The following is a 57,671-nucleotide window of genomic DNA, read 5'->3' on the forward strand; positions in this document are numbered from 1 at the left end:
CTGACCGGCGTGCTCGCCGCCGGCTTCCTCGTCTACGTGGACCGGGGCGCGGCGGACGGTCCCGGCTCCACGATGGCCACGGGCCCGGCGCTGACCACCCGGATCGGCGCCGCCGACCCCCACGGCGCGCCGCAGCTCCTCGACCGCATCTCCCTGGTCGCCGCCTCCTCCCCCTCCGACCCGGCAGCGGTGCGCGCGGACCAGTTCATCTACATCGGAAGCAAGACGGCCACCACCTACGTGAGGACCGACCACGGCAAGAGCACCCTGGTCAGCGAAGAACTGCACATGCGCCACCAGTGGAACTCCCCGGACGGCGGCAAGGGCTGGCTGATCGAGCCCGGCAACACCGGCCCGGCGGGAGTGACCCTGGCGGGGCCCGACGAGAAGGGCAATGCCCCGACGGCGTACCTCAACGCGCCCACCTACGACTACCTCGCCGGGCTGCCCACCGACCCGGACCTGCTGCTGCAGAAGATCTACGCCGAGACCAGGGGCATGGGTGGTTCCCCCGACCAGGAGGCCTTCACCACGATCGGTGACCTGCTGCGCGCGAGCCACCCGCCGGCCGCCCTCACGGCCGCCCTCTACAAGGCCGCGGCAAAGATCCCCGGTGTGGTGACGGTGGACGACGCGGTCGACGCCGCCGGCCGCCACGGGCTCGCGGTCGCCCGGCTCGACGACAGGTCCGGGCAGCGCGAAGAGTGGATCTTCGACCGCCAGACCCTCGCGTTCCTCGGTGAGCGCACCGTCCAAGTGCAGGGCGAGGCCGGCGAGGGAGGCCTGATCAAGCCCGGTACGGTCGTGTCCACCACCGCCGTCATGACCCGGGCGGTCGTCGACCGGATGAAGGAGGTTCCGGCCTCGGCCGGCTGAGCGCCCGCCGGCGTCGGCATGGCCCTGCCGGGCAGGTGGACCGCGGCCGCGCCGTGGGCGACGGCCGAGGCCGTACGCCGGTCGCGAGACGGAACAGAGGAAAACGGACATGCCCGCCCAGGAGGGGTGGGCATGTCCGTGGGGTGTCCCTCGCGGTGGGACGTGCGCGGTGAGGTCCGGACGGGGCCTAGGCGACCGGGACCTTCTCGGCGGCCGGGCCGCTCTGCTCGGCGGCGTGCTCGGCGGCGCCCTCGCGCTCGTCGATCGGGATCGGCTTGCGCGGCAGCAGGAACATCACCGCGAAGATCACGAGCAGCACGGCCGCGACCCACCACAGCGCGCCGCGGAAGGCCTCGACGTACGGCGGGCCGTAGACCTTGTCGTCGTCCATCAGCCCGAAGAAGACGACGGAGGTCAGGGCGAGGCCGAGCGCGTTGCCCATCTGGCCGGTGGTGTTGATCAGCCCGGAGGCCGAGCCGGCGTCCTGGCGCGGCACCTCGGAGAGCGTGGTGTCGTTGAGCGGGGCCACGATCAGGCCCATGCCGATGCCCATGAGGACCAGCGGAGCGGCCATCTGCCAGGAGGCGATCTCCATGCCGTAGTGCTCCGACTCCCAGATGTAGAGGAGCAGACCGGCGGCCATGATCAGCGCGCCCGCCTGGAGCACCTTGCGGCCGAACCGCGGGACGAGCTTGCCGACGGAGATGCCCGCGGCGGCCGAGACCGCGATCGAGAACGGGATGCCGGTGGTGCCGGCGCGCAGGGCGCTCCAGCCGAGGCCCATCTGCATGTACATCGTCCAGACCAGGAAGAAGATGCCGGTCGCGATGCCGAAGGTGAGCTGGACGGCGATGCCGCCGGCGAAGCTCTTGACCTTGAAGAGGGACAGCTCGACGAGCGGGGAGCCATCCTTCTTGATCTTGTACTTCTCGTAGGCGATGAAGCCCGCGAAGACGACCGGCGCCGCGCCCATGCAGACGAAGCCCCACAGCGGCCAGCCGTTCTCCCGGCCCTCCGTCAGCGGGAAGATCAGCATGACCATGGCGAGGGTGGCGAGGACGACACCCACGAGGTCCAGGCGCAGGGCCTTGGGGGCCTTGGACTCGCTGATGAACTTGCGGCCCAGGATCACGCCCGCGATGCCGACGGGCAGGTTGATCAGGAAGATCGGGCGCCATTCGAGGCCGAAGAGGTTCCACTCCGTGAGCAGCGCGCCGAGCATCGGGCCGGAGACGGCGCCGAGGCCCACGATCGCGCCGAACATGCCGAAGACCTTGCCGCGCTCCTGGGGCGGGAAGGTGACGTGGATGATCGCCAGCACCTGCGGGACCATCAGCGCGGCCATGCCGCCCTGGAGGATGCGGGAGGCGACGAGCATCCCCGGGTTCGCGGCGATGCCGCAGAGCAGCGAGGCGGCGGTGAAGCCGGCGATGCCGAGGAGGAAGAGGCGCTTGCGGCCGTAGATGTCACCGAGACGGCCGCCGGTGATCAGGCCGGCGGCGAAGGCGAGGGCGTAGCCGGCGGTGATCCACTGGATCGCGCTGGGGGACGCGCCGAAGTTCTCGCGCAGGCTGGGTATCGCTATGTTGACGATCGTGACGTCCACCAGGTCCATGAAGGCCGCGGTCATCACGATGGCGAGCGCCAGCCAGCGGCGGCGGTCGGCGGGTGAGCTGGGTGCGTCGTGGGCTACGTCGTTCCGCTCTTCTCGTACGGGCCCGTTCTCTCTTTCGGGCGATGTCTTGGACGTCTCGGTGGTCATGGAGAGAAACGTAGACCCCATGTAGGTCAGTCGGTGTCCTATTTCGCTGGCAACCTGGATTGCATGACCGACACCCCGGCACGGCTGCTGTCCTTGCTGTCCCTCCTCCAGACCCCGCGCGAATGGCCCGGGAGCGAGCTGGCGCAGCGGCTGCGGGTCAGCGCGCGGACCATCCGGCGCGACATCGAGCGGCTGCGGGACCTCGGCTACCCGGTGGAGGCCACGCTGGGTTCGGAGGGCGGCTACCGGCTGGTGGCGGGGGCGGCGATGCCGCCGCTGCTGCTCGACGACGAGGAGGCCGTGGCGATCGCGGTGGGGCTGCGGGCCGGGGCCGGGCACGCGATCGAGGGGGTCGAGGAGGCCTCCGTACGGGCCCTGGCGAAGCTGGAGCAGGTCCTGCCGTCGCGGCTGCGGCACCGGGTGAGCGCGCTGCAGTCGGCCACGATCGCGCTGACCCGGGGCGACGGGGCGAGCGTGGACCCGCGGACGCTGACGGTGATGGCGTCGGCGGTGGCGGGGCCGGAGCGGCTGCGGTTCGCCTACCGGGCGGGGGACGGGGCCGAGTCGCGGCGGCTGGTGGAGCCGTACCGGCTGGTGAGCACGGGGAGCCGGTGGTACCTGGTCGCCTACGACCTGGAGCGCGAGGACTGGCGGACCTTCCGGGTGGACCGGGTGTCCGAGGCGTTCGCGACGGGGGCGCGGTTCGCGGCGCGGGCCCTGCCGGTGGACGCGGAGGAGTTCGTACGGCGGGGGCTCGGGCCGCGGGGTGCGGAGCGGTACGTGGTGGAGGTCGCGTTCGCGGCGGGGGCGGCGGAGCTGCCGGAGTGGCTGCGGAGCGGGGCCCTCCCGGGGGGTGGCGGTGACGGGGAGACCTCGGTGCGCTTCGAGAGTGCGGACGCTCCGGAGTGGGTGGTGGCGCGGCTGGCGCTGACGGGGCTGCCGTTCACTGTGCGTGAGCCTGCGGCGCTACGGGCCGCGGCCGGTGCGCTGGCCGCGCGGCTCACGTCGGCGACGGCCGCGCCGTAACCGGACCTCCGCCCCGGACTCCCTGAGGACTCCGCCCGCGGACCCCCGCTCCTCAAACGCCGGAGGGGCTGAGAACGACAAGAGGGAGCCCCGGCGCCTGGGGGGGATAGGCACCGGGGCTCGTACAGGGGGGTTGGCCGCAGGCCGGGCCGGGCTAGGCCACGGCGTCGAAGCCGGTGTCGCGCGCCATCCGCTTCAGTTCCAGCAGGGCGTGCTTCTCGATCTGGCGGATCCGCTCGCGGGTGAGGCCGTGCTGCTTGCCGACCTCCGTCAGGGTCCGCTCGCGGCCGTCGTCGATGCCGTACCGCATCTTGATGATCGACGCGGTGCGCTGGTCGAGCTTGCCGAGCAGGTCCTCCAGCTCCTCGCTGCGCAGCAGCGAGAGCACGGACTGTTCGGGCGAGATCGCGGAGGTGTCCTCCAGGAGGTCGCCGAACTGCGTGTCGCCGTCGTCGTCGACCGACATGTTGAGGCTGACCGGGTCGCGCGCCCAGTCCAGTACGTCGCCGACGCGCTTCTCCGTCGTGTCCAGCTCGGCGGCGATCTCGGCGTGCTCCGGCTCCCGGCCGTTCTCGCGGTTGAACTCGCGCTGGACCCGGCGGATCCGGCCGAGCTCCTCGACCAGGTGGACGGGGAGGCGGATGGTGCGGGACTGGTCCGCGATGGAGCGGGTGATGGCCTGGCGGATCCACCACGTGGCGTACGTGGAGAACTTGAAGCCCTTGGCGTAGTCGAACTTCTCGACCGCGCGGACCAGGCCGGCGTTGCCCTCCTGGATCAGGTCGAGGAGGGGCAGGCCGCTGCGCGGGTAGCGCCGGGCGACCGCCACGACGAGGCGGAGGTTGGAGCGGATGAAGACTTCCTTGGCGCGCTCGCCTTCGGCGGCGAGCGCCTCCAGCTCCTCGCGTGCCGGGGACTCGCCTTCACGGTCTATCTCGCCGTCGAGGATCTGCCGGGCGTAGACGCCCGCCTCGATGATCTGCGAGAGCTCCACTTCCTTGGCGGCGTCGAGCAGCGGGGTGCGCGCGATCTCGTCCAGGTACATGCCGACCAGGTCGCGGTCTGCGATCTCCCCGCCCACAGCGCGGGCGCTGCTCGTGGACTGACGACGGGCGACGGCGCGGGTTGCCATGCGTGCTCCCTTGCGATGAAGTTCGGTCGCGGTGCGGCTGCCGGACGGCCACCGTGGTGGGGTGGTGCGTCCTCGGACACTCTCCCGAGTGCCCGCTTCCGAAGGAAACAACGACTGGAATCGGGACAGAATTCCCACGCCGCTCCCTCTTCTTCGAGATCATGCAGTATCCTGCCCCGCCACGAGAGGGGGCCGAATCCCGCGGGAACTCGAAGAGGCGCAGGTCAGGCCCGGAACCGAGGCCGATCCGACGGTGCTCACGGACCTCCACGATCCCTGCCCCCCTGCGCCCGTGAGACGGCCGTCACTCCGGAACAACGCCGCCCCTGGCCGCACTCCCACCCTGAAGACGGTCCCTGCCGGCTTCTGGTTGCCTGCCCGACTGAGGGAATGGCCGGATACGCCACAAGTAGCCTGTTCTACCCGAAACCCCCCTCACCCCTCCGAGTGAGGTGTCGGGCATATTCCTGCGGCACAGGCCTACATCTCCCTGGCGTCAGGGAGGCGCTTGTGCCGCCCGGCCGGCGACGCCCACACTGAGAGGAGGTGCCGCACATGACCGCTCTCGCCCACGAGACGCTGGAGGCCGTAATGCCGGAGGTCGCGACTCCCCCGTCGGACCTGGACGACGTCCTGTGGCAGGCATGGAAAGCCATGGAACTCCCCGAGGGCTACCACGCCGAGATCGTCGAGGGGTTCATCGAGGTGTCACCGACGGGATGCTTGTCGCACAGCCAGATCGCCAACCGCCTGCGCCGCGCCTTGGACAAGTTCCTGGACCGGGGCGACTTCGCCGCCTTCCAGGACACGAACGTCATCCACGAACGGAAGGTGTGGATCCCGGACATCCTGGTCGCACCCGAGAACGTCGAGGATCACGGCACCGAGGACGGGATCGGCGTCCAGGCGTCCGCGGTCCAGTTGATCATCGAGGTCGTCTCGCCCGGCAGCGACAGCATCACGCGCGACCGGACCCGCAAGCGGCGCGAGTACGCACGCGCGGGCATTCCGCTTTACATCCTGATCGACGACTTCGACGAGGGCGGCACCATCACCGTGCTGCGCTCACCGCACACGGTCGACGCCGTCTACGGCGACGAGGTCCGCGCGAGCTACCGGGCCGGCACGACCGTCCCTGACGGGCCCGCCAAGGGCTTCACCATCGGGGAGGCCATCACCGGAGCAGGCCGGCCGGCCTAGCCGAACTGGAGGGAGCGCTTGGAGAGGCCCATCCAGAAGCCGTCCACCGGGTCGCGGCGGGTGGTGAGGTCGCCGGTGGCTTCGGCTGCGCCGAGGGTGACGAAGAGCGGGGCGAAGTGTTCCGTGCGGGGGTGGGCGAGACGGCCCGAGGGGGACTTGGTCTCGAAGTCGAGCAGGGAGTCGACGTCGCCGCAGGCCAGCGCCTCGTGGCCCCAGGCGTCGAACTCCGCGGACCAGGCGGGGACGCCCGCGTGCCGCAGGGCGGCCAGGTTGTGGGTGAAGAAGCCGCTGCCGACGATGAGGACGCCCTCGTCGCGCAGGGGCGCCAGTTTGCGGCCGATGTCCATCAGGCGGCGCGGGTCCAGGGTGGGCAGGGAGATCTGGAGCACCGGTATGTCGGCCTCCGGGAACATCTCCACGAGCGGGACGTACGCGCCGTGGTCGAGGCCGCGGTCCGGTACGTCCTGGACCGGGGTGCCGGGGGCCTTGAGGAGCGCCCGGACCGACGCGGCGAGCCGCGGGGCGCCCGGGGCGTCGTAGCGCACCTGGTAGTAGTGCTCGGGGAAGCCCCAGAAGTCGTAGACGAGCGGGGCCGGTTCGGTGGCGCCGAGGGCGAGGGGGGCCTCCTCCCAGTGGGCGGAGACCATCAGGATCGCCGTGGGGCGGGGCAGGTCCGCGGACCAGGCGGCCAGCTCGCCCGGCCAGACCGGGTCGTCGGCGAGCGGCGGCGCCCCGTGGCTGAGGTAGAGCGCCGGCATGCGGGTCCCCCGCGCCGTGGGGGGCTGGGGTGCAGTGGCCGGGGTCATGGGGCGCTCCTCCGTCGTCGGTGCAGGGCTGCCCCAAAAGACTAACCCCGCTTGGTTCAAATTTGAACCAAGCGGGGTGTTCAGTCATTCCCGTGCGGGGACCGCCGTCAGTGGGCGATCACCGGAACCTTGAGCTCGGCGTCCGCGCTCTCGCCGGCGCCGGAGGCCACCGGACCGCCGGCGTTCGGACGGCCGGTGTTGATCAGCGTCAGGGCGATGGCCGAGCTGGCGACCAGGATGCCGACCGCCCACCAGATGGCGGAGGCGTAACCCTCGACCATGGCCTGCGCCTGGATCAGCTGTCCGGCCGGGCCGCCCGCCGCGGCCTCGGCCGCGTGGTCGGTCAGGTACGCGGTCGTCGCCGAGGCGGCGATCGTGTTCAGCAGCGCGGTGCCGATGGCGCCGCCGACCTGCTGCGAGGTGTTGACCATGGCGGAGGCGACTCCGGCGTCGGCCGGGTTCACCCCGTGCGTGGCCAGGGACATGGCCGGCATGAACGCCGTGCCCATGCCGAGGCCGAGCAGCAGCTGCGCCGGGAGGATCAGCGCCGGGTACGAGGATCCGACCTCCAGCTGGGTCAGCAGCAGCATGCCGACGGCGGCGAGCAGGAAGCCCGGCCCCATCAGCAGGCGCGGCGCGACCCGGGTCATCAGGCGGGCGCCGATCTGCGTGGAGCCCAGGATCATGCCCGCGATCATCGGCAGGAAGGCGAAGCCGGTCTTGACCGGCGAGAAGCCCTTCACGACCTGGAGGTAGTAGGTCAGGAAGAGGAACAGGCCGAACATGGCGATGACGGCCAGGCCGAGCGAGAGGTAGACACCGCCGCGGTTGCGCTCCAGCAGGACGCGCAGCGGCAGCAGCGGGGACTTCACCTTGGACTCGACGAGGACGAAGGCCGCCAGCAGCACCACCGAGGCGACGAACATCGTCACGGTGAGGGTGTCCGACCAGCCGGCCGACTCGGCGCGGGTGAAGCCGTAGACCAGCGCGACGAGGCCGGTGGTCGACAGGATCACACCGGGGATGTCGAGCGGCGCGCGGTTGCGGCCGCCGGCGGGCTCGCGGATGACCATCCAGGCACCCACGGCCGCGACGATCGCGAAGGGGATGTTGACGAAGAAGGTCCAGCGCCAGTTGAGGTACTCGGTGAGGAAGCCGCCGAGGATCAGGCCGACGGCGCCGCCGCCGCCCGCGATCGCGCCGTAGATGCCGAAGGCCTTGGCGCGCTCCTTGGCGTCGGTGAACATCACCGCGAGCAGGGAGAGGGCCGCAGGTGCGAGCAGTGCGCCGAAGGCACCCTGGAGGGCGCGGGCGCCGAGCATCATGGCCTCGCTGTTCGCGGCGCCGCCGAGCGCGGAGGCCAGGGCGAAGCCGATGAGGCCGACGACGAAGGCGTTCTTACGGCCCCACTTGTCGGCGATGCGGCCGCCGAAGAGGAGCAGTCCGCCGAAGGCCAGCGCGTACGCGGTGATGACCCACTGGCGGTTGCCGTCCGAGATCCCGAGGTCGGTCTGGGCGGAGGGCAGGGCGATGTTCACGATGGTCGCGTCGAGGACGACCATCAGCTGGGCCAGGGCTATGAAGACGAGTGCCTTCCAGCGGCTGGGATCGGCAGCCAGCGGCGGTGTCGCGGCTGTTTTTGACATGGAGGTACCCACTTCACTGTGCGGAATGACTGAAAAGGCTAATTTGCAAGCTTTGTGCGCGTCACATGGTTTTTTGCCGGAGGTCGTCGAAAGTGGCCGCCGAACCCGGCAGTTCGGAGCGGGCCGGAGCCCTCAACCCGTCGAGGAAGAGCTGGAGGTGACGGTGGGCGAAGCGGTCGGTGTCGAGGCAGGCGGTACCGGGCAGCGGGCGGCTGAGCTGGGACAGGGCGACCATCAGGTCGCCGACGCCGATGTCCGTACGGATCACTCCGGCGTCCTGGCCGGTGGCCAGCAGCGTCTCGACGGCCGTCTGCAAGGCGGTCTGTGCCGCGAGGAGTTCGGGGTGTTCGCGGTCGAAGTCCTCGGCGAGCATCGGGCACAGGGCGCCGATCCGCTCGTCGGCCGCGGCGTGCGTGAAACGGCACAGCGCGGCGAAGGCGTCGGGCTCCTCGGCGAGGGAGGCCTCGGCGGAGGCCGTGACCCGGTCCATCACGAAGAGCACGACCTGCCGGACCAGGGTGGGGCGGTCGGGGAAGTGCCGGTAGAGGGTGGCGTTGCCGATGCCGGCCCGCCGGGCCACCTCGTCGAAGGGGGCCGCGGAGCCGAACTCGACGAAGACCTCGCGGGCCGCCGTCAGGATCCGCTCGCGGTTGCGCACGGCGTCGGCGCGCGGGCGCGGGACGCCGTCCGCGCGGGACGCGCCCGACGCACCCGTCGCCCGGGCGCAGGCTCCCTTCCGTCCGCGCGCCGGCTTCGAGGTCCCGGCCGGGGCCAGGTCCACGGCCGCCACGAGGGCGGACGGGGCCGCCGGGGCGGTGGCGGTGGGGCGCTTCATTCCGGGGCCTCCCTGGCACGGTGACACGCGGTACGGACGGCTCGCCGTACGGACAGCTCGTTCGGCCCACACAAAACGGGGAGCCGGTCCCCGCTTTGCGGGACTCCCGTACAAACGGGGAACCCGTCCCCGGTTATTTCACTCGCCCGTGTGACCTGAGTCATAACACCGTTCACGTTCGGCCTCTCCCGGCGCGCGGGCGCGCCGCGCCCGTCGGAGGGTGATCGCACAGAGCGCAGACCGGGACAGGGCCGGCTGCCGCGGACCCGAAGGCGATCTCCATGCCGCAGACCCGCCACCGGATACGCAAGCCCCGCCGCACCAGCGCGTTCATCGGCCTCACCGCGCTGGCCCTCGGCGTCTCCGCGACCGCCAGCACCGGGATATCCAGTCGCGGGCACTCGGCGGCCGGCCCGGTGGCCACGACCGTCGAATCGGCTCTCGCGCCGTGCCGGATCGCCGGCACGATGGGCGTGCAGATGTCCGAGGGCCTGCCGACGCCGCCCGGGTACTCGCGCTCCACCGGCGAGGTCCGCGCCCTGAACCTGATGGTCGACTTCCCCGACGCCAAGGGCGAGGGCACGGCCGCGGACCGGCTGGCGGAGTTCTTCCCCCAGACCGCCGACTGGTTCCGCACCAGCTCGTACGGCCGGCTCACGTACCGGCCCGAGGCCCCGATAAGCACGTGGCTGCGGATGCCGATGCCCTTCGCGGCGTACGGGATCGAGCGCGGGTCCCCGTACGAGCCGGGCTACCGGCAGCTCGTCGAGCACATCGCGAAGGCCGCCGACCCCGAGGTGGACTTCAGCCGGTACGACCTGATCAACATCCTGGTCACGCCGAACGCCGGGCCGTCCGCCTTGGACACCGTCCTGTCGGTGACCTTCTCGGGCAACGGCGAGGCCCCCGTCGCCGACGGGGTGCCGCTGGCCAACACGTCCTTCGTCTACAGCCGGCAGGACGACGGCTCCGGAACCTACCGGGAGACCGGCTACCGGGTGCTCCCGCACGAGAACGGGCACGTCTTCGGGCTGCCCGACCTCTACACCGTCGACGGCGGCAGCACGGTCGGGCACTGGGACATCATGAGCGAGGACTGGGGAGCCAACAACGACCTGATGGGCTGGCACAAGTGGAAGCTGGGCTGGCTGGACAGCACGCAGATCAGCTGCGCGTCCAAGCCGGGCACCAGCGACCACACCCTGTCCCCGCTGGGAGTGCGGGGCGGCACGAAGCTGGCCTTCGTCCCGCTCTCGGAGAGCGCCGGGTACGCGGTGGAGGTGCGGACCCGGGCCGGGAACGACGAGGCCGTCTGCAAGCCCGGGGTCCTCGTCTACAAGGTGGACTCCGACGTGGACACCGGGCACGGCCCGATCACGGTGTCCGACAGCGCGAACGCGAGCGGCGGCTGCACGCGGCGGCCCAATGTGCACGCCGAGCTGTCGGACGCCCCGTTCCGGCCGGGCGAGACCTTCACCGACGAGAAGGCCGGCATCAGCGTCTCGGTGGTGGGACAGCTGCGCAACGGCAGTTACCAGGTCCGCATCACCCGGCCCTAGGCACCGGGCCCTTACACCTGGCCGGAGTCGCGCGACAGCGTGACTCCGGCCATTCCCGCGCCCGTGGCCTGAATGCGGTTGACCGCACCTTTCCTCTGGCTAAAGCCGGTTCGTGCACCGGGGTTAAATTCCTTCCGGTCCCCGGCGGTATCGGCTCTTTGTGACATTCCTCCCGGAATCGTCCTTGGTAGCTTCCCCAAGCGATCGTCGGGGGGGCCGACACTGAGCAAACGGCGGGACCGCTCCTCCTCGCTCGCGCCACATCATGGCAATTCAGAGGAGTGACCACCCCATGTCCATGAAGACCTCGCTGCGGATCACGCTCGCCACGGCGACCACGTTCGCGGCGCTGGGCCTCGTCGCCCCCCAGGCGGCCATCGCCGACACCCCCGGGCAGCACTTCACCGTCGCCGCCGACGCCTCGGCGTCCACCAAGACCCTCGTGCAGGCGAACAAGCAGGCCGCCGCCGCGGCCTCGACCGTGTGCGGCGCCGGCTACGACCAGATCGTCCTGGCCGAGCGGCTGCCCGACGCCCGCCGCTACGCGACGATCTACGTCTACACCAACGGCCAGGAGACCGGCCCGCGGCTCAACGACCGGCCGACCTGCGCCGTCCTGCACAACGAGACCGGCTCGGCCCAGTACATGGGCGTCCGCCTCAAGGACAACTACACCAGCACCCCGGACACCCAGGACTTCGGCACCTTCACCACCTACGCCGGTCCCGTGTACCAGAACAAGGGCTGGTGCGGCACGGTCTACTCCTACATGAAGAAGGCCGGCCAGGTCGTCATCGACCACACGCGCGGCGTCGGCGCCTGCAACTAGCCGCCCCGCTCGCCCACTCACCGACTCACCGTCCGGCGGCACCCCTCCGGTCCGGCAGCACGCCGAGCCGGAAAGCGGAGCCGCCGACGCGCGTTGTCGTGACATGTACATTGCAATCCAGAGAGCGAAGAGTGAATCGCAACAGATTGAGGCGGGCACGGATACCCGTGACCGCCGCCCTCACCCTGTCCATGGCCGCCGGAATCGCCACGTCGCAGGCCCTCGCCGCCCCGGCGCCGACCCCGCCCACGAACGCGACGGCCGACCAGAGCGCCAAGACCCCCGGCGGTGACGCACCCAAGCCCGAGGCCGTTCCCGAGCAGGACCGCTCCGCGGCCCTCGGCAAGGACTACCGCGGGTCGAAGGACCGCGCGTGGACCACGTCCGGCGACGGCACGGGCTTCCACGTCCTGCTCGCCGACGAGAAGGACGGCTACAAGTGGCGCACCGCCGCCACGCTGTCCGAGCCCGGCTTCGACACCGACACCTGGATCGGCAACGCCTGCCTGACCCAGGCCGGTACGCACGCCGCCGTCGCGTACGCGCCGCGTACGTTCACCAACAAGCCGGAGCTGATGGCGCGCGGCGCGTTCACCGCCATCGTCGACCTGCGGACCGGCCAGATCACCAAGCTGCCGGTGCAGGCCAGCCTCGGCTACTTCTCCCCGGGCTGCGGCACGGGCGACACGGCCGTCTTCTCGCAGTTCGCCGACGAGACGGCCCCGAAGAACGAGACGCGGCTCGTCAGCATCGACGCGCCCACCGCCAAGGCCGACCTCCTGACGGTGCCCGGCCAGGTGACCTCGGCGATCCCGGTCAACGGCGAGATCGTCGCCGCCCAGGGTCCCACCCTGGTCAAGGTGGCCAAGGACGGCAAGGACGCCAAGGTCCTTCCGATCAAGCGGACTTCGGCGATCCCGTTCCAGCTGATGGCCGACGCCGAGGGCGGCGTCACCTTCATCGACCGCGTCCAGCCCGGCGCCAAGCCCGCCGGGAAGCCCGGCGGCCTGCTCGCCCCCTCGGCCAAGGGCGGCCCCACCGCGCCGGAGGCCACGGGTGAGGTCAACCGGGTCACCTCCGCGGACGTCAAGAAGGCCGACGGCAAGGCCGCGGGCACCCAGGTGGCCACCGGCAAGCTGGAGGCCTTCGACCTGGCCCGCACCCCGTCCGGCACCGTGTTCGTCACCGGCACGGCGACGAACACCGGCAAGCTGCCGGGTCCGGTGAAGAACCCGGGCGGCATCGCCAAGGAGGCCACGGTCTCCAGCGAGGGCCAGGCCACCGTCATGACCCGCTGGGCCGACGGCAAGGACTCCCGGCTGCGCCCCGAGGACGCGCTGAGCGCCCGCGCCGCGCGCACCACGATCAAGGCCATGGACACGGGCAAGACCGTCGAGCTCGACGCCCTCCCGACCGCCGACCCGATCGGTGGCGGAAAGTCCCTCCAGGACGGCCAGAGCACCTCGCCCGCCCTGGAGAACGCCGGCGGCGCCAAGCCGGCCGCCAAGCCGAACGCCAAGAACGCGCCGTCCGGCGTCTCCTCGGCAGCGGCGGCGGCTCCGGCCAACGACACCGTCGACGCCGACCGGTTCTGCTCGGTCCCCCGCAACGACCCCCGCAAGCAGGCCTTCCAGCCCACGCCGCGGCAGGTCGAGTGGGCGGTCAACCAGACCGTCATCGGCCAGCTCAACAAGGGTGCCACGCGTCCGGCGAACTGGAAGAACACGGGCATGGCGGCCTACGCGCCGCAGTCCCTCTTCCCGCTCACCACGCTGGACGGCGACCCCAACAACACTCCGGACCGCGGTGACGAGTGGCACGTGCCCTCGCAGGTGATGCTCGGCATCACCGCGCAGGAGTCGAACATGTGGCAGGCCACGCGCTACGCCGTGCCCGGTGTCACCGCCAACTCGCTGATCGGCAACTTCTACGGGGTCAAGTACGCCTCCAACGGCCAGCAGCAGGACCCGTGGGCCATCGACTGGGCGGACGCGGACTGCGGTTACGGCATCACCCAGGTGACCGACGGCATGCGCATGCACGGCCACGAGAAGAAGGACGAGAAGCCCAAGACGGTCGTCCAGCAGGAGGCCGTCGCGCTCGACTACGCGGCCAACATCGCGTCCGGCGTCAACATCCTCATCGAGAAGTGGAACTCCACTCGCCGGGACGGGCTGGTCATCAACGACGGCCACCCCAAGTGGATCGAGAACTGGACGTACGCGCTGTGGGCGTACAACGCGGGCTACCACCCGCAGTCGACCGCGGGCTCCAACAGCGGCAAGTGGGGCGTGGGCTGGACCAACAACCCGGCCAACCCGCTGTGGAAGGCCAACCGCACGCCGTTCCTGGAGGACGCCAGCGGTGGCAACGCGTACTACCACGCGGCCGCCCCGCAGCACTGGCCGTACCAGGAGAAGGTGATCGGCTGGGCGGCCCGCCCGATCGAGGCCATGACCAAGCCGGGCACCTTCGGCGCCGGCTTCCGCGAGGCCTGGTGGCTCAACCCGGGTGAGCGCACCCGCGCGATGCCGCCGATCGGGCTGTTCTGCGACGCGTCCAACAACTGCGACCGCTCCAAGATCAGCGACACCGACTCGAACAAGACGGGTCAGGGCGCCTGCCTGCTTCCCGGCGACCCGAACACCTCGGACCCGCTGTACCTGAAGTGCTGGTACAACAAGCCGGCGACCTGGAAGAACTGCAAGGACGCGCAGTGCGGCACGCCCGTCCACCGGTTCAACGACACCTACCCGGAGCAGCCGGACGAGGCCTCGTACCCGCCGCGCTGCACCATCGGGCTCCCCGAGGGCACCCACGTCATCGACGACCTGCCCAACGGGTCCTCCCCAGCGGGTGGAGCACGCAACTGTGCCAACAACGTCTCGGCCGGAACGTTCCAGTTCACCTTCACCGGGTCGGGCGGTGCCTACCCGGGCAAGATCGACACGCACCAGATCGGTGCGGGCTTCCGCAACCACTTCTGGTTCACGCACACCCGTGACAAGTTCACGGCCGAGGGCGCCAGGCTGCTCACCTCCGGTACCTGGACGCTGAACAAGCCGGACCGGGGCTGGATGCGCGTCTGGGTCCACATCCCGGACCACGGGGCGCACACCCGCCAGGCCGCTTACCAGGTCAAGGGCACCGACTCCACCAGCGCAGTGCGCGTACAGCCGCAGCGGGTGATGGAGAACAAGTGGGCCGACCTCGGCGTCTTCAACTTCACCAGTACCCCGCAGGTGGTCCTGGACAACCACAGCAAGGACGGGGACGGCTCCGAGGACATCGCCTGGGACGCCGTCGGCTTCCAGCCGCTCGCTGCCAAGCCGGCGAACTTCGTCGTCGGCATGGGTGACTCGTACTCCTCGGGCGAAGGCGCCTCCGCCTCCGGCGGCGGTGACTACTACAAGGAGACCGACGTCCTCGGCAAGGACAAGAAGCTCCGCAACGCCTGTCACCGGTCCAAGTACGCGTGGTCGCGCCAGGCCACCCTGCCGGGGTACGCCAAGTCGATCGGCGCCTTGTCCGACGACCGCGACTCCAACATGGACTACCACCTGATCGCCTGCTCGGGTGCCCAGACGGAGAACATCCTCTCCGCCAAGGACGACAAGGGGGTGGTCCGGGACGCCAAGAACGCCGACGGCCAGTTCGGTCAGTCCTCCTACGGCGAGCTCGCGCAGCTCGACAAGGGCTACCTCGACCAGAACACCACCCTGGTGACGATGTCGATCGGCGGCAACGACTCGCGGTTCACCGACGTCGTCAAGGAATGCATCTACGCGGCGGGACTCCTCAACTGCCAGCACGCTTCACTGGACGGCGAGACGGGAGACCTCAAGGACACCGAGCCGAAGCTGATCAAGGAGAAGGTGCGGCCCTCGATCGTCACCACGCTCAGGGAGATCGCCGAGCGGGCACCGCATGCCAAGATCGTGCTGATGGGCTACCCGCCCCTCCTGGAGGGCATGGTCTGCATCCCGGGCATCAACGAGGACGAGCATTCCTGGCTCAACGGGATCGGCGCCCTGCTGGTCAAGGAGATGGAGGGGGCCGCCGCCGACGCCAGGGCGGCCGGTATCAAGGTCCAGTTCTCCGACCCCACGGACGACTTCAAGGGCAAGGCCATCTGCGGCAACCCCGAGTCGATCCACGGGATCGTCGCGGACAAGACCCCCGGTGACGAGGACGGTGTGCCGACCTCGGCCCAGTCCTTCCACCCGAAGATCGCGGGAGCCCGGCTGTACGCCAACTCCATGGAGGCCACGATGAACAGCGCTCCGTGGAAGGCCATGAAGTAGCGGCCTCCCACTGGTGGGGCCCTGAGTATCCGTACTCAGGGCCCCTGCCTGTTCTTCTGAAAGGCTTCCCTCCATGAACAAGGCTTACGGCGTTGCCGGCGCCGCCCTCACCGGCGCCCTCACCGGGTGGCTGGCAGTGGGCCTGTGGCAGTGGGCCGACGCCGAGGACAAGCGCACCTGCGCGGACAGCACGTCGGTCTGTCTCACGTACTACCCGCTGACCGGCATCCTCACGTGGGTGGTTCTGGCCGCGGTCGTCTTCGCCGTCGCCCTGCCCCTGGTGGGGGTGCGGCCGCGGAAGACGGCGGCGGCGGCCTCCCTCGCCCTTCAGATGTACGCGCTGGCCATCATCGGCCCGTTCGCGCCGCGCGACGTCCCCGGCACCAACGCGCCGAATCTGATCGCCCTGGCGCTGGGGCCGGCGCTCGTCGGCGTGTGCGCGGTGCCGGCCTGGCGCCGCGCCGGGCTCGTCGCCATCGGTGTGCTGGTGGCGGCGGGCCTGGTCGCCGTCGGCATCGACAAGGACATGTTCTAGATCCGCCGCACCGGCATGCCGATGGGCCCCCGCGTCACGCGGGGGCCCATCGGTGTTTCCGCGGGCCGCCGGGGAGGGGTCGGCGGCCCGCGGGGTCAGCGGCTTGTGGCCCTCGGCCAGAAGCGGTCCAGCCACACCAGCGTGTCCCGCATGACGTAGTGGTCGGCGTTCGGGCGCAGCGCGGACAGCAGGAACGACCGGGCGCCCTCGGAGGGCACGCCCAGGACGGTGATCCGCGGGTCCGGTGTGCCGTCCGAGTCGACGGGGTGGAACTCCGGGGTCAGGTCGAGGCCGCCCGGCTGGAAGACCTCGCCGTCCGCGGACTCGTTGCGCCACAGCCGTACCAGGCCCCGGTCCAGCAGGTTCCGGTAGAGCGGCAGCACGTCGAGCCGCGGGTCGAAGCCGTGCATCCGGGCCTCGACCAGGACGTCGACGGGGCGCGAGAGGCCCGTGTGCGGGCCCTCCACCACGGCCTTGCCGGTGCCCTCGTCGAGGCGGACCCGGGCGTCCGGTCCGGCGCCCACGTCCAGCAGCCCGCAGTCGATCAGCGCGGCCATCCTGGCCATGATCTCGGGGGCCGCGCCGTTCGCCAGCCGGTTGTGGTGGCGCACGTACCGCTGGAGGAAGTGCCGCTGGGAGGCCGCGGTCAGGCCCCCGTGGTCCACCGCGTACGAGAGCACCTGGCGCAGGTCGCGCCAGACGCCGTCGGCGGCCGCCTTGTGGGGGTTGCGCACGTTGCCCTGCCGGGCCCACAGCTGGTCGCGCGCCATGAACGCGCGGACCGACGCGCGGAACTCCCCGGCGGAGCCGGCCGGCGGCACCGGGGAGACGGCGCGCTGCCAGTCGAAGCGGTTGCCGTGCAGGTAGGTCTCCAGCCCCCACGCGGAGGACAGGGCGTCGGTCACCGGGCCGGGCGACAGGGAGTGGTCGACGCGGTAGCGCACCTCGGCCTCGGCCACGGTGCCGTACACGGTCCGGGTCCAGTGCAGCAGGACGTCCCGTACCTGCCAGGAGACGGTGCCCTGGGCCGTGGACAGCGTGGACTTGCCGCGCAGGACGGACTCCAGCACGTCGGCGATCTCCTCCACCGCGCGCTCCAGCGGGGCGAGGAGGTGGCCGGGGCCGTCGGCGGGCGTGCCCGTCACGAAGGCCAGGTAGCCCGGCAGCGCGCGCTGGGTCAGCAGCAGCGCGGCGGCGGGGCCGAACAGGGTGACGTAGTGCAGGTGGGCCATCTCCAGGACGACCAGGGGCAGCAGGTCCCGTTCGAAGTCCAGCTGCGCCCGCCCGGGCCCGCCGCCGGCCGGGGGCCGGCCGGCGTGGGCGCGCAGCTGGTCGACCGCCTCGCGCGTCAGGAAGGTGCCGGGGTGGTCCCCGGAGCCGTCGCTGGGCTTGTGGTTGTCGGGCCGGGCGAAGGTGAACAGTCCGGAGCCGCTGAAGGCCACGACGGCCGCCGGCTCCCGGCCGCTCGGGCGGTAGACCAGGCCGGAGGCGTCCTCGTGGAAGGTGCCGCCGCGGCCCTCGGTCAGGTGCAGGATGGTGTCGATGGCGGTGAGGCCCATGCCGGCGCAGCCGACGACCGACTCCGGTCCGCACGCGGCGGCGTCGAGCCGGGCGTCCAGCGGGTACGGGTGCGGGACGTGGCGGGTCCCGCCGGCGGCGGGGCGGGCCGTGCGGCGGCCCCCGGCGACGCGCCGCGGATCGTGGTACGAGTGGCCCGTCAGCAGCAGCACCTCGTCCGCGGGGCGGCGCTCGCCGTCGGCGGTGACGACCTCGAACCGGTGGTCGGGGAGGGGGTCGAGGTCCACGACCTCCGCGTGGTGCAGGTGCAGTTCGGCGCCCGGGTGGCGGCGCAGGTCCGCGGCGAAGGCCCGGAACATGTCGCTCAGGGCGAGCCCGTGCACGTAGCGCTTGGGCCAGTCCTCCGGGCCGAGGTCGAGGTCGGGGTCGCCGGTCTCCTCGAAGCGGCGCCGGCACCACTCGTGCAGGGTGGGCCGTTCGGCGGCGGGCCGCAGCGGGCCGGCGCCGGTCACCGTCTCGTCGGCGGCGAAGCCCACCTGGGCGCCGATCCGGTTGAGGTAGCTGGTGCGCGCCTGGTCGGGGCTGTGGGCCCGGCCCGCGCCGAACGCGCCGGTGCGCTCGAAGAGGTGGACCTCCAGGCGGTGCCCCTGCCCGAGCCGGTCGATCGTCGCCGAGAGCCTCTCCAGGGCGTACGTGGCCCTGGGGCCGCCCCCCACCACGGCGAGCCGGTAGGGCTCTGCCGTCGCCGCGGGGCGGCCGGATGCGTCAGCTCGGGGGGTGGTCACGGGCGCCTCATTCGGTGGTCGGAACGGATCGGCCGGGGTACGGGCGGCCCCGGTGTGGCGGGGTGCGGGTCAGTCCCGGTCCGGGAGGGCGGGTCAGTCCCGGTCCGGGAGGGTGCGGGCGAGCGCCGCGAGGAAGCGCTCGATGTCCTGCCCGGTCATCCGGCCCATGGTCGAGAGCCGGAAGAAGTCCGCTGCCAGCTGTTCCTGGGCGCTGTAGATCACGAACCCCTCGGCGCGCAGGCCCCGGTGCAGGGCGGCGTAGCCGGTGCCGGCCGGGATGCGGACGGCCGTGAGGGAGGCGGCCCGCTGTTCCGGCGGGAGCAGGATCTCCAGGCCGAGCGCCTCCAGGCCGTCGCGCAGCTGCCCGGCGAGGGCCGAGTAGCGGGCGTGGCGGGCCTCCCAGCCCTCGGCCAGGGCCAGGTCGAGGGCGGTGTCGAAGGCGTAGAAGGCGGGGATCCCGGGGGTGAACGCCGGGGCCTGGGCCTTCTCCTGGGCGGTGTGGTGCCGGTGCAGGTCGAGGTAGTAGCTGCGGCGCGGGGCGCCGGCCAGCCCTTCGAAGGCGGTCCTGGCCGCGCTGACGAAGCCGAGGCCGGGGGCGCCCTCCAGGCACTTGTTGGCGGAGCCCGCCAGCCAGTCGATGCCGTCGGCGGCCAGCGAGACGCGTTCGGCGCCGATGCTGCTGACGGCGTCGACGACGACCTCGCGGCCGTGCGCGTGCGCGATCCGGGTCACGCCGGCCACGTCGTTGAGCATTCCGCTGCTGGTCTCGTGGTGGACCACGCCGACGTGGGTCAGGCCCGGGTCGGCGGCCAGGGCCCGGTCCACGGCGTCGAGGTCCACGGGTGTGGCCCAGCCCAGTTCGAGCCGCCGGCTGCGGATGCCGTGGGCGTCGGCGATGTGCCGGAACCGCTCGCCGTAGTGCCCGTTGTCGATGACGAGCAGGGCGCCGTCGTGGGGTACGGCGGAGCTGACGGCGGCCTCGACGGCGGCGGTGCCCGAGCCGGTGAGGACGACGGAGGTGTGCCGCTCGTCTCCGCCGGCGGCCAGGGTGGTCTTGTGCCGTACGCGGGTGAGCAGGTCGGAGAACTCCGGCTCGCGGTGGCACATGTCGGGGCCGGCGAGCGCCGTGCGCACCCGGTCGTCCGTGATGACCGGGCCGGGGTTCATGAGGACCAGCCGCTCCGGGCGGGCCGGCGTGCTGTCGTTCATCGGGCGATCGCTTCCTTGAATCGGGCTGCCGAGGCGGGCGGGGCGAGGGCCGGGCGGCCGAGGTTCGGGTCCGAGCCCGGGGCGATGCGCACGCGGATCAGCTGGGCTCCCCCGTCCCGCTGCGCGCGCAGCACCGCGGCGCGCAGGGCGTCCGCGTCGGCGACGTCGTGGGCGGCCCGGTAGCCGCAGGCCGTGGCGATCGCCGCGAAGTCGACCCCGGCGGAGGCGGTGGGCTGGCCGCCGGTGGACTCGTAGGACTCGTTGTCCAGCAGGAGGTGGCACAGGTCCGTGTCCGGCTGCCGGCCGATGGTCGCCATCGCCTCCAGCCGCATGAGTGCGGCGCCGTCGCCGTCGAGGACGGCGACCCGGCGGTCCGGGGCGTGCATCGCCACGCCGAGGGCCACGCTGGAGGCGCAGCCCATGGAGCCGACGACGTACAGGTTCTCGGGGCGGTCCCGGTCGCGTTCCAGCTCCCGCGCGGTCTTGCCGGTGGTGGCGACGAGCAGGGTGCGCGGGTCCATGGCGGAGACGATGTGGCCGATCGCCTCGGCCCGCTTCATCAGCGGCGGGCCGGCCGGGGCCGCGGTCGCGGTCGCGGTCCGGCCGGGGGCCTCGTACGGGGCGATGGCGCCCTTGGGCACGATGAAGGCGAACGGCAGTCCGGTGGCGGCCATGTGCTCGGCGGCGGCGTCGAGCCGCCGCGCGAGGAGCGCGGGGTCGTCCGGGAGCACTTCGTTGCGGATGTCCATGGACGTCAGCAGGTCGGGGGTGATCCGGCCCATCAGCTCGTGCTGCGGCTCGTCGGGGAGGCCGGGGCGGCCGCGCCAGGTGACGAGGAGCAGCACCGGCAGGCGCAGGGTGTGGCAGAGGGAGGTCAGCGGGTTGACGGTGTTGCCCAGCCCGGAGTTCTGGAGGATGACCACCGGCCGGCGCCCGGCGAGGACGGCGCCCGCGGCCAGGGCGACGGCTTCGCCCTCGTTGGCCGCGATGACGTACTCCTTCGGGTGTTCGGCCTCCAGGCAGGAGATGACGGGGCCGAGGAAGGAGCAGGGCACGCCGGTGAAGGGGCCGTGGCCGTGCCGCTGGAGCAGTTCGACCAGGGTGCGCGGCTCCAGGACGCCGGGCGCGGCCGTCGTGGGCCGCGTGGTCCGCGTGCTCACCGGCCGGTCTCCCGGGTGGCGAACAGCTCGGTGGCGCGGCTGACGTCCTGCGGGGTGCGCAGTTCCAGCCAGCCGGAGCCGATCTCCACGGCCCGGACGCGGTGCCCGGCGGCGAGCAGGTCGGTGAGCAGGTCGGCCAGGGTGGCCTCGGAGCCGTTGGCGCGGCGCTTCTCGGCGACTTGGCGCAGCGCGGTGAGGCCCTCGGCGGAGCAGGCCGCGGCGCCGGCGAACTCGCCGTCCGCGGTGGGGCCGGTGGCGGCGAGGACCGCGCTGCCCGCGGCGCCGCCGATGCGCCGGCCGTCGCGGGCCTCGGAGTCGAGGGCCAGCGGGAGGGCGTCGGTGCGGCGCGGCGTGCCGGGCCCGGCGGACACGTCGACGAGGACGGCGAGGTCGGCGCCGGCGGCGACGAGCCGGCGCAGCGGCTCGCCCTCCACGAACACGTCGTCGGAGACCAGCACGGTGCCGGCGAGATAGGTGTCGTCCAGTGCCAGCACGGCGCCGGCGGCGTCCGCCTGCGCGGGCAGGACCACGACGTCCTGCGGGGCCTCCTGCGCGTGACCGTGGGCGCCCGCCGTGGCCGACACCGATTCGATGTCGGCCCGGCGCAGCGCGGTGCTCTGCTCGGCCAGCAGGCCGGCGCCGGGTGCGGTGGGCGGGCCGGGGACGATGACGGCGCGCGCCCGGCTCGCGTACGGGGTGATGTACGCGGCCTCGTGCTGCTTCTGGAGCGGCATGCCCTGGAGGTCGAACACGGTGGCCAGCGGGGCGATCCGGTCCTCGATGCCGGTCGTGCGGTCGTCGCGCAGGATCGAGGCGAAGGTCTCGGTGACGGCGGCGATGCCCGCGCGCAGGCCGTGGTTGGCGTAGATCACCATCTTGGCGCCGGCTTCGGACAGTTCGGTGGCCGTGATGGTGTGGTAGGTGGTGGGGACCACGACGACCGGGGTCGGCAGGGTCCAGCGCTCCAGGAAGCGCAGCACCGGCTCGGGGGAGCTGCCCTTGGCGTGGATCAGCACCGCGTCGGCGCCGGCCGCGGCGTACGCCTCGCCTCGGCGCAGGGCCTCGTCCATGCCCCAGCCCGCGATGAGGGCCTCGATCCGGGCGATGACCATGAGGTCCGGGGTGCTCTGGGCGGCCTTGGCGGCGCGCAGCTTCCCGCAGAACTCGGCGATGGGCGCCAGTTCCTGACGGCCCGGGATGAAGCTGTTGACCTTCGGGAAGCGCTTGTCCTCGATGGAGACGCCGGCGATGCCGGCCGCCTCGTACCGGCGGATCATGTTCATGACGTTGTGGGCGTTCCCGTAGCCGGCGTCGCAGTCGGCCACGACGGGGACCTCGACCGCCGCCGCCAGGGAGGAGGCCGTGGCGAGGAGTTCGCTCATGGTGAGGATGTCGGTGTCGGGCACGCCCTGGGAGGCCGAGACCTCCAGGCCGCTGGACCAGACCCCGTCGAAGCCGGCCCGCTCGGCGAGGCGCGCACCGAGCGGGTTGTGCGCGCCGACGATGCGTACGGTGCCGGGGCGGGCGAACAGTTCCCTTAGCTGCCGGGCTCCGGAGGTGCTGTGCTCCCCGCGTGCCTCTGTCGTACCGGTGGTCATGCTTTCTCCTGTAGTCCGCGTTCGTGCGTGTGGGGGGCGGTCAGACGGTGGCGGCCGTGATCACCAGGCCGTCGGCCACCAGCCAGCGCCCGGTGAAGTGCCGTACGGTGCGGCCGCCCACGACCGGGCCCTCGACCAGCAGACGGGCGTGGAACTCGCCGCCGGTGGCGGCGGGGCCCGGTGCGGGGCGGAAGCGGAGCTCGGCCTCGGTGAAGTCGAGCCAGCGCCCGGTGAGCGGGAACCACGCCTTGTAGACCGATTCCTTGGCGCTGAAGAGGACCGTGTCCCAGTGCAGCCCCGGCCGGGACCGCGACAGGGCCCGCAGCCGGCCGCGCTCGTGCGGGAGCGCCACCGCCTCCAGGACCCCCAGGGGCAGCGGGACGTGCGGTTCGGCGTCGATGCCGAGTCCCGCCAGCTCCGAGGACCGGGCGGCGGCCGCCGCCCGGTAGCCCTCGCAGTGGGTGATGGCCCCGGCCACCCCCTGCGGCCACAGCGGCTCCCCCGATCCGCCCACGGGCAGCGGCCCGGCGGGCACGCCGAGGCGGTCCAGCGCGCGGTGCGCGCAGTGCCGTCCGGTGGCGAAGGCCCGCCGGCGCCGCTCGGAGGCCCCGGCCACCGCCGCCAGCTCCTCCGGGTAGAGCGAGTCGGCGGTGGCGACGTCGGCGTACTCCGCCGAACTGGCCACGCCGGCGGGCAGGATCCGCTCGATCACGCGCCGTGCCCTCCGCCCGCGCGCCCGCGCCCCGCGAAGAGGGCGGCGACGGCGCCCAGCGCGGCCACCGCCGCGGTGGCCAGCAGGGCCTGCTGCATGCCCTCCAGGAACACCGACTGGGCGATCCGGGTCAGGACCTCCTGGGCCGCGTCCACCGACCCGGGATCCGGGGCCAGGCCGACGGCCGCCTTGCGGACCACCCCGTCCATGGCGCCGGGCGCGACGGCGACGGATTCCGCGGCGAGCCGGCCGGGCAGCGCGGAGGCGCTGTGCGCCGCGACGACGGCGCCCACGACGGCGATGCCCAGGCTGCCGCCGACCTGCATGGCCGTCTGCTGCATGCCGCCGGCCACACCGGACAGTTCCACCGGGGCGCTGCTGATGACGAGCTTGGTGGCGCCGACCATGACCGGGCTGAAGCCCAGCCCGAGCAGGAAGAAGCACAGCGTCATCCGAAGGGTCCCCGACTGCGCGTCGAGGAGGGACAGGGCGCACATGGCCACGGCCGTGACGGACAGTCCGAGGACCACCGGGGTCCGGGGCCCGGACCGGCTGATCCACATGGCCGCGGGCGGTGCGCCCACGATCATCAGCAGGGTCAGGCCCAGTACGCGGATGCCCGAGTCGGCCGGGGACAGCCCGAGCACGTTCTGCAAGTAGAAGATCAGGACGAACGGGGCGCCGACCATGACGAAGGCCATGGAGAGCAGCGTCAGCACGCCGACGGTGAACCGCCTCGACAGGAAGAGGCGCGGCGGCACCAGAGGATCGCCGGTACGCCGCTCCCACCACGCGAAGAAGCCGCCGAGCAGCAGCGCCGCGGCCAGCAGGGCCAGGGTCCGGGCATCGGGCCGGCCCTGGTCGGCGACCGTGGCCAGGCCGCCGACCAGCAGGCACAGCGCACCGCCCAGTACGGCCATGCCCAGCAGGTCCAGCCGGCCGGGCGCGGCCTCGCCGCGGGTGTCGCGCAGGACGAGGACGCCGAGGACCAGGGCCACCGCTCCGAGCGGGACGTTGAGGAAGAACACCCAGCCCCACGAGGCGTGTTCGACCAGCAGACCGCCGACGACCGGCCCGGCCGCGGTGGACGCGGCGATCACCGAGCTGCGCACGGCGATCGGCATGTTGAGGCGGTCGGCGGGGAAGGCGGTGCGCAGCAGGCCGAGGGTGGCCGGCTGCATCAGCGCGCCGAACACCCCTTGCAGGACGCGCAGGCCGATGACCCAGCCGAGGCTGTCGGAGGCGCCGATGGCCACGGAGGTGGCCGTGAAGCCCGCGGCGCCGATGAGGAAGACGGTGCGGTGGCCGTAGCGGTCCCCGAGCCGGCCCGCGGCGATCAGCAGGGCGGCGACCGCGAGGAGGTAGCCGTTCGTCACCCACTGGATGCCGGTCAGGCTCGCGCCGAGGTCGTCCTGCATGGCCGGCTGGGCGACGGTGACGATCGTTCCGTCGAGCGAGACCATCATGGCCCCGACGGAGAGGGTCAGCAGCGTGAGCCAGGGGTGGCCCCGCACCCCGCGGCGCGGCGGGGCCGACTGGTCCTGCCCCTCGGCGGCCGCGGTGGGTCCGGTCGCCTTGCTCATGTGAGGAGTTCACCCGGCTGTCCCGCGGCCGCCCGGCCGGAGGCCTCGCCGGCGCCGTCGCGGGTGCCCGCGTCGCGGCGGCCGGCTCCGTCCTCGGCGGGCTTCCAGCCGGGCGGGCCGAAGACGTAGCCGAGCTTGTGGCGCAGCGTGCTCGCCCCGCGCACGTCGCGGAACATGTTGCCGAACTCGTGCACCTGGATCTTCCAGATGGAGAAGGTCTCGATCTGCTTGGTGAGGCCGTACGTGGGGCGCTGCACCTCGGGCTGGAAGGTGCCGAAGATGCGGTCCCAGAAGATCAGGATGCTGCCGAAGTTCTTGTCCAGGTACTCCGGGTCGTTGCCGTGGTGGACGCGGTGGTGCGAGGGCGTCACGAAGACGTACTCGATGAAGCGCGGCAGCTTGCCGATCTTCTCGGTGTGCGCGAACAGCCCGTAGACCAGGTGCACCGAGTGCATGGTGAAGACCAGCGCGGGGTGCACGCCCAGGAGCGGCAGCGGAAGCCAGATCATCTTCTCGAACCACTGGGCCCACTTGCGGCGCAGGGCGGTCGACAGGTTGAAGTACTGGCTGGAGTGGTGGACCTGGTGGCCGGCCCAGATGAGCCGGATGCCGTGCGCGGCTCGGTGGTACCAGTAGAGGAGGAACTCCACGCCGAAGAAGAGGAACACCCACGTGGTCCACGACGTGGACGACAGGTGCCAGGGCGCTATGTACTCGTAGACCAGCAGGTACAGCGCCAGGGCCACGGTCCGCAGCGCGGTGGACGAGAACAGCGCGCCGAAGCCCGTGAGGATGCTCGCCCGGTGGTCCCGGAGGTCGTAGCCGGGGCGCTCGTCGTGGTCGTCGCCGAACTTCATCGCCAGCAACTCGATCACGATCAGCAACGCCATGGCGGGCAGGGCGTAGACCGCCGGATCGTGCAGCCGGTCCATGACCTTGTCGAGCATCGCTCTCTCCTTGATTCGGCTTCCGCATTAGCCTAAACACGCTCCCTAAAATGCCCCCTAAAGCCCGCCTTAATTCCCTTGTCACCTCCTTTAACCGCCTTACGCGCAGAACTGTTTAGTCTCGTTTTAGCCATGCCCGGGTACGCTCGCCGTCGGCTCGGGACAATCCCGCACATCGCGTGGGAAGAGAACACCGGCCGCGTCGATCGAAACTCGCAATTTCCGGATCGGCGCCATTTCTTCGAAGAGCCGGCCGAGGCGGTCCAGGAACGGGGTGCGGATGAGCGGGAGTCGTCTTGCGGTCCGGCTGGAGCGGCCCGCCCGCGGCGCCGCCCCGGTGCGCGTGCTCACCCTGCACGGGCTGGCGGCGAGCGGGACCACCTGGCGGTCCTTCCGCGAACTCGCCTCACCCGCGATCGAGTTGTGGAACGCCGAGCTGCCCTGGGGCACGGCCGGCGCGTCCGCGTGGAGCCACCGCGGGGATCCCGCCGAGTGGATCGGCGCCGCGCTCGGCCAGGTGTCGGGCGGGGCCGACGTCGTCGTCGCGCATTCCTTCTCCGCCGTCCTCGCCCTGGAGTACCTCGCGGGCACCCCGCGGGCCGAGCGGCCCCGCGCCCTCGTCCTCGTATCGCCCTTCCACCGCAGGGACCCGGCCGACTTCCACTGGGACACCGCCGGCCACTACCTCGGCATCTTCCAGGAGGTGTTCGAGGAGGCACTGCGGATCGCGTCCGTCCGCGCACCGTCCCCCGAGACGCTCCGGGACATGGCCGTCCTCGTGCGCGACCGCGTGGGTCCGTACGGCTGGCTGCGCTTCTGGGAGAGCTATCTGCGCAGCCCGTTCGTCGACGTCCGGGACCTGGACCTGCCGGTGCTCGTCGTGGCCGGGGAGGACGACCGCTTCGCCGCACCGGGGGACGCCGCCCTGCTGGCGGACGCCCTGCCGCAGGGGCGGCTGGAAGTGCTGCGGGGCTGCGGGCACTTCCCGATGACCGAGCGGCCGGGGCCGTTCGCCGACGCGGTGCACCGGCTGCTCGCCGACCACCTCGCGGCGCCGTCCGCGGCTCCCACGAAGGCGGGTTGACCCCTTGGACCCCTCTGCCACCCCCGATGTCCTCGTGACCGGCATCGGCGCGGTCAGCTGCCTCGGCGCCAGCGCGGACGCGTTCTGGACGGGGCTGAAGGCCGCCGCCGGGCGCCCCACCGCCGTACCCGGCCTGACCGAGCGCGTGCCGGACGTCCTCGCCTACCAGGTGCCCGACGGCGCCCCGGCGACGGACTCCGCGCACGCGGCGCCGGGCCGCGCCACGCGGTTCGCGCTGAGCGCCGCCCGCGAGGCGATCGCGGACGCGGGCCTGGAACCGCGCGAGATCGCCGGGGCGGCCGTGGTCCTCGGCACGGCCGGCGGCGAGGGCGGCGGGCGCGAGGGCGAGCACACGGGCGACGGCGAAGGCGGAGGCGGAGGCACCCGCGGTGGCGCGCCCGCCGGCGCCTGGGAGCCGGTGTTCTCCGTCGCCGCCGCGGTGGGCGCGGGACTCGGGACCTTCGGCCCGAACATCAGCGTGAGCAACGCCTGCGCGGCGAGCGGGTACGCGCTCTCCGTCGCCGTGGACCTGATCCGCCGCGGCGAGGCGGACACCGTGCTGCTGGGAGGCGCGGAAGGCATCGCCTGGGTGCCCCTGGCGAGCTTCAGCCGGCTCGGCGCGGCCGACCCCGAGACCTGCCGTCCCTTCGACGCCGAACGCCGGGGCACCGTCTTCGGCGAGGGCGCCGCCGTGCTCGTCCTCCAGTCGGCGCGGGCCGCGGCCGGCCGCCCCGCGTACGGCAGGGTGCTGGGGACCGCGTGGAGCTGCGACGCCCACCACCCCACCGCCCCCGACCCCGGCGGCGAACAGCTGGTACGGGTGGCCCGCGCGGCCCTCGACGAGGCGGGTCGGGCGCCCGGCGACATCGGGTGCGTCATCCCGCACGGCACCGGCACCCTGCAGAACGACGTGATCGAGTACCGGGTCCTGCGCGAGGTGCTCGGCGAGCGCGCCCCGGCCACACCGCTGTTCAGCCTGAAGGCGTTCATCGGGCACACCGCCGGCGCCGCGGCGGCCTTCGCCGCCGTCACCGCCGCGCTCATCGCCCGGCACGGCGAGATCCCGGCCAACGTCCCCCTGGCGAGCCCGGACCCCGAGTGCCCGGTCCTGCTGCCGCAGGACGGTCCGACCCCGCTGGAGCGCCCGGACGTCCTGGTCAACGCGTACGCGTTCGGCGGCAGCAACTTCTCGATGGTCTTCGGGGGCGGGGCACGATGACGCGGACAGAAGCCGGGACGGCCACGCCGCGGGCCGTGGTGGCCGAGTCCGTGGTCCACGGCGCGGCGCTGGTCGTCCCGCCGGACGGCACTCCCCCGGACGCTCCCTGGTTCGACCACCGCGCCCGGCTGGGCCGGGGCCACAAGTACCTGCCGCCCGCCTGCCAGTACCTGCTCGCGGCCGCCCGGACGGCCCTGGAGGCGTCCGGTCAGGAGTCCGGCCGGCACGCCCCGGAGCTCCGCGGCGCCGTCGTCGGCACCAACAGCGCGGTGGCGGCCCTGCACGCCGGCATCGAGGAGACGGTCCGCCGCGAGGGGGCCGGCGCCCTGAGCCCGATGAGCGTGCCGTACTTCTCGGTCAACCTCGTCGCCGCCCGCCTGTCGACCGAGCACGTGCTCAAGGGCTTCAACCTGACGGTGACCTCACCGCGGGTGGCCGGCGTCGAGGCCCTGCACCTGGCCGCCCGCGAACTGGCCGCGGGCCGCGGCGCCGTGGTGCTGGCCGGGGCGGCCGAGGCTCCCGATCCCCGCCCCGGCGACGCCGAGCCCGAGGCCGGCGCCGCGCTGCTCGTGCTGCGTCCGGCGGGCGGGCCCGTACCGGCCGGCGGCGCGGTGCTGCGGACCGTACTGCGCTTCCTCCCGCCGCCGGCGCTGTCCGGGGCCGGCGGCCGCGGCCTGGCGGAGGACTCCGTACGGGAGGCGCTGGACGTTCTCTGCACGAGCGGCCCGGCCCCGTACGAGGTCGAGCTGCTGGCCGATCCCTCGCCCGTCGGGGACGCGGTCGCCCGCGCGCTGCGCGCCTGGTGCGCCGGCCGCGCACCGGTGTCCGCGCGGCGGTCCGGGGCGCGGGCCGGGTCGCTCGCCCCGGTGGTCCGGCTGGCCGACCGCCCCCTCCCGGCGGGCGGCGGCACCCGGCTGGTCGTCGTCGCCTCCCGCGCGGGCAACGTGGCGCTCGCCGCGGCTCACACCCCCGAACCCACCAACTGAGAGGTACACATGCTGACTTCCCTCAAGGGCTCCTGGTGCCTGATCCTGGGCGCCTCCAGCGGCATGGGCCGGGCCACCGCACTGGCCATGGCCAAGGAGGGCGCGAACGTCTTCGGCGTCCACTTCGGCACGGCGGCCCAGCAGGAGGAAGTCGACGAGCTGGTGGAGGAGCTGCGCGCCACGGGCGTGCAGGTGTCCTTCCACAACTGCAACGCCGCGAGCAAGCAGACCCGCGCCGAGCTGGTGCCGCTGCTCGCCGAGCTGGCCGGGCCCGAGGGCGTACGGGTGCTGCTGCACTCCCTCGCCTTCGGCAGCCTGCTGCCCTTCCTCCCGCAGGAGGGCCAGGAGGACGTCATCACCCCCCGGCAGATGGACATGACCGTCGACGTCATGGGCCACAGCCTCGTCTACTGGGTGCGCGACCTGTACGTGGCCGGTCTGCTGCCGCGCGGCGCCAAGGTGTTCGCGCTCACCAGCCGCGGCGACGGCCGGGTGATGCCCAGCTACGGCGCGGTGTCGGCCGCCAAGTCCGCCCTGGCCTCGCACGTGCGCCAGCTGGCCGTCGAACTGGCGCCCTCCGGCGTCTCGGTGAACGCCCTGCGCGCCGGTCTGACCCTCACCCCGGCGCTGCTGCGCATCCCCGGCAGCGACGGACTGGCGCGGTACGCCACGGAGTCGAACCCGCACGGGCGGCTCACCGTCCCCGAGGACGTCGCCGAGGCCGTCGTCATGCTCTCGGCCACCGACTCGTCGTGGATCACCGGCAACGTCATCGACGTCGACGGCGGCGAAGGCCTCGTCTGACCACCGTCCCGCACCGCACACCCCACCCCACTCCACCCCAGGAGAGAACGATCATGCCCGAGCAGACCAGCACCGCCCTGGACATCGAGGAACTCCGCTCCACCATCGCGGACATCCTGGACGTCGACGCCTCCGAGGTCACCGACACCGCCGACTTCAGGGAGGACCTGGACGTCGACTCCCTGCTCGCGCTGGAGATCCTCGTGACCCTGGAGCGCAAGTACGGCGTGAAGATGGAGGAGTCGAACCTCCAGCTGATGCGCTCCCTCGAGATCGTGCACGAACTGCTGGCCGAGAAGCTCGGGACCGCGTGATGCCGCAGGACGGCCGCAAGGTCGCCGTGGTCACCGGCGGATCGCGCGGGATCGGCCGGGCCGTCGTGGAGCGGTTCCTCACCGACGGCTACGACGTCGCCTACTGCTACCGCTCCCGGCCCGCGGACGCCGACGCCGTGGAGCGCCTCGCCGCGGAGCACGGGGTCCGGGTCTTCGACGCGTCCGTGGACGTGACGGACGCGGAGGCCGTACGCGGCTTCCTGGACCGGACGCGGGAACGGCTCGGGGAGATCGACGCACTCGTCACCAGTGCGGGCATCGTCCACGACGGCCCGCTGGTCACGATGGGCGCGGACGCCTGGAACAGCGTCGTCGACACCAACCTGAACGGCACCTACCACGTGTGCCGCGCGGCGGTCTTCGCCCTCATGAAGCAGGGCCGGGGCAGCATCGTCACCCTGTCGTCGGTGGCCGGGGTGCGCGGCAGCGCCACGCAGGCCAACTACGCGGCCGCCAAGGCCGGGATCATCGGCTTCACCAAGTCGCTGTCCAAGGAAGTGGCCCGGTTCGGCATCCGCGCCAACGTCGTGGCGCCCGGCCTGATCGCCACGGACATGACGGAGGGAATGACGGCGAAGGCACGCGCGGGCGTCCTCGCCAAGATCCCGCTCGGCCGGATCGGCACCGCACGGGAAGTGGCCGACACCGTCGCGTTCCTCTCGTCCGAGCGGGCCGCCTACATCACGGGGCAAGTGATCCGGGTCGATGGCGGCATCAGCAACTGAGGGGGGTGCGTTGATGGCAGCGACGGCGGCAAGGTCAACGACGGCGGCGACGGCGACGGCGCGGACGGAGCCCGTACGGGTCGTCGTGACCGGGCTCGGCGTGCTCACACCGATCGGCACGACCGTGGAGGGGTTCTGGGACGCGGCGGTCCGCGGAGTGGTCGGCACGGGGCCGCTGCGCCGCCCCGACGCGGCGGACTTCCCGGCGAAGCTCGCCGGCGAGGTCGCCGGCTTCGACGCACCGCGCGCCGGCGGTGACCGCAGCCTGCGGCTCGCCACGGCCGCCGCTTCGGCCGCGGCGGCCGACGCCGGGATCCCGCGGTGGACCGGGGACCCGTACCGGGCCGGTGTCTGCCTGGGCACGCTCCTCGGCAGCCGGGCCGGGCTGGAGCCGGCCGTCACCGCCTTCCACCGCGGTGCCGAGCCCGGCGCGGCGCCGCACGGCGCGCAGCGGCCGGCGCCGGACCTCGCGGCCGCGGTCGCCCGCGACCGCGGGTTCCTCGGACCGGGCCTGGCGGTCGCCACGGCCTGCGCCTCGGGCAACAGTGCGCTGGCCCACGCCGCGGACACCATCCGGGCGGGCCGCGCCGACGTGATGATCGCCGGCGGCGTCGACGAGCTGTCCAGCGGCATCATGATGATGTTCGCCAGCCTGCGGTCGCTCGCCCCCGACTTCCTGCGGCCCTTCGACCGGGCCCGCGCCGGGCTCGTGGTCTCCGAGGGGGCCGCCGCCCTGGTCCTGGAGTCGTACGAGCACGCGCGCCGCCGCGGCGCGCACATCCACGCCGAACTGGCGGGCTGGGCCTCGGCGTCCGACGCCCACCACATGACGGCCCCGCACCCCGAGGGCAGCGGCGCCCGCCGTTCGATGCTGCGGGCGCTGGAGCGGGCCGGTATCTCCCCCGACCGCGTCGACCACGTCAGCGCGCACGGCACCGGCACGCCCTCCAACGACCGGATCGAGGCGCAGGCCCTGCGGGCGGTCTTCGGCGCGCGGACGCCCGCCGTGACCTCGCTGAAGGGGGCGCTCGGGCACACCCAGGGCGCGGCGAGCGCCATCGAGGCGGTGGCGTGCGTACTGGCGCTGCGCGACGGCGTGATCCCGCCGACGGCCAACCTGGTCGACCTCGACCCGGAGTGCGACGTGGACGTCGTGCGCGGGGCGGCGCGCGAGACCCCGGTGCGCGTGGCCGTCAACAACGCCTTCGGCTTCGGGGGCAACACGGCGTGCACCGTCTTCACCCGCATGGACAGCACCACGCGCACGGCCACGAGCACGGCCACGAGCACCGCAGGGAGCGCACGATGAGCCCGCACGGCCCCACGGCAGCCGTCACCGGCATCGCCCTGGCCAGTCCGCTCGGCGGCAGTCTCGACGCGACCTGGGAGGCGCTGCTGGCCGGCCGGACCGGTTTCACCGAGACGGCCGCCACCGACGGCCTGTACCCGGGTCCGGTGCGGGCCCTGTCCGGCGCGCTCGCCGACGACCTGCCCGACGTACCGGCCTTCGGCCGCAAGCGGCTGCGGGCGCTGAGCCGGGAGTCCCTGCTGGTCTCCCGGGTCGGCATGCTCGCCTGGCAGGACGCCGGGTTCGAGGCGGCGACGACGCCCCACCCGGAGGAGACCGCCGTCGTGCTGGGCACCGCCGCCGCCGGCCTGTCGGGGTACCTGACGGTGATGCGCGACGGCCTGACCCTCGGCCCGGAGCTGGTCAGCCCGTACGCCGGCCCGCAGGGCAGCCTGAACGCCGCGGCCTCGGACCTGTCCATGGCCTCCGGTGCGCAGGGCAGCATCCTCACGGTCACCGCCGGGCGCTGCTCGGGGGCCCATGCCCTGGCCGTCGCCGCCGACCACATCCGTACGGGGCAGGCGCAGGCCGTGCTCGTGGCGGCCGTGGACGTCCTGGATCCGCTGCGGCTCGCCCGCGGGCCGGCGCGGGCCCCCCGGCCGTTCGCCGCGGACCGCGCCGGCGCTCCGCCCGGCGAGGCGGCCGTGGTGCTCGTCGTCGAGGACACCGCGCGGGCCCGGGCGCGGGGCGCCCGGGTGCACGCGGAGATCGCGGGCCTGAGCGTCCTGCGGGGCGGAGTGGACGGCGGGAGCGCCGCCGCTCCCGCGATCGCCGCGGCCCTGGCCGATGCCGGTGTGCGCGCCGGGGAGCTGTCCCTCGTCTGTTGCTCCGCCGCCGGTGCCCGGGACACCGACCGCGCGGAGGCCTTCGCCGTGCACGGGGCCGTCGGCTCCGGGGCCGCCGTGTACAGCCCCTTCGGCGCCCTCGGGGACTGTGCGGGCGCCGGGACCCTGCTGCAAGTGGCGCTGACCGCGCGGGCGCTGGCCGAGGGGCGCACCCCGCCCACGGCGGGCCTGGCCGGCCCGGATCCGGACCTGCCCGTCCTCGCGACGTCGAGCGCCCCGCGCGAGCCGGCGGGCGGACCCGCCCTGGTCCTGACCACCGACGACGACGGCCAGGCCGCGGCCCTGGTCCTGCGGTAGGGCCCCCGGTCCCGCCCGGCCCGCCCGGCCCCCCGGCCCGCGGAGACGAACCCACGAACCCATCAGGGAGAACCGGACCTCCGGGACCCCTGCCGTACGGAGGTAGGAAGTGCATCACGACCCGGCTGAGCCGATCGCCATCGTGGGGATGGCGGGGCGGTTCCCCGACGCTCCCGACACGGACCGGTTCTGGGACCTGCTGATGGACCGCGGCGACGCGATCCGCCCGATCCCGGCGTCCCGCTGGAACACCGATGAGCCACTGGACCCGGAGAAGGAGATCCAGGGCCACGGCGGTTTCCTGGAGAACATCGACGCGTTCGACGCCGCCTTCTTCGGGGTCTCGCCGCGCGAGGCCGAGGTGCTCGACCCGCAGCAGCGGCTGATGCTGGAGACCAGCTGGCTGGCGCTGGAGGACGCCGGCGTGCCCACCGCGAGCCTCGCCGGCACCCGTACCGGCGTCTACTTCGGCGGTCTGTGGCAGGACTACGAGCGGCTGCGCGAGGACCGCGGCGCCCGCCCCACCCAGCACTCCATCTCCGGCAACGCGCTCGACATGCTGTCCGCGCGCATCTCGTACTTCCTCGGCCTGACCGGCCCCAGCCTGACGCTGGAGACCGGCTGCTCCTCCTCCCTGGTCGCCCTGCACCTGGCCTGCCAGGCCATCCGCTCCGGCGACGTGGACGGCGCGCTGGTCGGCGCGGCCAACCTGATGCTGACCCCGGACGTGACGATCGGGCTCACCCACTTCGGCGGGCTCTCCCCGAAGGGCCGGTGCAGCGCCTTCGGCGCCGGGGCCGACGGGTTCGTCCGCGGCGAGGGCGTCGCCGCCGTCTACCTCAAGCCGCTGGCGCGGGCCCGCCGGGACGGGGACCGGGTGCACGCCGTGATCGTGCGGACCGCCGCGAACAACGACGGCGGCGGGACCAGCCTGGTGACCCCCAGTCAGGCCGGGCAGGAGGACCTGCTGCGCCGCGTCTACCAGGACACCGGCATCCCGCTCGACCGGGTCGCGTACGTGGAGGCGCACGGCACCGGCACCCGGGCGGGCGACCCCGTCGAGGCGACGGCCCTCGGCCGGGTGCTGGGCCGGGCCCCCGAGCGGGCCGGCCGGCCGCTGGGCATCGGGTCGGTCAAGACGAACATCGGGCACCTGGAGCCCGTGGCGGCGCTCGCCGGCCTCTTCAAGGCGGTGCTCTCGCTGAAGAACGGCGTGGTGCCGCCCAGCCTGCACTCCGCGGAGCTGAACCCTGACATCCCCTTCGACGAACTGGGCCTGGAAGTCGTGCGGGAACCGCTGCCGCTGCCCGAAGACGGCCCGGTCTACCTGGGCGTCAGCTCCTTCGGCTGGGGCGGCACCAACGCCCACGCCGTGATCACCGCCGCCCCGCCGGCCGACACCGGCGACACCACCTCCGCCGGCGCGGGCCACGCCGCCGACGGGTCCGCGCGGCGTCGCCCCGGCGCGCCCTTCCTGCTGCCGCTGAGCGCCCACAGCCAGGCCGCGCTGCTGCAGCGCGCCCGCGACGTGCGCGCCGCCCTCGACCGGCCCGGCGCCGATCCTCGGGAGATCGCCGCGACGCTGGGCTGGCAGCGCGACCAGTTCCCCTTCCGGACCGGGCTGATCGCCACCGACGGCGACGGGCTGCGCGCCGCGCTCGACGCGTACGCGGCCGAGCCGGACGCCACCTCGTCCGGCACCGTCACCGGCCGCGCCCGCGAGCGCGGCCGTACCGCCTTCGTCTTCCCCGGCCAGGGCTCGCAGTGGGCCGCCATGGGCGCCCGCCTGTACGTCGAGGACCCCGCCTTCGCGGACGTGATCGACCAGTGCGCCGCCGCGCTCGCCCCGCACACCGCGTGGTCCCTCACCGATGTGCTCACCGGCCGGGACGGCGACGCCTGGACGGGCCGCGTCGACATCGTCCAGCCGGTGCTGTGGGCCGTGTCCGTGGCCCTGGCCGCCGCCTGGCGCGCGGCGGGCGTGGAGCCGGACGTCGTCGTCGGCCACAGCCAGGGCGAGATCGCGGCCGCCACCGTCGCCGGGATCCTCTCCCTGGAGGACGCCGCCCTCGTCGTGGCCCGGCGCAGCGCCGTCCTGCTGCGCACCGCCGCGGGTACCGGCCGCATGCTCGCCGTGGACCTCGACGCGGACTCGGCCGTCGCGGCCCTGGAGGGCTTCGAGGACTGCGTGGCGCTCGCCGTGCACAACGGCCCCCACTCCTGCGTGCTCTCCGGCGACGGCGACTCGGTGCTGCTGCTGAAGGAGCTCCTGGAGGCGGACGGCACGTACTGCCGGATCGTCAACGTGGACTACGCGTCCCACAGCCCGCTCATGCTCGAACTCACCGACGAACTGCACGAGGTGCTGGCCCCGGTGCGGCCCGGCACGGCGCGGATCCCGCTCATGTCCACGGTGCGCACCGCGGTCCTGGACGGTCCGGAGATGGACGGCGCGTACTGGGTGGAGAACCTGTGCCGCCCGGTCATGTTCGCGGAAACCGTCGACGCGCTCCTGGACGAGGGCGTCACCCACGTCGTGGAGGTCAGCGCCCATCCGGTCCTGGTGCCGGCGCTGGAGCAGATCGGCGCGCTGCGCAAGGAGCCGCCGGCCGTCCTGGGCACCCTGCACCGGGACCGGGGCGCCCCGGAGGACCTCGCGGAGAGCTTCGCGGAGGCCCACGTGGCGGGTCTGACCCCGTACGGCCCGCGCCCCCGCTCGCGCGACGCGGGAGTGCCCGCGTACCCGTGGCAGCGCGAGCGCCACTGGGTCGGTGCGGCGCAGCGCGGTGCGGGCCGTTCGGCCGCCTTCGCCTTCCCGCTGGTCCCGCTGCCGACCGAGGCCGGGACCTGGCACGGCACCGCCGAGATCGGCACCGGATCCCACCCGTGGCTCGCCGACCACCGGGTGCACGACGCCGTCGTCGTGCCCGCGGCGGCCACCGTCGAGCTGTGCCTGGGCACGGCGGCCGCCCGGACCGGCGGCGTCCCGCAGTCGCTGCGCGGCCTGTCCTTCCTGAGCGACATGACGCTCACCGACGGCGGGCTGCACCTGGGCGGCGTATGGCGGGAGGACTCCGGCGAGGGCGCCGGCCTGGAGGTGCTGTCGCTGGCCGACGGGGCCGACGGCTGGACCCGGCACATGACGGCGCACGCCTCCTACCGCGGCGAGCAGGCCTTCGTACCGGAGTTCCCGGCCGCCCTGCTGCGGGAGGCGGCCGTCGACGGCGCCGCGTTCTACCGGGCCTGCACCGAGCGCGGGCTCCAGTACGGCCCCGCCTTCCAGGGCGTACGCGAACTGCGCGTGCGCGGCGAGGAGGCGCTCGGCCGGGTGGTCCTCGCCGAGCAGTGCCGGCCCGGCGCCCGCCGGTTCGTCCTGCACCCCGCCCTGTGGGACGGCGCGTTCCAGCTGTCCCTGGCGCTGTGCGGGCACGTGGACACCGTGGTGCCCGTCGCCATCGAGCGGCTCGCGCTGCTGCCGGGACGGCCCTCGGACCTGACCGAGCTGTGGGTGCACGCCCTGCGGCGGGCCGACGGGCTCTTCGACCTGGCCCTGTACGGATCCGACCGCCAGCCCGTCGCCCGCGTCACCGGGCTGGAGCTGCGCCGCCTGCGTTCGGGCGAGCGGGCCGCGCCGTCCCCCGAGCGGGTACACCGCTTCGGCTTCCACCAGCGGGAGTACGCGGGGCCCGGCCGGGAGCAGGGCCCCTGGCTGGTGTGCGGCCCGGAGTCGGCCGGGGAAGCGGCCCGGGAACTGGCGGGCGCGCTGGGCGCCGCCGCCGTGACCCCGGACCGGCCCGCGGCGGCCGACGGCACGGTGTGGGCCGGGGCGCTGCGGGCCGTGGACGGCGGCGAGGTGGTCTTCGTCGCCCCGGACCGGGCGGCGGGCGAGGCGGAGCAGCGGGCGGGCCTGACGGCCCTCGGCGCGCTCGCGGTCGCCTGCTCGGACCGGCCGGTGGCGCCCCGCCTGACCGTGCTGACCACGCGGGCGCAGGCGGCCTCGGCCACCGAGACGCCCGATCCCGGCGCGGCCCTGTACTGGGGCTTCGGCCGGGTGCTGCAGGGCGAGCACCCTGATCTCGCGGTCCGGCTCGTGGACACCGCGGGCGACGGCCCGTGGGCGTCGGGCGTCGTACGCGAACTGCTCGACGCCGAACGGGAGGACCAGGTCCTCCAGCGCGCCGACGGCCTCCGGCTGGCCGGCCGCCTGGAGCGCGGCGGCCACCGGCCGGACGGGGCCGGGGCTCCCCTGCCGTTCACGGTCCGCCAGCCGTTCCGGCTGCACCCCGGCCCGCGGCCGGGCCTGTGGGAGTCGCTGCGCTACCTGCCGCTGACCCGCCGCACGCCGGGACCGGGCGAGATCGAGATCGAGGTGGACGCGGCCTCCCTCAACTTCATCGACGTCATGAAGGCGGTGGGCACGTACCCCGACGAGGCGGGCGGCAAGGAGCTGCTCGGCGGGGACTGCTCCGGCCGGGTCGTCTCGGTGGGGCCCGGCACGGCCGGGTTCCGTGTCGGCGACCGGGTGGTGGCCTGCGTCTTCGGCGCGATCGTCTCCCACGTGACCGTACGCGCCGACCACGCACGGCCGGTGCCCGCGGCGATGACCCAGGAGGACGCCGCCGCGCTGCCGCTCGTCCTGGCCACCGCCTGGTACGCGCTGCACGACCTGGCCCGGGTGGAGCCGGGCGAGACCGTACTGGTCCACTCCGCGGCCGGCGGTCTGGGCCTGGCCGCGGTGCAGGTGGCCCGGCTGCTGGGCGCCGAGGTCATCGCGACGGCGGGCAGTGCGGCCAAGCGCTCGTACCTGCGGGAACTGGGCATCGAGCACGTCTTCGACTCGCGCGACCTCTCCTGGGCGGACGCCGTGCGCGCCCGCACCGGGGGCCGTGGCGTGGACGTCGTCCTCAACTCGCTGACCGGCGCCGCCATCGCGCGCGGACTGGAGGTGCTCGCCGAGGACGGCCGCTTCGTCGAGGTCGGCAAGAAGGACATCCACGGGGAGCGCACGCTGGGCCTCGCGCCGTTCCGCAAGGGCGTCAGCTTCGCGGCCGTGGACCTCGAAGGGCTCGTGATGCGGCGCCCCGAGCGGTTCGCCCGGCTCTTCCGCGCGGTCTGGGACGCGGTGGAGGCGGGCCTGCTCACGGCGCTGCCCGTCACCCACTACACCTTCGACGACGCGACGGAGGCGCTGCGCGCCATGTCGCACGGCGACCACATCGGCAAGTTCGTGCTGTACGGGCCGCAGACCGTGGACCGCGTGGTGGCCGATCCGCTGCCGCACGGCCGGTTCCGCCCCGACGGCACCTACCTCGTCACCGGCGGTCTCGGCGACCTCGGCCTCTCGCTCGCCGAGCACCTGGTGGCGCGGGGCGCGACGGCCTTGGCCCTGCTGGGGCGTTCGGCCCCGACCGAGGAGGCCGCGGAGCGCGTCGCGGCGCTCCGCACGGCCGGCGCCCGGGTGTCGGTGCTGCACGCGGACGTCGCCGACGCCACGTCCCTGGGCCTGGCCCTCGCCCGGATCCGGGCCGAACTCCCGGCCCTGCGCGGGGTCTTCCACGCGGCGGGCGTCCTCTCCGACGCCGTGGTCCGCAACCTCGACGCGGCGGGGGTGGCCCGGGTGCTGGCGCCCAAGGCCGACGGGGCGGCCGAGCTGGACCGGCTGACGGCGAACGATCCGCTGGACCTCTTCGTGCTGTTCTCCTCGGCGGCCGGGCTGGTCGGCAATGTCGGGCAGTCCGCCTACGCCGCGGCGAACACGTACATGGACGCGCTGGCGGCGGCGCGACGGGCCGCGGGGCGCCCCGCGCTCAGCGTCCAGTGGGGCACCTTCGACGGCATCGGCCTCGCGGCCCGCGCGGCCGGCCGCGGCGACCGGCTCGCCGACCGCGGCATGGACGGCTTCGAGGCCGCCGAGGCCTGGCAGGCACTGGAGTCGTTCCTCGGGGACGGCGAGAGCGTCGTGGGGTACGTCGCCCTGGACCCGCGCCGCTGGTTCGAGACGTACCCGGCGGCGGCAGGCCGGCCCAGCTGGAGCCTGCTGCGCGCCACCAGGGACCCGGCGGCCGGCTCGGGCGGCGACTTCCGGCAGCTGCTGGACGGTTGCGCCGCCGAGGACCGGCTCTCGGTGGTAGAGGAGCGCGTACGCCGGCTCGCCGGCCGGGTGCTGCGGCTGCCGGCGGAATCCATCGACCGGGAGACCCCGCTGAAGTCCCTCGGGCTGGATTCGCTGATGAGCCTGGAGCTGCGCAACCGGCTGGAGGCGGACTTGGGGCTGCGGCTCTCGCCGACGCTGCTGTGGACGTACGGCGCCCTGCGGCCGCTGGCCGGGGCCCTGGTGGAGCGGCTCGCGGAACAGGAGGCATGACAGTGGGACGACACGACACCACCGAGACGGCGGGGACGGCCCCGGCAGCCCCGGCGGCCCCGGCAGCCCCGGCGGCCCCGGCAGCCCCGGCGGCCCGGGCCACTCCGGTCAGCCGGGCCATGGAGACGATCCGCGCCCTGCGCGAGGAGCTCGCGGCCCTGCGGGGCGCGCAGCCGATCGCCGTCGTCGGCATCGGCCTGCGGGCCCCCGGCGGGATCGACGACCTCGACGGCTACTGGCGGGCGCTGGCCTCGGGAGCGGACGCGGTGCGCCCGATCCCGCCGTCCCGGCGCGCTCCGTTCGGGGACGCCTGGGACGACGTACCGCACCGGGGCGGATTCCTCGACGAGGTCCTGGAGTTCGACGGCCCGTTCTTCGGCGTCGCGCCCCGCGAGGGCCGCTCCCTCGACCCGCAGCACCGGATGCTGCTCGAAGTGGCGTGGGAGGCCCTGGACGACGCCGCCATCCCGGCCGCCCGGGCGGCCGCCGCCGGGACCGGTCTGTACGTGGGCATCACCGGCCAGGACTACCGGGAGTGGATGCGCGAGGGCCCCGACTCGTACTGGGCCACCGGCAACGGGCACTGCTTCTCGGCCGGCCGGCTCGCGCACACCCTGGGGTTCACCGGTCCGGCCATGGCCGTGGACACGGCCTGCTCCTCCTCGCTGGTCGCGGTCCACCTGGCACGGCAGGCGCTGCGCGCCGGCGAGTGCGACGTCGCCGTGGCCGGCGGGGTGAACCTGGTGCTGTCCCCCCACGGGACGGACCTCGCCGCGCGTACGGGCGCCCTGTCCCCCGACGGGGTGTGCCGGCCCTTCGACGCGCAGGCCAACGGTTTCACCCGCTCGGAGGGGTGCGGCATCGTCGTCCTCAAGCGGCTGGCGGACGCCGTGCGCGACGGCGACCGGGTGCACGCGGTGATCCACGGCTCGGCCGTCAACCACGACGGGCGCGCCTCCGGGTTCACCGCCCCCAACGTGCGCGCCCAGACCCGGCTCGTCGAGCGGGCGCTGGCGGACGCCGGCCTCGGCCCGGCCGACATCGGCCACGTGGAGGCCCACGGGACCGGCACCTCGCTGGGCGACCCGATCGAGGTGGAGGCCCTGGCGGCGGCCCTGGGCCGGACGAGCTCAGGGGCTCCCCTCCTGCTCGGCTCCGCCAAGGCCAACCTGGGCCACACCGAGGCGGCCGCGGGCGTGCTCGGCCTGATCAAGGCGGTGCTGAGCCTGCGGCACCGGGCGGTCCCGCCGGTACCGCACTTCACCACGCTCAACCCGCGCATCGACCTCTCGGGCACGGGCTTGCGCATCCCCACGGAACTGGAGCCGTGGCCGGCGGACGCGGGGGCGTACGCGGGCGTCAGCTCCTTCGGCATGAGCGGCACCAACGCGCACGTCGTGCTCGGCGTGGCCGGGGAGCCGGCCGCGGCCGGACCCGGGCCGGGCTCCGGGGGCACGGTCGGCGGCTTCGAGGTGTCGGCGCGGACCCCGGCGGCTCTGCGGGCCTACGCGGCGCGGCTGGCGGGCCGGCTGGCCGAGCTCAAGGACGAGGAGTACGCGGCCTTCGCGTACACCGTCACGCACGGCCGTACGGCGCTGGCCACCCGCGTCCGCGTCACGGCGGCGGACCGGCACCGGGCGGCGGCCGTACTGACGGCGGTCGCCGAGGGCCTGGCACCGCCGGAGGCCGAGGAGATCGCGGCGGGCACGGAGCCCGGGTTCGCGGACCTGCCGCGCCGGGTCCTCGACCTGCCCGCGTACCCGTGGGAACGGCGGTACTACGCGCCGGTGTTCACGGAGTAGGGCGGGTACGGGAAAGGGCCGGTCCCGGACTTGTGGTCCGGGACCGGCCCCGTGCCCCGGGGGCGGCGGCAGCGGTACGGGGTCAGGCCGCGGCCGCGCCGCCACGGATCAGGGCGACGACCCCGGCGACCGTGATGTCCTTGGTCAGTGCTTCGAGGGGGACGTCGACCGCGAACTCGCGCTTGATGGACGCCGTGAGCTCGACGACACCGAGGGAGTCGATCTCCAGCTCCTCCAGCCGGGCCTCGTCCGTGACCGCGTCGGGCTCCGCCCCGAAGTCGACGAGTTCGCGCTCGACGAAGGCACGGACGGAAGCAAGATCGGCGGGCTGGAGCACAACATCCTCGTCTCTGAATCCTGATCGGTGAAACGCGCAAGCAGCCTAACAACAGCCGGAATGGCTGGCACTAAAGCGCTGCTTTCTCCGGTCTGACCGCGCGGCTAAATCGGTCTTGTCCGCCCTTTCGGGCCACTTGCCCATTCCCGTATGTTCCCGTTGGACGCTCGGTCGAGACGTTCAGAGAGGGAGACCCGAACATGCTCCGGATGCTGCTGAGGCGGCTTCTCCTCATTCCGCTCACGCTCGTCCTGCGACCCCGGGTCACCGGTGTCGAGAACGTGCCGGAATCCGGCCCCTTCGTCATCGCCGCCAACCACCTGTCGTTCTTCGACTCCATATTCATCGCCCTGCTCACCCCGCGGCCCCTCTACTTCATCGGCAAGCAGGGGTGGCTCGACATGCCCGGCCTCAAGGGCCGTCTGCAGGGCCTGTTCTTCCGCTCCGTCGGGATGATCACCGTCGACAGCACGAGCGGCTCGGCGACCATGGCGGGCCTGGAGACCTCGCTGCGCATCATGGGCGAGGGGCACGGGGTGGGCGTGCACATCGAGGGCACGCGCTCGCCCGACGGCCGCCTCTACAAGGGGAACACCGGCACGGCGTGGATCGCGCTGCGCAGCGGGGCGCCGGTGATCCCGTGCGGCCTCGTCGGCACCGAGCGGGTGCATCCGGCCGGCGCCAAGCGGCTCTACGTCGCGCGCTTCGAGGCGCATTTCGGCGCCCCGATGACTTTCCCCGAGCATTCCGGGTGCGCCTCCGACCGCCGGACGCGGCGCGCGGTGACGAACCGGATCACCCAGGAGATCTCCGCGCTGTCCGGCCAGGAATACGTGGACACCTATGCGGCGACCGTGAAGAGCCGCGCCGCCTCGGCCGCCGGGCCGCAGGGCGGCTGAACGGCCGGGGCGGAGCGGCGGCGGGGCAAGGTTCTCAGCATTCCGCGGTGAGGGCCCGGCGCAGGATGTCCCCGACCTCGCCCTTGTTCTCCTGGGCCAGCAGGAAGAAATGGTCCCCGGGGAATCGGCGCACCCGGCACGGGCCGCTCGTGTGCGCGGCCCAGCCGTCGAGCGGCTCGTGCGGGACCAGCGGGTCCGCCGTGCCGCCCAGTACGTGCAGCGGCACGTCGAGGCGTACGTCCCCGAACCCCGCCGCGGCCTCCCGGCTGAGCGCGAGGTCGGCCCGCAGCACCCGCGTGACGTGCGCCAGCATCTCCGGGTCCCGGAGCACCCACTGCGGGGTGCCCCCGCCCTCGCGCAGCAGCCGTACGGCGTCCTCCTGAGTGGCCGTCGCATGCGCCCGGCGCGCGGTCCCGCCGGGCACCTGGCCGCTGACGACGGCCGCGCGGCACTGCACGCCGAGGAGGAGGGCCGCGCGGACGGCGAGGAGCGCGCCGAGGCTGTGCCCGAACACCACCGTGGGCAGCGGGTCGCGGCCGAGCACCTCGTCGGAGACGGAGTCCAGCACCTGGTCGAGCCGGCAGCCCGGAGGCTCGCCGAAGCGGCGCTCCCGCCCGGGGAGCGACAGGCCGAGCACTTCCACGTGCGCGGGCAGCGCCTCGACGACGGGGTAGAGCGTGCTCGGGCCGGACCCGGAGTGCGGGAACACGAGGAGGCGCAGGCGGGGCGCGACATCCCCGTGCGGCCGCAGCGGCGGCCACCAGGGAACGGCGGGGGAATGCCCGGCGACACGCGACCCGACCATCAGTGGCTCTCCTCGTTGCTCGTGTCCTCGACCCGATCGCTCCGGATCGCTTCGAATCGCTCTGGATCGCTTCGAATCGCTCTGGATCGCCCCGCGGTCGCCCCGCGGTCGCCCCGCGGTCGCCCCGCGGTCGCCCCGGGGCGCCCCGGGGCGCCCCGCGGTCGGTTCAGCCTATGCAGTGGGCCGCGCCGCCATCACGCGGCGCTGACTCCGACCAACTGGTCCGCGCCACAGTCGTCGAGGGCGGGGGCGTGCGTCAGGATCGCGTGCTGGAGGCGCTGGAGGCGCGGCGCGGGCTCGATCCCGTGGTCCTCGACCAGGTTGCGCCGCACCTTGCTGTACGTGGCCAGCGCCTCGGCGGTCCGTCCGCTGCGGTAGAGGGCCACCATCAGGTAGGCATAGAGGTTCTCCCACGTCGAGCGGTCGTCGAGCAGGGCGTAGATCTCGCCGACGAGAGCCTTGTGATTGCCGAGTTCGAGTTCGAGCTCGAAACGCTGCTCGTGGGCGAAGGAGCGGCGCTCGTCCAGCCGCCGGCCGAGGGACTCGAAGGCCGGTATGGCGCGCAGGTCTTCGAGGGCCTGTCCGCGCCAGAGCGAGATCGCCTGGTCCAGGGTCTTCGAGGCCCTTTCCCGGTCACCGGCCCGGCGGAACTCCCGGGCGATCGCCAGCAGTCGGTCGAATTCGTAGACGTCCAGATCGCACCCGACGAGCCGCAGCCTGTAGCCGGGCGGCTGGGTGGTGATGAGCGCGGCGGCGTCGAGGTCGAGCGCCTGGAGGTGCTTGCGCAGTTTGGACACGTAGACGTGCAGTGCGGTGGAGGCGGTCTGGGGAGGGGTTCCGGACCAGAGGGCCTCGATCAGCCGGCCGGAGGACACGGCTTCACCGTGGTGGGCGCAGAGATAGGCCAGCAGGGAGCGGAGCTTGAGTGCTCTGGGCGATACCTGGGCTCCGTCCTCTGTCTCTATCTCAACCGGTCCGAGCACTTGGAACTTCACGGCATTTCCCCCTGGTAGATCTCTTTGCCACGAAGGGGACGCGCACGACTGATCCGCATCGCGCAGTCCCCCTCCGCACCCATCGATCTTCATTGCGTATGCAGATCGAGTCAAGCGGCCCAACTCGTATCTGAGGAACACTTGAGGTGGGGGGATGAGCCATATCTCACACTCAATTCCGGATGACTCAGCTCCACTTTCCAGACCTGCCCGGCAGGCTATTTTTCGCCAGCACACCGCACAATTCAAGCCAAATTCAAACGGCGTGAAACGCACCCCGGGCGACCGACGGAACAGCCCGGAACCGGACATCTCGCAGCGTGATCCGGACGCCCCGGCGGCCACCCGCAGGACCGGCCCGAGCCCGCGCCGCAAGGGCCCGGCAGCGCTCGGGGCACCGCGCGGGGACGGCGGCCGAGCCCCCGCCCAGCGGAGCGGCCGCATCCGCCGGTCCCCGGCCGAGACCTCCGGAAAACCCCTCCAACCTGGGGCTACTTACGGGTATGGTCCCGGCAGACACCCGCCTTTCGGTGGTCCTGTGCCAGATCGGCGACGCCGCCGGCCGGCACGACCACCGCAAGCGGTTGGCGCGTTGACGCACCTGCTCGGCGGGACGGGGGGAACCTCCGCCGAGCGGTGCGAAACCCGTTCCGCACGTCGGATCCGGGCCGAACGCGCGCCACGGCACCACGGCTCGCGAGCGCATGACCGACCACCTCGCGCGCGCCGTTCCACCCGGTCGGCGCAGCGGTCCATCTCGCCGCGCGGCCGACGTACACCATCCCCCCGCTCGACGGCATTCACGTCGTCCACGCCGAATACAGGGGGGTACGGGCAGGTGAGGATCGGGCTTCGGATGCCGAATCCGGCAAGGCGAACCAACCCCCCGAACCGCGCGCAGCACTTCGCGTCCGCAACTCCGGACCACATGTCGCCATGAGACCAATTCGCACAATACGAGCATGATGAGGGGAAGTTTTCTCGTGCATTCCAAAAAGGTAATTCGCCTCTTGGCCTCCACCGTCGCGGTCGCGGCGAGCGCCCTGTGCATGGCCGTGCCCCAGGCCCAGGCGTCCGCCCTCCCGGCGCCGGCCGGCGTCACGGACGCGGCCTCCGCGACCGCCGCCCCCGACTGCCAGGGAACCTGCGTACTCGGCGTCCGCGCCGCGACCCACCCGGGCTTCGACCGCTTCGTGATCGACCTGGGCGAAGGGCCGGTCCCGCAGTGGACCACGACCACCCAGACCACGCCGCTGACCTGCTGCGGCGAGGAGGGAAGCGAGCACGTGGTCCCGATCACGGGCAAGCAGTACCTGAAGATCAAGCTGTCCCCGGCGACCGGGTTCGACTTCACCACCCTCAAGTCCGTGTACACCGGCCCGAAGTACCAGAACTACACCTTCAAGAGCCTCAAGGGGCAGGGCCTCACCGGCGCCACCGATCCCGAGGCCCGCGAGTTCAACATCGGACTCGCCCTCGGCGACCACTCCTCGTACCGGATCTCGAAGCTCACCGCTCCGAACCGCATCGTGGTCGACATCAACCACTGAGGTTCCGGCACGCGGTACCGATCCCCCGTCACACGCCTTTGACCGGCGCGGACTTCCGACTCGCGGTGAACATCGCCCGAAAGCAAGCCGGCCGGCGCACCTACATGCAGGTCCACTACATGCAGGGTCCACATCGGCAGGAGCCACGTCGACGGACAGGTTCTCGGACATCCACTGCGGCTGGGCCGTCGCTCTCGAATCGGGCGGATCCCCGATCCGAGCAGCGGGAAGGGCACGTCGACTGCCGTCGGCGTGCCCTTCCGGTGGGTTCCGCGCGCGCTACTGCCCGGCCCGGGCGAGGATCGTGCGGGCGGCGTCGACCTGCTGCTTGTGCCGCTCTTCCAGCACCGCCAGCGCGTCACCGTGGGCCGCCAGTTTGGTCTGCTGGATCCCGGCCTCCACGGCCAGCCACGTGTCGACCAGCTTCGTCTCCTCCTTGCAGGCCACGTCGGCCACGGCCGTGGTGACCTCCTGCGGGGTCGCGCTCGGCCGGCCCGTGAAGTCGTCCGCCGGGTCCAGGGGGGACGCGTAGCTGTGTCCCTTGCCCTTCATGCACGCGGACCAGTCGGCGACGACGTTCTTCACCTCCGGTGCGGACCGCGATTCCTCGAACGCGCTGACCGAGATCTCCTGGGCCGTCTTCGCCGCGGCGGGCGGCTCGGCGTCGCCGCGCAGGGCCCTGCCCGCCTCCGCCACGCAGCCGCCCTTCGGAACCTCGTGCCCCTTGTACGTGCCGACGTCGCCCGTGAGGACCTGCCAGGCCTCGTCGGAGGGCTTCTTCAGCCCGAGGTCGGACGCCTTCGCGGGGTGGTAGCCGCGGGTCTGCGCCTCGGTCTTGTCCAGGATTCCGTACCTGCGGTCGGACGAACCCGCCGGACTTTCCGAGACCGTGTCGTAGGGAAGGCCGTACCGGCTCATGCACTCGGCCATGGCCCGTCGCTCGGCCTTCGAGAGCAGGGTCGACTCTTCGGTGGTGAGGCTGTAGCGCGCGATCGGCAGCCGCGCGCTCGGGCCCGGGGCCCGTGGGGCGGGAGCCGCGGCGGGTGCGTCGGCGCCGGCGGGCCGGGACTCCGGCCCGCGGCCGCCTCCGGCGCTTGCGCCGCTGTCACCGCTCGCGCAGCCGGCGACGGCGAGGACCAGACCGAGGCACAACGCCCCGAGGGCGACCCGGCCGGGCCGCCCCCTTCTCCTTGAGCATGAGTTCACTGCGTACGCCTATGCCTCTGGGGATGCGTCGAGGGCCGGTCAGTTGAAGACGTAGCAGCCGTCGCCCTTGCCGGTGTAGGCGGACGCGTTGTCGTTGTACGTGTTCACGAGCTTCGAGGCCGACTTGTTCGGCGCGATGGCATCACAAGGGCCGTCGTACCAGCTGTTGTAGTAAATGCTCACCCAGAAACCCTGGGAGGTGTGGTTCTTGGCCGAGGCCGCATTGTTCTTGATTTCCTGGCCCTGGCCCGCACCGCCGGTCAGGAATTTGTCGCTGGAGGCCATGACGGGCACGCTGGTGGTGCCCTCGTAGTACGAATAGGAGCCACCGAATCCGCTGTTGTAGAACAGCTGGAGACACTGCCCGTAGGAGCGCAGGTCGGAGCAGTTGCTGCCCAGCATGGAACTGGCACTCGCCGGCGCCGCCATGGCGAGACCCGCACCTGCGAACGCGGAAAGGGCAGCGGCCGTGGCCGCCACACGCTTCAGCTTCATTTCTTCCCCCATTTGTGACTGCACCCCTTGATCCCAAGCGGCCATCGGCACCCTAACCCGGGGTGATCGGAAACTCGTTGGAATATTCGCCGAAAACCTTCCCCGCATGGCCGAGAACCGCCCAGACCCAGCACTGGGCGAGCCGCGCCGCCACCCTCCAACCTGGCGCTCACCTGCGAAGACTCACCATGTCTCGCCAAACCAACCAACACGTCTCCCCCACGAACTAAAAGCGGAATGGCCTGTTCGCCCCGCTCGATTCGGCGAAATCCGATCCGGAATCACTCACCCCGCAAGCGCGAAAGTCTTCACAATCGGAACTCGCCGGGGCGGGTACCGTGAGCGCGGCCCGAAATGCTTGAAGCCCCCCTCCGCCGAAGCTCGGCAACAGACCGATCATGCGAAAGGCCCTTCACGTTGAGACCGATCAGAGCCATGGCGGGTACCGCCACTCTCGTGGCACTCCTCGCCGCATGCGGAACGCAACAGGCGGGTAACCCGCCTCAGGACCCGGGTGCACCGGTGAATGCCGCACCCGCACGGATGGCGCTCGACCAGATTCCGTCGGCTCCCACCAAGGGCCTCGCCGTGGGACTCACGCTCCCGCTGGACGAATTCACCGCCAAGCCCGCGGACGGATATGCCTGGAAGGTCGCCGTACAGGACCAGTGGCGGTCCTGCATGGCACGCTACGGATTCAAGAACTTCGGCCCGCCCCAGGCTTCCGACCAGGCGGCGCGGACCCAGGCGGACGCGACCATGGGGCGGCGCTACGGCGTCTCCGACCTCGAGGTGGCGAAGAAGTACGGGCACCACCTCCCGACCGACATCAAGGAACCCGCGCGCTGGGAGCCCGCTCCCGGCGCCGAGACCGCGGTGTTCACCGGCAAGGGACCCGAGCTCAAGGGCAACACCTACGCGGGCAAGGAAGTCCCCCAGGACGGCTGCCGCGGCGAAACCCGCCGGATGTTCCCGGTGCCCCAGACCCCGGAGGCCGAGACGGTCGGGGTCCGGGTCTTCGACGAGACCAAGAGCGACCCGGACGTCCTCAAGGCGTTCGCGCAGTGGTCCTCCTGCATGAAGGGGAAGGGCTACCAGCAGAGCCACCCCCTCGAGGACCTCCGCTCCCTCGGCATCCCCGTCTCCTCCCCGACCGCCGGCAAGGAAGAGATCGCGCACGCGGTCGCCGACGTCGAGTGCAAGCAGCAGACCAACCTGATCAAGGTCTGGAACGGCAAGGAGACCGAGAAGCAGCGGAAGGCGATCGAGCAGAACGCGCCGAAGCTCACGGAGGAGCGGGCCGTGAAGGACAAGAACGCGGCGAAGGCCGCGCAGGCGTACACCGTGGCAGGGAACCGATGAACATCATCAAGAGAATCGCCACCGTCGCGGCAGTCGGCGCCCTGAGCGCGCTGTCCCTCTCGGTGACCCCGGCGTCGGCAGCCACCGTCTACGAGGGGGACGCCTGCTCCTCGAACGGCAACCGCTACTGCTTCGCCATCCACTTCAACAGCCGGGGCGGACAGACCTGGTACTCCGCCAGCCCCTGCTTCGTCTCGGACGGTGATATCCCGGACTACTTCGGCTACTCGCCCAACGGGGCGACCCTCGTCCGGTACGTCTTCCGGCCCGGCCAGATCAGCGGAACCGTGTCCGCCTGCACGATGACGAACGAGGGCAGCGGCCAAGGCGTCAAGAACAACGCGGCGTCGGCCTCGAACGGCGAATGCGTGGCCGACTACCGCGTCTACTTCAACTCCGGCTACAGCGGCCCGAGCCAGAGCTTCGCCCCGAACTGCGGCGACTACTGGCCGGCCGAGAACCTGGTCTCCGGCCTGTACAACGAGAACGCCTCGCACGACCGCTACTAGCCCACCCCGCCCCCGTGGTGCCCCTCCCCCGAAGAGGGGCACCACACCGCAGTACCGCACCGTGACGGTCACGGCAGCCTGGGCGAAGATGCGTCGATGAGCCAAGAGACCGACGCGGTGAGCGAGGCGATCGCGGCCGAGCTGCGCCTGATGGACCCGGGCGTGCGCACGTCGCAGTCGCTGACGCGGCCCCTCCTCGACCCGCACTTCGTGGAAGTCGGCGCCTCCGGCCGCCGGTGGACGTACGAGGAAATCCTCGCCGCGCTGCCCGAGATGGACGGAGCGGCAGCGGACGGACCGCGCTACGAGCCCACGGAGATCACCGGCGTCCTGCTGGCGCCCGGGCTGGTGCACCTCACGTACGAGACCACGATCGCCGGGGCCCGGGCGCGGCGGAGTTCCCTCTGGCGCAGGCAGGAGACGGACTCCGAGTGGCGGATGTACTACCACCAGGCCACACCCGTCCCACCCGACGGCGCATGACCACGGCGCCCGGGAACGCCAGGCGCGATGGATCACAGATGCGGATCAAGCACCACCCGCTACACTGACCGCGGTGGCCCGGCCTCACAACCAGGTCTCCGCACCCTGCCTTCGTGGGATCTGTGGGAAATCAGATCGCCGCAGATCAGGGTGAATGCGCTGGCAGGCCACCAAACGCGCCAGGGCATTTTTCCCAACGAGCATCCGTGTTCGCGCAGGTCACGCCAGGCCCCACGTCCTCCACGGGCTGCCACTTGGAGCGCTGGCTGGAGCACCTCAGCCCGACCCCCTGGCACGTCAGCTCACCCACCTGGCACCGCAGGGATTGCTACTCAAATAGCAGTACGTGAGGCTTGGGACGTGACACCACACGCCGCCCCTTGGGTGCCCTGGCCCCGCTTCGATCGCCGCGCATATCTCCTCCTGCTGGACGACCAGCGCAGGCTCCTGCTGTGCGGTGGATGCTGCGGCGGCTGGACCGTCCCGCAGGTCCGCATGACGAGCGGAACACAGTTCGTGGAGTCGGCTGTCCGATTCCTGGACGAGCAATTCGGATTGACGAATCCACGCTTCGGCTCCGTCTACGGAGTCCGACAGTCGCGCGCCGGCGACAACTGGGAGTTCGATCGCGTGACGGCGGCACGCGTCTTCATCGTCCGCATCAGCGACGCCGAGGGGGCGGCAATCGTGCAGAGATCGCCCGCACACGCTCGATGGGGTGTCTCGGACATACGAAGGCGGAGGCGGGAGATCCACCCTGAGGGCATCGTCCTGCTGACCACCGGATACGTCGAGGGGTGGATTCCCGGCGGCCCTATCTCTCTTTGTTGAGCTCCTGCGAGTTGTACCCCTGGTTGCCGGCGGCAGCACTTCATCGGGGTGTCAGAACCCGCCCTGCACGAAGAGGATGTCCGAGGGCGAGCCGGTGACCAGCTCCATCTGGTCACGCCAAATGGTCTCGAGAATGTCCCTCATCCGACCACCGCGCGACCGCTGGAGCTCCCGCAGGTGGTGCTCATGTGCGTCCTCCCTGCGGTGCCGGGGGACACCGCCACGGGCATGCGCCCGTACCTGCTGAAACAACTATCAGAAACCAGATAGTGACGATCAGTCAGTGGATCAATCAGTGGGAGGCAGCGCTCACCGCCGACCTGACTGGCCGGCGATTCACCGCGCCCCTCCCTGGGATGCAGCTGAGCGATGCCCGACCACCACCGCGCCGAGCTGCCGGTCGCCCCCTGCCGATGGCGGCAGGACGCGGCGGCCTTGGAGGACAGCTCCATCATGCAATCATGCACACCGGCCGCGGAGGCGAGGGGGCGCAGCCGACTCCGCAGACACCCCGCCGGGGGGCATGGGCTGGCGGCCATCACTTACATGGTGCTGGCCTGGGGGTCGTCGTCCCGGTCGGTCGCCAGTACCGCCGGTAGCGGCAGTCCGTACTTGTCGCACAGGAACCGGGTCTGGCAGTACCGCTGGGCGTCGGCGGCCACGCCTCCGAGGACCGCCGAATTCATGCCGGCACCGACGAGGACGCCCACGAACGGCACGACCTTGGCGACACTCTTGACGGGCACCCTGGAGCCGGCCGGGCCCAGCTGCTGCATCAGCTTCTCAAGGGCGGCCAGGAGACGGTGGTCCTGGCGGAGCTTCTGTGACCAGTTCACGCGCCCCTTGACCGCGTCCACTGCCCGTGCGACGTCACGCAGCGGCTTGGCTTTAGCCGCCTGTGCCATGAAGGACCGCTGTACAAGGCGTTCAATGAAGTCCTGCTCCTTGGGGTCCTTGGCGTCGTAGCCGTAGGAGTACGCGATGCGCGCTGCTATCGACGTGCTCAGAACCTGGATGACGAGGATGTCCGCGGTCATCGCGGCGGGGATACCGGCTACGGGGACCATGGCCAGCAGGCCCATGGCTCCGCCTTCGAATGCGCCAGCAGTCCGCCACTTGAGGGTGTTGCGGGTCAGCAGCCGGTCGCAGACCTGGAGGTCCTGCTGCCGCAGTTCGGAGAAACTGTCGATTTCGAAGCCGTGCTTGCGGGCGAGTTCCTCAACGTTCTTCGGGTTGTTGAGATCCATGGCCCAGTCGTTGACCAGCTCGAGCAATGCTGCCGCGCCTGCGAGCGCCGGCCGCATGGCCGTGTCGGCGACCGCGTCGCCTGCGCGACGGATCGGTTCCGTGACCGCCTCCGGCACAGCGTCCTTGACCCGTCTCACGGCGTTTCCCGCGACCTCACCGGTACGACCGAGCGCGGCGCTTGCCCAGTTCGGTAGACCACGGCGGTTGTTACGGCGCTGCCAGTGCTCATTGAGCGTGTCCCATACCTGCCCCTCGTACGCGGTCATCGGGGTTGCACCGTCGACCAGTGGGTCGGCGTAAGTGCTCATTGAGTTCTCCATCTCGACTGTGATCGCTGGGTCCAGGGGGCCTTGCCGGCCGACACGTGGGTGAAGCCGCAGCAGTGCGGGGGAGGTGTCCGACGTCGACTGCACAGGCCACCTGCGGGGTGGTAATTCACCTATGCCGCCAGGCAGCGACCAGGCTTGGTGATCCTCGTCCTCTTGAGGCAAGGGCAGGCCCTGGGTCTGGTTGAGGTGTCCGTACACCGTCGGCCAGGGCAGATGAGGGCTCTTGTCGTCGAGCCCTCCGTACGCCTCGGAGTGGGCCTGCGCCTCGGCCTGATTGGCGATGACGTCCTTGCCGCTCGCCGAGGCGGTGGCCGCCGAGGTGCCGCTCAGTTCAGCCAGTTCCGTGGTGTAGCAGTCGTACGCGTGGTCCACCGCCCGCTGCTCGCCGGCGAGGATCTCGTCCCGAGTGGTGGTGCTCATGTGCGTCCTCCCTGCGGTGCCGGGGGACACCGCCGCGGGCATGTGCCCGTACCCCGCTGAAACAACTATCAGAAACCGGACGGTGACGAACCGTCAGTGGCTCAGTTGCCGGACGAGGCCGTTCGCCTCGGCCCGCCAGACCCGTACCTGGGCGCACGTGGGCCCGAGCTCGTACAGGTGGTAGTGGCACCCCAGACTCAGCTGGGACCAGAGGGCCTTCGCCCGTCGAGCCGTCTCGGCCGGCGCGACGGAGTGCAGGAGGAGCAGCTTGGCGCGCCCCGTGGTCCGGGCCAGACCAGGCATCGCAACTTCCAGCACCTGGTCGACGCAGAGCTCCAGCGCGGTCCGCAACGCGAGGCAGGCGCCGCGGTGCCGACCGGCGGTGGTGGCGTCGGCGAGTTCGCCGTCGAGGAGGCGATCGGCCGTCAGCAGCAGACCTTCGACGGAAGCAGCAGCAGGGGCGGTCATGCGGTCACCGCCGGCTTGCGGATCTTCTGCGCCAGGGCCTCGACGTCCGTGACGAAGCGGTGGGGGTCGGGGACCGAGGACCCATCGGGGTGGGCTCCCTTCTGGCACTGCTGGATCAGGAAGCACGACGGGCTTCCGTAGCGGCGGCGCACCTCCTCCCTGACGTCGTTACCGCGCTTCACGTCGCCGAAGAGGGCGAAGGCCGCGACCTCCTGGAACCTCTCCGCACTGTCGATGGCGGCCTGGAGGTCGTGTTCCGATCCGCCGGTGCGGTGGTGCCGGATCCAGGCGGCCTCCAGGAACGCGTTCTCCAGGGCGATCCGGCACAGGCCGGGCAGCACGTGGCTGTACGTCTCGGGGGGAAGCCCCGGAGTGGCGGCGATGGCCCGGGCGTCGCCGATGGCCTGCGCGACCGGGTCGTCGACGCAGGCGACCTTCACCCGGGACCCCTCGCCCCGCGTCACCTGGAAGACCGTGACCGGCAGCTCCTGGTCGGTGAACGCCTTCTGCAGACGGGGATCGTGAGTGAAGACGACGATCTGCCGGTGCGTGCCCAACTCGTGCAGCACCTGGGCGAGTCCGTGCACCTTGGTCGGGTCCATGGACTGCACGGGGTCGTCGATCACGAGGAAGCCGAGCGGGCTGTCCGCGGTCGTGGCCCTCGGCAGGAAGAGGGAGAGCGCGAGGGAGTGCAGCTCCCCCTGGCTCATGACGTCGAGCGCGGGGGCGTCCTGGCCGTCGACGGAGGCCGCCATGACGAGCTTGCGGACGTTCGCCTTCTCGCTGCCCTTCAGGCTCACGGCAGTGAGGTCGACGTTGCTCTCCTGCCGCAGGCGCTCCCAGATGGCCTGCGTGGCGTCGGTGAAGCGCTCCATGCGCTGCTCCCGCAGCTCGGTGGAGAGGTCCTTGAGCCACTTCACCGCCTTGCGGAGGTCGCCCAGCAGAGGCTTGTCCCGCTCGGTCTCGCGCGCCTTGTCCGCCCAGGCGGCGAGCCGGGTGACGAGCGCACGCCACCGCTCGCCGCGCTCCTCCAGCTCGTGGGACGCATGCCTCCTGACGGTGTCGCAGGCATCGACGAGGATCGTGGCGGCTTCTTCGGCGCTCCTGGCGAGAACGGCGGGGTCGGTGATCTGCCGGCAGTCGGTCCACACCTTCCACGGGTCGGCCAGGGCAACGGGGATCCGCTGGGGGTTCTCGATGAGGTTGTGGAGGTTCCGCCTGCCGGTCCGGACGGCGGCGTGCGCGTCCTCGGCGGACTTCGCCTCGTGACGCAGCTCCGCCACCTGTCGGGAGGCGCGGTCGTACCACTCCCGTCCGAGGACCCGTTCCGTTCCGCACGTCGGGCAGACGTCGTCGTCGGGGTGCCGGTCTGCGTGGGCGAGGGCCTTCTCCAGCAGGTCGGCGCGCAGCCAGGCGTTCTCGGCGTCGGTGCCGCGGAGGTCCTCCACGTCGGCGAGGGCGATCCGCAGCCGCCGGACGGCCTCCCCGACCTCCGCCAGGTCGGGCCCGTGTGCCCCGGTCTCGACATGAAGCTCGGCGAGCCGGCTGTCGTCGGCCGGAGGAAGACCGGCGACGAGCGCGTCGATGGTGTCGAGGTCCAGGGCGCCCGGGGTGTCCACGGCGAGCAGGGCCTGCACGGCGCGGTCGTCGTCCTCCAACGCGTAGAGGGCGTCCTTCAGGCCGGGCAGGGCGTCCCTCGTCTCCTTCGCGACGGTGGCGAGGGCCTTCTCCCGCGCGCTCAGCCTGTTGGTCGCGGTGGAGAGCAGGTCCATGCCGAGGATGGTGGCGATCGCGTCGTACCGCTCGGACGGCTTGCCGGTGAGCATGAGGTCGAGATCGGTGTACGAGAGGAACGGCCGGTGATCGGCGAGGGCCGTTTCCCAGCCCGCCTCGATCATGGGGACGGTTCCGTGGCCCGGGCGCTTGAAGGTTGCCTCGGAGCTGCCGAACTCCTCGCTCGACCAGGTGCGGGTGAGGGTGCTGTTGCCGGTGTCGCCCTCGATCGCGAGCTTGAGTTCGATCTTGGGGCTGTCGGCGTGGTGGAGATTGTACCAGTGGCGGCCGCGCGTGGCGTCCTGGCCAGGCCGGTGGACCCGAGTGCCGGTGAAGCCGACCTCGATGGCTTCGGCGAGGCTGGACTTGCCGGAACCGTTGCGGCCCACGACGAGGTTGACACCCGGACGGGGGCTGAGGCTCAGCCGGGCACGGGGGCCGATGCCGCGGAAGCCGTTGACGGCGAGGGAGTCGAGGTAGACGCGCCCGGAGGCGGCGGACGACGTGGTGGCGGTGCCGGCGTCGGCGGTGTCGCTGCCGAGCGCGTCGTGGAGCAGGGCCTTGACGGGGTCAGTGAGAGCCGACTCGGCCAGGCGCGTCGCCACCGTCTCGGCGAGGGGAAGCGCGGTCTGCTGGTGCTGTTCCGTCTCGGTCACGAAGGGCCTCCTGCGCGGTGTGGCGGGATGGGGCGGTGTCGTGCACCACCTGCTGACAGGACGGAACGTTAGAGAGATGGCGAGACTTATCCTCAACGACTGACTGGTAATCGGGGTTATCAACTTCCCTTCTAGGAGCGAAGTTGAGCTCCGCCGCCGCCACCTCTTTCGCACTTGGCGTGACGAGGCCCTGGCGCCGGGGAAGCTCGGTCGGAGCCGCCAGGGCAGTCGTCTGGCCCGGTGCCGTCGTTCAGTCATCGCCCGAGGGTGAACGTGAGTCCTCCGGAACGCAGTTCGTCCTCGGTCTGGGTGAGGCCACCGCGGTGGGCCACCTCCACCGTGTAGAACTTCGAGCCCTGAGGTATCCCCTCGATCGTGAACGGGAACTCGCATCCCAGCGCCGCCTTCTTCCCGCCTTCCAGTTGGCCGGTGGCGACGAGAGTGCCGTCTGCGCCGGTGACGTTGACCTGCGCACCGCGCTGGATGTCCGAGTAGCCGTCCAGCCCGGTGCAGCGCTTTCCCTCCTCAAGGAAGGAGAGGGAGGAGTCGGCGAGGGTGAGCGTGCCGCTCGCCCCGAAGGTCTTCTCAGCGGAGGATGCCGCGCCGCCGGACAGGGAGACGATCAGCCAGCAGCCACGCGTGACCGCGGCGCCGAGGGCCAGGCCGACGGCGAGGATCGCAGGGCGGGACAGCCGGGACCAACGCAATGCGTCCGCCGGGGCGTTGCGAGTGGGAGCCGACCCTTCACCCCCGGACACGGGCGATTCCGGAGGCGGCGGGATGCTCGGGGGCTGTTCGGGAGAGGTGGCCATTCGGACGGTCCTTCCATCGGGGGCGCGGCGGGGGCATCGGTGGCGAGGACTACGGGCCCGGGCACGCCCTTGGTCACCTGGTCGGTGACGATCCCCAGCCGGCCACGGGACGCGGGGCGGGGCGAACGGGCAAGGGGAGAACGGCGGCCCACGGTTCCTCTGGTTCGGGACGATGGGAGCGATCGCTTCGGATCGGAGCGAGGCAGAAGCCGGGATCGGTGGCTCAGCCGGCCTTCTTCCACGGCAGACAGCCTTTGACCTCCAGGTACTCGCCCTTGCGGACGGTCACACGGGTCTGCTCTTGAACGTTTCCGTTGGCGACGATCGACGAGAACTCGCCGGAGGCGTCCTTGTGCCGGGCCCAGTAGCAGTTGGGGATGAGGCCGTCCTCCGGACCGGCGGTCATGTACGTGCCGGGCTCGATGTCCTCGCCGACCAGGTCCTGACCGTCCCCCTTGAAGGAGGTTGCCGGTCCGGGCTTCGCAGTCGGCTCGGTGGGCGGGGGCGGGGTGCTCGAGGCCGGCGTGCGAGCGGGCGCCGGTTCAGTGGCCGGGGGCTCGTGTGCGCGTGTGGTCTCGGCGGCCCGGGAGGGCGTGGTGACCGTGGGCGCGGGCCGCTCCCGGCCGGCCTTGTCCTCGGTGGCGTCGGGGCTGCCGATCGCT

General features: G+C 72.4%; 45 protein-coding genes (2 of these 45 running past the window's edge). 23 read left to right on the plus strand and 22 right to left on the minus strand.

Annotated features, from left to right (window positions below):
- Nucleotides 1-876, plus strand: the 3' portion of a protein-coding gene (locus tag ACZ4VT_RS12245) for a CU044_5270 family protein (RefSeq protein WP_467948838.1). The gene continues 249 nt to the left of window position 1, outside the view; 876 of the gene's 1,125 nt are visible here — the last part of the coding sequence; its start codon lies off the left edge, out of view; the stop codon is at nt 874-876.
- A 187-nt stretch (nt 877-1,063) separates the two neighbouring features.
- Here ACZ4VT_RS12245 and ACZ4VT_RS12250 read toward each other — a convergent pair whose 3' ends face one another.
- A complete protein-coding gene (locus tag ACZ4VT_RS12250; protein WP_467948840.1) occupies nt 1,064-2,638 on the minus strand; it encodes an MFS transporter in 1,575 nt (524 codons plus the stop codon).
- Between the two features lie 63 nt (nt 2,639-2,701).
- Between ACZ4VT_RS12250 and ACZ4VT_RS12255 the strand changes: the two genes are divergently transcribed.
- On the plus strand, nt 2,702-3,664 hold the full coding sequence (locus ACZ4VT_RS12255) for a helix-turn-helix transcriptional regulator (protein WP_467948842.1): 963 nt from the start codon (nt 2,702-2,704) through the stop codon (nt 3,662-3,664).
- 154 nt (nt 3,665-3,818) lie between these two features.
- Here the strand turns inward: ACZ4VT_RS12255 and ACZ4VT_RS12260 are convergent, their stop codons facing one another.
- Nucleotides 3,819-4,796: a sigma-70 family RNA polymerase sigma factor gene (locus ACZ4VT_RS12260; protein ID WP_467948843.1), complete on the minus strand. Its 978-nt coding sequence runs from the start codon at nt 4,794-4,796 to the stop codon at nt 3,819-3,821.
- A gap of 555 nt (nt 4,797-5,351) precedes the next feature.
- Between ACZ4VT_RS12260 and ACZ4VT_RS12265 the strand changes: the two genes are divergently transcribed.
- The gene (locus tag ACZ4VT_RS12265) at nt 5,352-5,996 is read left to right on the plus strand and encodes a Uma2 family endonuclease (protein ID WP_467948845.1); all 645 of its coding nucleotides are present in this window, start codon (nt 5,352-5,354) and stop codon (nt 5,994-5,996) included.
- On the opposite strand, the gene ACZ4VT_RS12270 is transcribed toward ACZ4VT_RS12265, so the two are convergent.
- From ACZ4VT_RS12270 to ACZ4VT_RS12280, 3 genes are all read right to left on the minus strand, one after another.
- Nucleotides 5,993-6,802 carry a dioxygenase family protein gene (locus ACZ4VT_RS12270; protein ID WP_467948847.1) on the minus strand — a complete coding sequence of 270 codons (810 nt, stop codon included), beginning with the start codon at nt 6,800-6,802 and terminating at the stop codon, nt 5,993-5,995. The two genes, ACZ4VT_RS12265 and ACZ4VT_RS12270, sit on opposite strands and share 4 nt — an antisense overlap.
- A 107-nt stretch (nt 6,803-6,909) precedes the next feature.
- Nucleotides 6,910-8,448 carry an MFS transporter gene (locus tag ACZ4VT_RS12275; RefSeq protein WP_467948849.1) on the minus strand — a complete coding sequence of 513 codons (1,539 nt, stop codon included), beginning with the start codon at nt 8,446-8,448 and terminating at the stop codon, nt 6,910-6,912.
- 61 nt (nt 8,449-8,509) lie between these two features.
- Nucleotides 8,510-9,283: a TetR/AcrR family transcriptional regulator gene (locus ACZ4VT_RS12280; protein WP_467948851.1), complete on the minus strand. Its 774-nt coding sequence runs from the start codon at nt 9,281-9,283 to the stop codon at nt 8,510-8,512.
- A 281-nt stretch (nt 9,284-9,564) separates the two neighbouring features.
- On the opposite strand from ACZ4VT_RS12280, the gene ACZ4VT_RS12285 reads away from it, so the two are divergent.
- The 4 genes from ACZ4VT_RS12285 to ACZ4VT_RS12300 all read left to right on the plus strand — a co-directional run bounded on the left by ACZ4VT_RS12285 (nt 9,565) and on the right by ACZ4VT_RS12300 (nt 16,510).
- Nucleotides 9,565-10,842 carry a M6 family metalloprotease domain-containing protein gene (locus ACZ4VT_RS12285; RefSeq protein ID WP_467948853.1) on the plus strand — a complete coding sequence of 426 codons (1,278 nt, stop codon included), beginning with the start codon at nt 9,565-9,567 and terminating at the stop codon, nt 10,840-10,842.
- A gap of 292 nt (nt 10,843-11,134) precedes the next feature.
- Nucleotides 11,135-11,671, plus strand: a complete 537-nt coding sequence (locus ACZ4VT_RS12290) for a hypothetical protein (protein WP_467948855.1) — start codon at nt 11,135-11,137, stop codon at nt 11,669-11,671.
- Nucleotides 11,672-11,838: 167 nt separating this feature from the next.
- Complete coding sequence (locus ACZ4VT_RS12295; RefSeq protein WP_467948857.1) at nt 11,839-15,975, plus strand: SGNH/GDSL hydrolase family protein; 4,137 nt, start codon at nt 11,839-11,841, stop codon at nt 15,973-15,975.
- Between the two features lie 73 nt (nt 15,976-16,048).
- The gene (locus tag ACZ4VT_RS12300; RefSeq protein WP_467948859.1) at nt 16,049-16,510 is read left to right on the plus strand and encodes a hypothetical protein; all 462 of its coding nucleotides are present in this window, start codon (nt 16,049-16,051) and stop codon (nt 16,508-16,510) included.
- A 95-nt stretch (nt 16,511-16,605) separates the two neighbouring features.
- Here the strand turns inward: ACZ4VT_RS12300 and ACZ4VT_RS12305 are convergent, their stop codons facing one another.
- The 7 genes from ACZ4VT_RS12305 to ACZ4VT_RS12335 form a co-directional block, all read right to left on the minus strand.
- On the minus strand, nt 16,606-18,813 hold the full coding sequence (locus ACZ4VT_RS12305) for an FAD/NAD(P)-binding protein (RefSeq protein ID WP_467948861.1): 2,208 nt from the start codon (nt 18,811-18,813) through the stop codon (nt 16,606-16,608).
- A 93-nt stretch (nt 18,814-18,906) separates the two neighbouring features.
- The gene (locus ACZ4VT_RS12310) at nt 18,907-20,022 is read right to left on the minus strand and encodes a 2-aminoethylphosphonate aminotransferase (protein WP_467948862.1); all 1,116 of its coding nucleotides are present in this window, start codon (nt 20,020-20,022) and stop codon (nt 18,907-18,909) included.
- Nucleotides 20,019-21,182, minus strand: a complete 1,164-nt coding sequence (aepY, locus tag ACZ4VT_RS12315; protein WP_467948864.1) for a phosphonopyruvate decarboxylase — start codon at nt 21,180-21,182, stop codon at nt 20,019-20,021. The genes ACZ4VT_RS12310 and aepY overlap by 4 nt, the downstream gene beginning before the upstream one ends.
- Complete coding sequence (locus tag ACZ4VT_RS12320) at nt 21,179-22,780, minus strand: isocitrate lyase/phosphoenolpyruvate mutase family protein (RefSeq protein WP_467948866.1); 1,602 nt, start codon at nt 22,778-22,780, stop codon at nt 21,179-21,181. Before ACZ4VT_RS12320 ends, aepY begins: the two co-directional genes overlap by 4 nt.
- Nucleotides 22,781-22,820: 40 nt before the next feature.
- A complete protein-coding gene (locus ACZ4VT_RS12325) occupies nt 22,821-23,492 on the minus strand; it encodes a 4'-phosphopantetheinyl transferase family protein (protein WP_467948868.1) in 672 nt (223 codons plus the stop codon).
- Nucleotides 23,489-25,075: an MFS transporter gene (locus ACZ4VT_RS12330; protein WP_467948870.1), complete on the minus strand. Its 1,587-nt coding sequence runs from the start codon at nt 25,073-25,075 to the stop codon at nt 23,489-23,491. Before ACZ4VT_RS12330 ends, ACZ4VT_RS12325 begins: the two co-directional genes overlap by 4 nt.
- Nucleotides 25,072-26,022: a sterol desaturase family protein gene (locus tag ACZ4VT_RS12335; RefSeq protein WP_467948872.1), complete on the minus strand. Its 951-nt coding sequence runs from the start codon at nt 26,020-26,022 to the stop codon at nt 25,072-25,074. Before ACZ4VT_RS12335 ends, ACZ4VT_RS12330 begins: the two co-directional genes overlap by 4 nt.
- Nucleotides 26,023-26,302: 280 nt before the next feature.
- Between ACZ4VT_RS12335 and ACZ4VT_RS12340 the strand changes: the two genes are divergently transcribed.
- The 10 genes from ACZ4VT_RS12340 to ACZ4VT_RS12385 all read left to right on the plus strand — a co-directional run bounded on the left by ACZ4VT_RS12340 (nt 26,303) and on the right by ACZ4VT_RS12385 (nt 41,831).
- The gene (locus tag ACZ4VT_RS12340) at nt 26,303-27,106 is read left to right on the plus strand and encodes an alpha/beta fold hydrolase (RefSeq protein WP_467948874.1); all 804 of its coding nucleotides are present in this window, start codon (nt 26,303-26,305) and stop codon (nt 27,104-27,106) included.
- 4 nt (nt 27,107-27,110) lie between these two features.
- Entirely contained in the window at nt 27,111-28,325 is a 1,215-nt protein-coding gene (locus ACZ4VT_RS12345) for a beta-ketoacyl-[acyl-carrier-protein] synthase family protein (RefSeq protein ID WP_467948876.1), read from the plus strand.
- Nucleotides 28,322-29,311, plus strand: a complete 990-nt coding sequence (locus ACZ4VT_RS12350; RefSeq protein WP_467948878.1) for a beta-ketoacyl synthase N-terminal-like domain-containing protein — start codon at nt 28,322-28,324, stop codon at nt 29,309-29,311. The genes ACZ4VT_RS12345 and ACZ4VT_RS12350 overlap by 4 nt, the downstream gene beginning before the upstream one ends.
- A gap of 9 nt (nt 29,312-29,320) precedes the next feature.
- Nucleotides 29,321-30,115: an SDR family oxidoreductase gene (locus ACZ4VT_RS12355; RefSeq protein WP_467948879.1), complete on the plus strand. Its 795-nt coding sequence runs from the start codon at nt 29,321-29,323 to the stop codon at nt 30,113-30,115.
- A gap of 53 nt (nt 30,116-30,168) precedes the next feature.
- Entirely contained in the window at nt 30,169-30,429 is a 261-nt protein-coding gene (locus ACZ4VT_RS12360) for an acyl carrier protein (protein WP_467948881.1), read from the plus strand.
- Nucleotides 30,429-31,175 carry a 3-oxoacyl-ACP reductase FabG gene (gene fabG / locus ACZ4VT_RS12365; protein WP_467948958.1) on the plus strand — a complete coding sequence of 249 codons (747 nt, stop codon included), beginning with the start codon at nt 30,429-30,431 and terminating at the stop codon, nt 31,173-31,175. The genes ACZ4VT_RS12360 and fabG overlap by 1 nt, the downstream gene beginning before the upstream one ends.
- A gap of 13 nt (nt 31,176-31,188) precedes the next feature.
- On the plus strand, nt 31,189-32,484 hold the full coding sequence (locus ACZ4VT_RS12370) for a beta-ketoacyl-[acyl-carrier-protein] synthase family protein (RefSeq protein ID WP_467948883.1): 1,296 nt from the start codon (nt 31,189-31,191) through the stop codon (nt 32,482-32,484).
- Nucleotides 32,481-33,665, plus strand: coding sequence for a beta-ketoacyl synthase N-terminal-like domain-containing protein (locus tag ACZ4VT_RS12375; RefSeq protein WP_467948885.1), 1,185 nt, complete (start codon nt 32,481-32,483; stop codon nt 33,663-33,665). The genes ACZ4VT_RS12370 and ACZ4VT_RS12375 overlap by 4 nt, the downstream gene beginning before the upstream one ends.
- Before the next feature lie 109 nt (nt 33,666-33,774).
- Nucleotides 33,775-40,029, plus strand: a complete 6,255-nt coding sequence (locus tag ACZ4VT_RS12380) for a type I polyketide synthase (RefSeq protein WP_467948887.1) — start codon at nt 33,775-33,777, stop codon at nt 40,027-40,029.
- Entirely contained in the window at nt 40,026-41,831 is a 1,806-nt protein-coding gene (locus ACZ4VT_RS12385) for a beta-ketoacyl [acyl carrier protein] synthase domain-containing protein (protein ID WP_467948889.1), read from the plus strand. The genes ACZ4VT_RS12380 and ACZ4VT_RS12385 overlap by 4 nt, the downstream gene beginning before the upstream one ends.
- 82 nt (nt 41,832-41,913) lie before the next feature.
- On the opposite strand, the gene ACZ4VT_RS12390 is transcribed toward ACZ4VT_RS12385, so the two are convergent.
- Nucleotides 41,914-42,168 carry an acyl carrier protein gene (locus tag ACZ4VT_RS12390; protein WP_467948891.1) on the minus strand — a complete coding sequence of 85 codons (255 nt, stop codon included), beginning with the start codon at nt 42,166-42,168 and terminating at the stop codon, nt 41,914-41,916.
- 200 nt (nt 42,169-42,368) lie between these two features.
- On the opposite strand from ACZ4VT_RS12390, the gene ACZ4VT_RS12395 reads away from it, so the two are divergent.
- The gene (locus ACZ4VT_RS12395; RefSeq protein WP_467948893.1) at nt 42,369-43,067 is read left to right on the plus strand and encodes a lysophospholipid acyltransferase family protein; all 699 of its coding nucleotides are present in this window, start codon (nt 42,369-42,371) and stop codon (nt 43,065-43,067) included.
- Nucleotides 43,068-43,101: 34 nt separating this feature from the next.
- On the opposite strand, the gene ACZ4VT_RS12400 is transcribed toward ACZ4VT_RS12395, so the two are convergent.
- Nucleotides 43,102-43,872: a thioesterase II family protein gene (locus ACZ4VT_RS12400; protein ID WP_467948894.1), complete on the minus strand. Its 771-nt coding sequence runs from the start codon at nt 43,870-43,872 to the stop codon at nt 43,102-43,104.
- 194 nt (nt 43,873-44,066) lie between these two features.
- A complete protein-coding gene (locus tag ACZ4VT_RS12405; RefSeq protein WP_467948896.1) occupies nt 44,067-44,867 on the minus strand; it encodes an AfsR/SARP family transcriptional regulator in 801 nt (266 codons plus the stop codon).
- A gap of 1,010 nt (nt 44,868-45,877) precedes the next feature.
- On the opposite strand from ACZ4VT_RS12405, the gene ACZ4VT_RS12410 reads away from it, so the two are divergent.
- Complete coding sequence (locus ACZ4VT_RS12410; RefSeq protein WP_467948898.1) at nt 45,878-46,417, plus strand: AMIN-like domain-containing (lipo)protein; 540 nt, start codon at nt 45,878-45,880, stop codon at nt 46,415-46,417.
- A gap of 279 nt (nt 46,418-46,696) precedes the next feature.
- Here ACZ4VT_RS12410 and ACZ4VT_RS12415 read toward each other — a convergent pair whose 3' ends face one another.
- Together ACZ4VT_RS12415 and ACZ4VT_RS12420 are read right to left on the minus strand one after the other, a co-directional pair.
- A complete protein-coding gene (locus ACZ4VT_RS12415) occupies nt 46,697-47,569 on the minus strand; it encodes a hypothetical protein (RefSeq protein ID WP_467948900.1) in 873 nt (290 codons plus the stop codon).
- A 93-nt stretch (nt 47,570-47,662) separates the two neighbouring features.
- Nucleotides 47,663-48,118 (minus strand): peptidase inhibitor family I36 protein, encoded by a 456-nt coding sequence (locus ACZ4VT_RS12420; protein ID WP_467948902.1) that lies wholly within the window; start codon nt 48,116-48,118, stop codon nt 47,663-47,665.
- A 522-nt stretch (nt 48,119-48,640) separates the two neighbouring features.
- Between ACZ4VT_RS12420 and ACZ4VT_RS12425 the strand changes: the two genes are divergently transcribed.
- From ACZ4VT_RS12425 to ACZ4VT_RS12440, 4 genes are all read left to right on the plus strand, one after another.
- Nucleotides 48,641-49,480, plus strand: a complete 840-nt coding sequence (locus ACZ4VT_RS12425) for a hypothetical protein (protein WP_467948904.1) — start codon at nt 48,641-48,643, stop codon at nt 49,478-49,480.
- Nucleotides 49,477-49,989 carry a hypothetical protein gene (locus tag ACZ4VT_RS12430; RefSeq protein ID WP_467948907.1) on the plus strand — a complete coding sequence of 171 codons (513 nt, stop codon included), beginning with the start codon at nt 49,477-49,479 and terminating at the stop codon, nt 49,987-49,989. The genes ACZ4VT_RS12425 and ACZ4VT_RS12430 overlap by 4 nt, the downstream gene beginning before the upstream one ends.
- Before the next feature lie 96 nt (nt 49,990-50,085).
- The gene (locus ACZ4VT_RS12435) at nt 50,086-50,472 is read left to right on the plus strand and encodes a nuclear transport factor 2 family protein (protein WP_467948909.1); all 387 of its coding nucleotides are present in this window, start codon (nt 50,086-50,088) and stop codon (nt 50,470-50,472) included.
- A gap of 360 nt (nt 50,473-50,832) precedes the next feature.
- Nucleotides 50,833-51,303: a hypothetical protein gene (locus tag ACZ4VT_RS12440; protein ID WP_467948911.1), complete on the plus strand. Its 471-nt coding sequence runs from the start codon at nt 50,833-50,835 to the stop codon at nt 51,301-51,303.
- Between the two features lie 542 nt (nt 51,304-51,845).
- Here the strand turns inward: ACZ4VT_RS12440 and ACZ4VT_RS12445 are convergent.
- From ACZ4VT_RS12445 to ACZ4VT_RS12465, 5 genes are all read right to left on the minus strand, one after another.
- Complete coding sequence (locus ACZ4VT_RS12445; RefSeq protein ID WP_467948913.1) at nt 51,846-53,300, minus strand: EcsC family protein; 1,455 nt, start codon at nt 53,298-53,300, stop codon at nt 51,846-51,848.
- 93 nt (nt 53,301-53,393) lie between these two features.
- Nucleotides 53,394-53,768, minus strand: a complete 375-nt coding sequence (locus ACZ4VT_RS12450) for a hypothetical protein (protein ID WP_467948915.1) — start codon at nt 53,766-53,768, stop codon at nt 53,394-53,396.
- Nucleotides 53,765-56,197, minus strand: coding sequence for an AAA family ATPase (locus tag ACZ4VT_RS12455; RefSeq protein ID WP_467948916.1), 2,433 nt, complete (start codon nt 56,195-56,197; stop codon nt 53,765-53,767). The genes ACZ4VT_RS12450 and ACZ4VT_RS12455 overlap by 4 nt, the downstream gene beginning before the upstream one ends.
- A 254-nt stretch (nt 56,198-56,451) precedes the next feature.
- Nucleotides 56,452-56,904, minus strand: coding sequence for a hypothetical protein (locus ACZ4VT_RS12460; RefSeq protein WP_467948917.1), 453 nt, complete (start codon nt 56,902-56,904; stop codon nt 56,452-56,454).
- A 328-nt stretch (nt 56,905-57,232) separates the two neighbouring features.
- A protein-coding gene (locus ACZ4VT_RS12465) for a hypothetical protein (RefSeq protein ID WP_467948918.1) crosses the window boundary here: on the minus strand, nt 57,233-57,671 show its 3' portion. Its footprint extends 161 nt past the window's final position; only the last 439 of its 600 coding nucleotides appear in the window; its start codon lies beyond the right edge, outside the window; its stop codon occupies nt 57,233-57,235.

Source organism: Streptomyces sp. NPDC029164 (assembly GCF_055563995.1).

Coding starts and splice junctions, on each gene's coding strand:
- ACZ4VT_RS12275 (WP_467948849.1), bottom strand. CDS start 8,448: ATGTCAAAAACAGCCGCGACACCGCCGCTGGCTGCCGATCCCAGCCGC.
- ACZ4VT_RS12370 (WP_467948883.1), top strand. CDS start 31,189: ATGGCAGCGACGGCGGCAAGGTCAACGACGGCGGCGACGGCGACGGCG.
- ACZ4VT_RS12255 (WP_467948842.1), top strand. CDS start 2,702: ATGACCGACACCCCGGCACGGCTGCTGTCCTTGCTGTCCCTCCTCCAG.
- ACZ4VT_RS12420 (WP_467948902.1), bottom strand. CDS start 48,118: ATGAAGCTGAAGCGTGTGGCGGCCACGGCCGCTGCCCTTTCCGCGTTC.
- ACZ4VT_RS12355 (WP_467948879.1), top strand. CDS start 29,321: ATGCTGACTTCCCTCAAGGGCTCCTGGTGCCTGATCCTGGGCGCCTCC.
- ACZ4VT_RS12430 (WP_467948907.1), top strand. CDS start 49,477: ATGAACATCATCAAGAGAATCGCCACCGTCGCGGCAGTCGGCGCCCTG.
- ACZ4VT_RS12250 (WP_467948840.1), bottom strand. CDS start 2,638: ATGACCACCGAGACGTCCAAGACATCGCCCGAAAGAGAGAACGGGCCC.
- ACZ4VT_RS12400 (WP_467948894.1), bottom strand. CDS start 43,872: ATGGTCGGGTCGCGTGTCGCCGGGCATTCCCCCGCCGTTCCCTGGTGG.
- ACZ4VT_RS12330 (WP_467948870.1), bottom strand. CDS start 25,075: ATGAGCAAGGCGACCGGACCCACCGCGGCCGCCGAGGGGCAGGACCAG.
- ACZ4VT_RS12445 (WP_467948913.1), bottom strand. CDS start 53,300: ATGAGCACCACCACTCGGGACGAGATCCTCGCCGGCGAGCAGCGGGCG.
- ACZ4VT_RS12265 (WP_467948845.1), top strand. CDS start 5,352: ATGACCGCTCTCGCCCACGAGACGCTGGAGGCCGTAATGCCGGAGGTC.
- ACZ4VT_RS12310 (WP_467948862.1), bottom strand. CDS start 20,022: ATGAACGACAGCACGCCGGCCCGCCCGGAGCGGCTGGTCCTCATGAAC.
- ACZ4VT_RS12360 (WP_467948881.1), top strand. CDS start 30,169: ATGCCCGAGCAGACCAGCACCGCCCTGGACATCGAGGAACTCCGCTCC.
- ACZ4VT_RS12300 (WP_467948859.1), top strand. CDS start 16,049: ATGAACAAGGCTTACGGCGTTGCCGGCGCCGCCCTCACCGGCGCCCTC.
- ACZ4VT_RS12375 (WP_467948885.1), top strand. CDS start 32,481: ATGAGCCCGCACGGCCCCACGGCAGCCGTCACCGGCATCGCCCTGGCC.
- ACZ4VT_RS12320 (WP_467948866.1), bottom strand. CDS start 22,780: ATGACCACCGGTACGACAGAGGCACGCGGGGAGCACAGCACCTCCGGA.
- ACZ4VT_RS12395 (WP_467948893.1), top strand. CDS start 42,369: ATGCTCCGGATGCTGCTGAGGCGGCTTCTCCTCATTCCGCTCACGCTC.
- ACZ4VT_RS12335 (WP_467948872.1), bottom strand. CDS start 26,022: ATGCTCGACAAGGTCATGGACCGGCTGCACGATCCGGCGGTCTACGCC.
- ACZ4VT_RS12340 (WP_467948874.1), top strand. CDS start 26,303: ATGAGCGGGAGTCGTCTTGCGGTCCGGCTGGAGCGGCCCGCCCGCGGC.
- ACZ4VT_RS12280 (WP_467948851.1), bottom strand. CDS start 9,283: ATGAAGCGCCCCACCGCCACCGCCCCGGCGGCCCCGTCCGCCCTCGTG.
- ACZ4VT_RS12270 (WP_467948847.1), bottom strand. CDS start 6,802: ATGACCCCGGCCACTGCACCCCAGCCCCCCACGGCGCGGGGGACCCGC.
- ACZ4VT_RS12290 (WP_467948855.1), top strand. CDS start 11,135: ATGTCCATGAAGACCTCGCTGCGGATCACGCTCGCCACGGCGACCACG.
- ACZ4VT_RS12350 (WP_467948878.1), top strand. CDS start 28,322: ATGACGCGGACAGAAGCCGGGACGGCCACGCCGCGGGCCGTGGTGGCC.
- ACZ4VT_RS12450 (WP_467948915.1), bottom strand. CDS start 53,768: ATGACCGCCCCTGCTGCTGCTTCCGTCGAAGGTCTGCTGCTGACGGCC.
- ACZ4VT_RS12385 (WP_467948889.1), top strand. CDS start 40,026: ATGACAGTGGGACGACACGACACCACCGAGACGGCGGGGACGGCCCCG.
- ACZ4VT_RS12285 (WP_467948853.1), top strand. CDS start 9,565: ATGCCGCAGACCCGCCACCGGATACGCAAGCCCCGCCGCACCAGCGCG.
- ACZ4VT_RS12435 (WP_467948909.1), top strand. CDS start 50,086: ATGAGCCAAGAGACCGACGCGGTGAGCGAGGCGATCGCGGCCGAGCTG.
- fabG (WP_467948958.1), top strand. CDS start 30,429: ATGCCGCAGGACGGCCGCAAGGTCGCCGTGGTCACCGGCGGATCGCGC.
- ACZ4VT_RS12260 (WP_467948843.1), bottom strand. CDS start 4,796: ATGGCAACCCGCGCCGTCGCCCGTCGTCAGTCCACGAGCAGCGCCCGC.